This is a genomic window from Lactobacillus colini (genome assembly GCF_017874575.1).
GTDB lineage: Bacteria > Bacillota > Bacilli > Lactobacillales > Lactobacillaceae > Lactobacillus > Lactobacillus colini.
This window is the reverse complement of record NZ_JAGGLU010000003.1, coordinates 57672-115342: the sequence shown is the minus strand read 5'-3', so window position 1 is coordinate 115342 and position 57671 is coordinate 57672. Positions and strand designations below refer to the sequence as shown.

Here is a 57671-nt window from a genome sequence, read left to right as displayed (position 1 = left end):
TCTAGTAGAAATGATTTCTTCAGTACCATTTTCAGTCATTCTAAGAATCTGTAGAATTTCATCTTTTGTTAATGGATTTGCAAAAATATTTCTTTCCTTGAAAGGAATATCGTGCTTATTTAACCAAGCCTTTGCCTTACGGCATGAAGTACAACTAGGTGATGTATATAAGTTTATCAATGAAATCCAGCTCCTTTTATATGTAGTGATTACTACAAGTACTATATAATATATTATACCCTTACTTTATGTAAGTTCAATATATTTTTCTTTTTTTACTATCTATACTTTATCAAGCAACCATGAACAAATTGTGAATTTTTGAAATTAATTTATAAGAAATCATAAATACTATTAATAATTATACAAAAAAAGAGCACCACACATAACGCCAAATAAGTTAAACGTTTGACACTACATGTATGGGCTCTATTTAAGATTAAGCTTCAATACCGAGTTTACTTAAAGTTTCTTTGACAAGCTTTTCATTGTCTGCGAAAGTTTCAGAAACGTAGCATGCTTCATTAGCTAGTTCCTTAATATCTTCAGTATTGATCTTCTTCATCAAGCTTCTAATACGTAAGATTGATGTTGCACTCATTGAGTATTCATCAAGACCCATTGAAAGTAAAATTGGGAACATGACATTATCACCGGCAGCTTCACCACACATACCTACCCAAATGCCATTTTCATGAGCACCATCAATAGTATGCTTAATTAAGCGCAATACTGATGGGTTATATGGTTGGTAAAGATAAGAAATATTATCATTACCACGGTCAGCAGCCATAGTGTATTGAATCAAGTCATTGGTACCAATTGAGAAGAAGTCTACTTCCTTAGCAAATTGGTCAGCAAGTACTGCAGCAGCAGGAACTTCGATCATCATACCAACTTGTAAGTCGTCACCAATCTTAACACCAGCTTCTTGCAAGCTAGTCTTCTCTTCTTCTAAGACCTTCTTAGCCTTACGTAATTCGCCTAAAGTACCAATCATTGGGAACATAATTCCAAGTGGGCCATAAGCAGAAGCACGGAGAAGCGCTCTTAATTGAGTACGGAAGATTTCTTTGTTTTGAAGAGATAAACGGATAGCACGAACACCTAAAAATGGGTTCATTTCATCAGGTAATTCCCAGTAATCGAGGTGCTTATCACCACCGATATCCATGGTTCTGATGATAGTTTGCTTACCATTCATACCTTCAATAACTTCCTTGTAAGCATCAAATTGTTCATCTTCTGTTGGGAAGTCTGAAGAATTCATGTATAAGAATTCAGTTCTGTAAAGACCAATAGCTTCAGCACCATTTTCCTTTACACCAGGCATATCATTAGGAGTACCAATGTTTGCTGCAATAGTAAAGTGCTTGCCATCGGCAGTTACAGAAGGTTCATTCTTTAACTTCTTCCATTCTGCCTTTTGCTTGGCAAATGCTTCGCCCTTCTCATTGTATTCCTTAATTTGGTCTTCAGTAGGTTCAATGATTGCATCACCATCTAAACCATCAGCAATAACCATTTGACCAGCCTTAACATCTTCAGTAATGGTATTAGTACCAACAACTGCAGGAATCTCCAATGAACGAGCCATAATTGCTGAGTGAGCAGTTCTACCACCAATATCAGTAATAAAGCCCTTAACGTATTTCTTGTTAAGTTGAGCGGTATCACTAGGAGTTAAGTCGTGAGCAATCACAACTACTTCATGATCAATAGTAGCTGGGTCTGGAAGCATTACACCAAGTAAGTGCGCCATAATACGCTTAGAAACGTCGCGCACATCAGCAGCACGTTCTTGCATGTATGCGTTATCAGTCATACCTTCAAAAATAGTAATATACTTTTGTGCAGTCTCGTCTAAAGCAGCTTCGGCATTGATCTTTTGACCTTTGATTTCTTGTTCAATAGCACCAGTAAATTCTGGATCACTTAAGAATAAAAGGTGAGCATCGAAGACTTGTGCTTCATCCTCACCCAAATTTTCTTTAGCTTTATCACGAACTTGTTCAAGTTCCTTAGTTGATTCTTCAACTGCCTTCTTAAAGCGGGCAACTTCTGAATCAACATCGCTAACTGAATCTTTAGAAAACGAAAGGTCAGGTTCTACCAAAAGGTAGGCTGGTGCAACAGCAATGCCGTCACTAGCTGCAATACCCTTTAAAGTTTTCGTCATTATTCAGCTAAACCTTCCTTTGTCATAGTGTCAGCAATAGCTTCGATTGCTTCTTTTTCGTCATCACCTTCAGCAGTGATAGCAACATCAGCACCTTGACCAACACCTAAAGACATAACGCCCATGATTGATTTCAAGTTTACAGACTTGCCGTTGTATTCCAAGTTAACGTCTGAACCAAACTTTGAAGCAGCTTGAACTAATAAAGTTGCTGGACGTGCATGAATACCAGTTTCTGCAATAATATGAAATTCACGTTTTTCCATTTTTTGGATCTCCTTTAAAATCAAAATTAATTTGGAGTTCAACCCCATTCGTCTATATAGATTATCATTTTTTTGATATTAAAACAACAGTAATGTAATGGTTTTCATTGAATTTAAAATTTATTTTTCACCATTTACTCTTTTATAAATTATACTACCGCCTCGTTGTGCGATACCAGTTATGTCTTGTCTTTTACCGTATTGTCGCAATTTCTTTTGAAATTCAAAAGCATCTTTTGCTTCAACTTTATACTCTTTTATCTTTTTATTAACTAAATCGTCTAATACTTGTTCATAGTCCATTTTTTTACCCCCGCATAATTTATTTACTATTATTATCAAATTTAACTATCTTTTTTGCAAAAAATATTTTTCTTACGAAAAGTAAGTTTTTTTGATGCTTAGCACTTGACTTGCCAGAGTGCTAAAGATTACAATAATGTCAGTATTTAATTTCAAACAAAATGAAACGGAGGTCCCCAAATGTTATGTGATAACTGTCATGAACGGCCTGCTTCCATTCATTTATATACTAATATCAATGGACGTAACCGTGAAGTTTCTTTATGCCAGAAATGCTACCAAGAACTACAGAATTTACAAGGACAAAACAATATGAATAATAATGAATTTTTTGGCAACTTTGATGATTTATTCAATGCCTTTAATCAAAACAATCAAAATTTAAATAATGGGCAAAACCAAGACCAAAGAATGAACATGGGTGGTGGTCAACGTGGGGGCGGCCGCGGCAAGCGACCATCATTACTGGATCAATATGGTACTGACTTAACTGATTTAGCTAAGAAAGGCAAAATTGATCCAGTTATCGGTCGTGATAAAGAAATTGCCCGTGTAATTGAAATCTTAAACCGTAGAACTAAGAATAACCCGGTATTAATTGGTGAAGCTGGTGTAGGTAAAACCGCCGTAGCTGAAGGATTAGCCCAACAAATCGTTGATGGCTCAGTCCCAGCTAAATTACAAAATAAGCGTATTATCTCTTTAAATATGGTTTCAATGGTTCAAGGGACTGGTATTCGTGGTCAATTTGAGCAAAGAATGGAACAACTAATTAAAGAATTAGAAAAAGACGACAACATTATCCTCTTCATCGACGAAATTCACGAAATCGTTGGTGCTGGTAATGCCGAAGGCGGAATGGACGCCGGCAACATTATCAAGCCAGCTCTTGCTCGTGGTGAGTTCCAATTAATTGGTGCTACTACAATTAAAGAATACCGCAATATTGAAAAAGACTCTGCCTTAGCTAGGCGCTTCCAACCTGTACAAGTTAAAGAGCCTTCTATTGAAGAAACTATCAAGATCTTACAAGGTATTAAGCGGCGCTATGAAGACTATCATCATGTTCACTATACAGATGACGCAATTAATGCCGCTGTCAAACTTTCGTCTCGCTATATACAAGACCGCTTCCTACCTGATAAGGCCATCGACTTACTCGATGAAGCAGGATCTAGAATGAATTTAACTATTCCTTATGTAGATAGTGAGAAGATTAAGGAAAGACTAGATGCAGCTGAAAAGCTCAAACAGGATGCCTTGAAAAATGAAGACTATGAAAAGGCAGCTTATTATCGCGATCAAATAGATAAATACGATAAATTAAAGAATCAAAAAGTCGATCCTGATAAGATACCTGTGATTACCGATAAGGTAATGAATAAGATTGTCGAAGAAAAGACCAATATCCCTGTTGGTGACTTGCAAAAGCAAGAACAAACCCAGTTAAAGAACTTGGCTAGTGACTTAGAGAAGAATGTCATTGGTCAAGATGAGGCAGTTAAGACTGTTGCTCGCGCCATTCGTCGTAACCGTGTCGGCTTCAATAAATCCGGTCGTCCAATTGGTTCTTTCTTATTTGTTGGACCAACTGGTGTTGGTAAAACTGAACTTGCTAAACAACTCGCTAAACAAATCTTCGGTACTGAGGAAGCTATGATCCGCTTCGACATGAGTGAATACATGGAACAATATTCAGTATCAAAACTTATTGGTTCAGCACCTGGTTATGTTGGTTATGAAGAAGCAGGTCAACTAACTGAAAGAGTTCGTCATAATCCATACAGCTTGATTTTATTCGATGAAATTGAAAAGGCCCACCCAGACGTTCTCCACCTCTTCTTACAAATCTTAGATGACGGTCGCCTAACAGACTCACAAGGTCATACAGTATCATTTAAAGATACTATTATTATCATGACTTCTAATGCTGGACAAGGTATTAAGGAAGCTAGTGTCGGCTTTGCCGCTGAAAATAGCAAACAAGAACAATTTAAGCGTGTAATGAGTCAATACTTTAAACCAGAATTCTTAAACCGTTTAGATGGTATTGTAGAGTTTAAGCCATTAAGCAAAGACAACTTAATTAAGATAGTCGACTTAATGCTTAAAGAAACTAACAATATGGTTAAAGATGAAGGGCTACATATTACCGTAACTCCAGAAGTCAAAGAGATCTTAGTTGATAAAGGCTATGATCCTGCTATGGGCGCTAGACCACTTCGTCGTGTAATCCAAGAACAAATCGAAGATAAAGTCGCTGACTATAAGCTTGACCATCCAGAAGCTAAGGAGTTATTAGCCTCAGCTGAAGGGAATGAAGTCAAAATCAGCGAAAATGCATAATTCATAATTTAATTTTATTCTATCCTCATTAAAAAGCGTATACTAGAAGAGGATACTATGATGGCAAAGGGTGTGAAAATATGCATTTAATTGATGTAACTAATACATACAGGGATCTAGTAGAAAAGCAACTTTCTTCTACTAACAGTCAGTACGTGAAGGTTTATTCATTAGGTAATATTTCAGTAGTTTATAGTGAAACTACCGATAAGATTGAAATTGTAATGGAAAATCACAAGCGTGCAATTCGTCAAGATGAAGTTGAATTCGTGATTAAGCGTTTAGTCCACGAAGATAAGATTTATGATATTACAATTGATAAGAGTCGTAAGATCATCTCTATCACCTGTGCAAAGTAATATAAATACGCTAGAACTTATTAGGGGTTCTAGCGTATTTTTTGTATCTAATTATAATCTTGAAGTTAATTCCACATCAGGATACTTATCCTTAAACCATCTCTCCGCAAAAGCATTCTCAAATAAGAACAGTGGCTCACCTTCACGATCCTTAACTAATAAGTTACGTGAAGATGACATCTTCGAATCAAGTTGGTCTGGATTAATCCAACGGGCTACACGATTACCTAAGCTATGAAGCTCTACTTCAGAATTATATTCATTCTTCATTCTGTAAGCAAAGACTTCAAATTGCAGCTGACCGACTGCACCTAAAATATAATCATCAGTTGCATAGCCGCGATACAGTTGAATTGCACCCTCTTGTACTAGTTGGGTCATTCCCTTGTGGAATGACTTTTGCTTCATAACATTTTTGGCTGTTACACGCATGAAGATTTCTGGTGTAAATTGTGGCAATTCAGGATAGGTGATTTTTTTCTTGCCAGCATAGATACTATCTCCAATTTGGAAGTTACCAGTATCATATAAACCAACGATGTCACCTGCAACAGCTTCAGAAACTTGTACACGCGCACTTGACATAAATTCAGTTGCTCCATTCAAGCGCACTGGCTTACCAGTTCTGGCCAGAGTAACATCAATTCCCTTCTTAAATTCACCTGACCCAATTCTAACAAAGGCAATTCGATCACGATGGTTAGGGTTCATATTAGCTTGTATCTTAAAGACAAAACCTGAAAACTCAGGATCATCTGCCGCTAGCTTCTCACCAGCATTAACCTCATGATTTTGAGGAGCTGGTGCCAACTTAACAAAGCTATCTAAAAAAGTTTCTATTCCAAAGTTAGTCAAAGCAGATCCAAAAAAGACAGGAGTTTGATCACCTTTAAGAATCTTAGCTTTATCGAAATGATTACCTGCCTCTTTAAGCAAGTCAATGTCACCTAGTGTGCTTTCAAATAATCCATCTTGAGCCAAGGGGTGGTCAGGTGATAGCTGACCGGCTTCATCTAAAGGAATAAAGCGGTCGTCACCATCTTTACGGTATAATTCGACACGATTATTAGCAATGTCATATAAGCCCTTTAATTGCTTACCCATTCCGATTGGCCAATTCATCGCTACGCCTTCAATGCCCAGTAGATCTTCTAATTCAGCAATTAAGTCTAGAGGCTCACGGCCATCACGATCCAACTTATTCATGAAAGTAAAGATCGGGATACCACGTTTTTTAACAACTTTAAATAACTTTTTTGTCTGTGGCTCAATACCCTTAGCCGAATCAATTACCATTACTGCTGCATCAACTGCCATCAGAGTACGATAAGTATCTTCTGAAAAGTCTTGGTGGCCAGGTGTATCTAAGATATTAATTCGTTTACCCTGATATTCAAACTGCATTACCGAACTAGTAACAGAGATACCACGTTTTTTTTCAATGTCCATCCAGTCACTAGTAGCATAGTGTCCCGTCTTTCTTGCCTTAACTGTACCAGCACTACGGATTACGCCTCCGAATAAGAGCATCTGTTCAGTAATCGTAGTTTTACCAGCATCTGGGTGTGAAATAATGGCAAATGTACGGCGTTTATTTACTTCATCTGTTAATTTTGTCATTTATTATCCTACCTTGTTCTCATTAATATTTTTGTCTTGATCTGGAATAGAAAGAAGAAGTGTCAGTAATCTTGAGCCCTTCATTTTGCGAGTCGTTAATATCATACCATTAGCTAGTTTCACATTCAGCTTCTCACCTTTAGCCGGAATTAGCCCTAGCTTAGTAATAACATATCCAGCAATAGTATCGACATCTTCCATTTCTAAGTCAGTGCCAAACTTCTCATTAAAGTCCGTTAACAACATCTTGCCGTAGATTATATAGTGTTGCTGATCAACTTGTTTATATAAAACTTGAGCTTGATCTGCTTCATCGTCAATATCGCCAACAATCTCTTCAATTATATCTTCAATAGTTGCAATTCCGACAACTCCACCAAATTCATCAGTCAAAATAACCAATTGCCGCTGTGATTGTTGAATTTCAACTAGCAATTCACCAAGATTAATAGTTTCAGGTGCAAATAATGGTTCAAACATTACATCTTCATAATTAATCTTATCAAACCCATTCTCCCAAGCCTTACGTAAAACGGTTCTAATGTGAATAACCCCGACTATCTTATCTCTTTCTCCATCATAGACAGGGATTCGAGAATAAGGCTTTTTCAAAATTTCAACAAGATTTTTTTGAAAATCTCGATTAATATCAACCATAAAGGCGTCTGTTCTAGGAACCATTACTTCCCTTGCCATCTTGGTTTGAAAGCTTACGATTCCTTCCATCATGTCATGTTCATGGGCATTGATCAGATTATTTTTATAAAAATTATCTATTTCTTGAGCTAAGCGCTCAGGTGCAGCTAACTCCTTTTCATTATGAAAATGTGCCTTTAGTCTGCTGAATAAATCACCCGCGTTGGGGTCAGTGCTCATAGTTATTTCTCACTTTCTGTTTTGTAGTTAATCATGAATTCTGTCATTATGCTTTCTATGGTAAAATAAAAAGCAAGAAATGAGGTCAAATTATGAAAAGAGAGCGTATTTATCTAGTTTTTGTTTTCTTATTGTTAATCCCTTATCTTTGTAGTTTAACCATGGTCGGCATCTGCTACAATGCTTTAGTCAGGCATTCGTCTAATCTTTGGCGTACCTTAGTTGGTGCCTTAGTAGGTGCTTTAATTATGTTTGCCATCAAGGCAACTATTCAGCGCCCCTTGGATCTAATATCTAAGCAGATCCCACAGAGCTTTTTTAAGCAGCTTTTACGTTTTTTTAGTATTAGACGACGCAAGCTATTTTTAATTGGCAATTTCGTCTTAGACTTTATTCTCTGTATAATTGCCACAATTCTAGTAAGGAAGTTCTTAGCTTTGAAGGTCATCGTTGATACTTCAACAGGATGGACACTACTCGTGATGCTTATATCCACTTGTATTGGGGCGTACCTAGAATACGATAATCTTTCAATTGACCCACAGCAACATTAATTAATCTTGACTGGCTCTAATGTAATAAGTTTGAGTCAGTTTTTTTGTAGAGAGGTTTAGATCGGATAGGATATAAGGTGTCTCACTATCGCCCATATTTTCATAAATAGTTACATTTGCCTTAGTTAATTGATCTAAGAAGGTTGGAACCGTAATGTTTACTGGCTGACTGAAGTAAATAATTCCCATTCCATCTGTTTCAACTTGAGCAACTTCAGCTGCAGGTAATTGGTAGCGACTTAATCCAGTAGGTGCAGCAACGTTAGCATCTGTTAAAACACCATATACAAACATAAACGTTCCTTCGCCAAAGACAAGTAAACCTGCACGATCATTAGTATAACCATTCTTTTCAATAAACTTTCTGAACTTAGGATCATTTTCAGTTTCTTGAACAGAAGCCGTAAATGTTCTTCGCTCATCAATTTGACTAGGCATAAAAATCTTACCAATTACATTTTTTGCTGAAATATTTTCTTTTTTCATTTTCTCTCCCTTTAAAACAATTAAATTTTTCTTTTGGACGCAGTTGATTGTACCTTTCATACCATATTTTGGCAAAATTATCACTAAAAGGTCCAACCTTATTATCAATCCACTTTAATAATTCTAAACTAGAATAGTGCAAAATCGTATCTATTTTTTCACTATAATGCCAGCGTTGCTTATTCATTGCATATTCTTCAACATCTAGCAATCGTCTTTCGCCATCGGGGAATACTTTAATATCTAGGTCATAATCGATATACTTCAATGCTTCTCGATCTAAAACAAACGGGCTCGCTAAATTACTATAATAAGCAATTCCATCAGGACGTAACATCACAATAATATTAAACCAATATTTGTTATGAAAATAAACAATTGCTGGTTCACGACTAATCCACTTGCGTCCGTTACTTTCAGTGATTAAAGTATGATCATTAACTCCAATTAAAATATTTTGTTCAGTTTTAACAACCATTGTATCGCGCCATACTCGATGCAGCATACCATTATGCTTATAACTCTTTACAGCGATATAGTCGCCTTCCTTGGGAACTGTCAAGTAATCACCTTCTCATAACTTTTATTATAACGCTTATTAATAATCATTAAGTTCCTCAAGCTCAACAAGTTCTCCATTCAAAAAACTATCAATTTCACTACCAGAAAATCCATGTTGAAAAAGATAACGCCGAACTTTTTGCTTTCTTGTGAAATCATCTTGATTACGATAGCGGCGATAAGCCTTAATCCCCTGCTTCTTTAAGGCTTCAAGTTGATCATCTTCAGTTTCAGATATGCTTAACTCTTCAACTATCATCTCAATAAGCTCATTTGTAAAGCCATGACTCATTAGCTTAATTTTTGCTTTACGTTTGATTTCATTAACAGACATCCGACCTACTTGGTGTTTTAGAGATTTAATAACTCTTATTCCAGCATCTCGCCAGGCTGAAGTTTCAATATCGGCAAGTTTTTGTTCAATAATTTCAGATGATACGCCTTTTTGCTGCAGCTTGTGTGATAAGCTCTTGGGGCCATCTTTTCCAACTTGTAGGTCATTTTTTATAAATAATTCTGAAAACTTGGCATCATCTAAGTATCCTAAATCAATTAATTGACTAACAGCGCTTTGAGCAGCATCATCACCTATTTGATGATCTTTTAAGTAAACTAATACATCATAAATACTACGTGGTTGATAACTTAAATAATTCATTGCTAACTCAACTGCTTTAGAATCGGCTTCATATTCTTTTATTTCAATTATTTGTTCATCGCTTAAACTATTGCCTTTAAATAATCTAAAATTAGTCAATGTTCTCTCATTAACCCCAAAGGCAAAATGCCCGTCTAAAAAGATATTATAGTGACCCTTTCTTTTTTGAGCAGTCACTTTAGTAATTACTGACATTTAGTTTCTCTTTTCCTTATAATAATAATTACGCAATTAATTTGCTTGTGCTAAAAATAAATAGCGCTTATGATAATTGTGACACTTTTTTTAGGTTTAATCGAAATGAGGACTTAATTTTGACAAAATTTACAAAAAATAAAATTACCAAAGACATCATTGTTACTATTAAACGCTTAGGGATCAATGGTGAAGGAATCGGCTATTACAAAAAGAAAATTATTTTTATTCCTGGAGCCTTACCAGATGAAGTAGTCGTAGCCAAAATTACTAACCGCTTCCCCCACTATCTTGAAGGACAACTAGTAAGGATCAAAGAAAAGTCTCCTAACCGTGTAGCTTTTCCTAAGGGAGTAGATTCCCGGGTTGGTGGCTTAGAACTAGCTCATCTATCTTACCAAAAACAGCTTGAATTCAAAAAAAATCTGATGATCGAATCATTAAATAAATTCCACCCACGTAATTACCAAAAGATTAAAGTAAAAAATACCCTGCCAGCTCCAGATGAGTGGAATTATCGCAATAAGGCCCAATATCAAATCGAATTCTTTAAGGGTAAGAGTAAGCTAGGGATGTATGCCCCTAACTCGCGTGACTTAATTGATTTACCTGAAATGCCAACCCAATCTAAGGCTAGTCAAAAGACTGAACGCGAAATCAAAAAATTAATTACTAAATTTAGAGTACCAGTAGCTAACTATCGTCGAAAATCCGATGGTATCAAAACTATTGTCGTTAGAGAGTCTTTTTCTACTAAAGAAATTCAAGTTACTCTAATTACAATTGGTAAACAAATCAAGAATCTAATTCCATTAGCTAAAGAAATAATGAACTTGCCTAATGTAGTCAGCGTCTTTCAAAATGAAACCCAGTGGAATAATCCTCAAGTTTGGGGTAATAAGACAACTAAGCTATTTGGTAAAAATGAAATTACCGAAGAAATCCTAGGCAAAAAGTTTAAGCTTTCCCCTCGTGCCTTCTTCCAATTAAATCCTAAGCAAACAACTAACCTTTACAGCACAGCCTTGAAATACTTAGATCTAACACCCGATCAAGTATTAATTGATGCCTATAGTGGTGTGGGAACGCTAGGAATACTAGCAAGCGATCGTGCTCACCAAGTGATTGGGATTGAGAGCATCCCTGAAGCAGTAGCCGATGCACAACACAACACTGACTTAAACCACATCAAGAATGCCGAATATATCCAAGGCAATGTAGAAAAAATTCTTCCTGAATTAAAAAATCAAGGTGTGCCAATCGATGCCGTTATCGTTGACCCACCAAGAACCGGCTTAAACAAAAAACTCATTAAGACCCTTCTTGAGGTAAAGCCTGAAACTTTTGTTTATATTTCATGTAATCCATCAACTTTGGCCAAAGATTTAATCTTACTTAGCGAAGCCTATGATGTTCGCGTTATTAAACCGGTTGACATGATGCCACAGACTCCTCGCTGGGAAGGCGTGGCTAAGCTAATTTTAAGAAAAGATAGATAATTTTTAAAGACAGCTAATAAGGCTGTCTTTTTTTGATTTAAAAAAGCAGACCAACTATTTCTAGTTAGTCTGCTCGGTGGTTAAGGTAATTTTTACTATCTAGCGCTGCAAGTTAAGTGAAGCTCAAAAATCAGCTTGCAGTTTATCAACATCACTTATTTAATGTGCATTGAATAATGACTATTGATTTTACTAAGAGAATCTATCTTTAAAAACACTACAATCTGGAGATAAAAATTATTCAAACAATTACCTCATCCACTCTTATCATTATACCAGCTATTGAAAGCACTTTCAAAATTATTAAATCTTTTTATATTGTCTAATATCATCCTTAGTACCTGCAAAGTACCAGGTTCCAGGCTTTTCATCACTTAAAAGAGCCACTCCATCTTGAGGATCTGCTAAAGAATCAGTAAAAATCTGCTCATATTCGGCAATTGATAACTTACGGCGACTATTGATTAACTCCTCATCACCAGATTTATCTAATTGATCCTCGTATCCTAAAACCACATTACCTGAATAGAATTCCCCCATAGCACCAGAGCCATAAGAGAATAACCCAACCAGATCTCCTGCTTTGAGATTACCATGTTCTAATAAGCTCAATAAGCTTAAGTATAAAGAACCAGTATAGATATTGCCTACCAAGCTGCTCCATTTCTTAGCTGCTTCAAACTTATCGGTCAAGCGCTGACTAGTAGCTTCATCTTGACCTTCAATAGCTATCCTATTGGCCTTCAATGCCATCTTAGTAAAGGGCATATGATAGGTGATAGCGGTGAAGTCCTTATTAGCAAGATTTTTTTGCTTTTTATAGGCTTCAAAAGTCTTAGAAAAGAAATCCAAGTATACTTGCGTCGAATACTTACCATCTACCTTGGCTAATTTAGAATTATTAGGACGCCAGAAGTCATTAATATCTTCACTATAATCACTGTGACCATCATTTAACTCTAAAATACTTGGATTATCCTTAACTAATAAACTGATACTTCCTGCTCCTTGAGTCACTTCACCCGGAGTCTTGATTCCATAGCGTGCAATATCACTACCAATAACAATTGCTGTTTGGTCGGGATGCACACGGACGAAGTCCCTTGCCATCATTAAGCCCGCTGTCAAGCCAAAGCATGCTTCCTTAACTTCAAAAGCCCGCATACTAGCTGGTAAATTCAAGGCATTCTTAACAAAAAGTGAGGCTGACTTAGACTGATCAACACTACTTTCAGTTCCGAAAATTAATAGACCAACCTTATCCTTATCAATCTTGTCCATATATCGTAAAGTTGCATTTATTCCCATTGATACTGCATCTTGAGTTTTATCAGCAATACTCATAGCCGTTTGACCTATACCGATCAAAAACTTATTAGGATCTTCATTTCTAGCATGAGCTAAATCAACCATATCAACATACTTATTTGGCGTAAAAAATCCTATCTTATCAATTCCTACACTCATTAGCTTTCCTCTTTTTTTCTTAATTTTAATAATATTTCTTCGGCCTTACTTTGAGAGAATTCCTTAGTCTTAATCATTGCAGCTAAAACTACCTCTCGCTCAGCTTCTGTAGCTTTTAGGCTTGCAACTATATTGCGAGCTTGCAATTTCATATGTCCAGCTTGAATACCCTTAGTTGAAATTGCTAATAAGGCTGCTAAGTTATTAGCTAAACCAACTCCAGCAATTATATTAGCCAATTCTGCACTATTAACGCCCTTCAAGATTGAGAATGCTTGTTGAATATCTTCTCTAGCAGAGATAGATCCGCCAACAGTTCCAATCGCCAAAGGCAGGGTAAGCTTACCTAGAAGATATTGTCCCTCTAGTTGCCAAGAACTCAAGCTGCGATATTGACCCGACTCACTTGCTAAAACAGCAGTTGCAGCTTCCACACCGCGATAATCATTACCAGTAGCTATCAATACACTATCGACACCATTCATAATCCCCTTATTGTTAGTAACGGCCCGATATGGATCATTATTGCCAATCTTAGATAGCAAGGCAATTTTTTGAGCAGTTTTTAGTCCACCTAGACTAGATACCTTTAACTTAACATTAGCTGTTGTTAATTGGCTAGGATAATTAGACAAGATTGCAAATAACTTTTCTTTTACATTGGGTAGGGTAGCCATTTTTTGACTTAAAAATTCTAAAATACTGTTCGTCTTATTAGCCCCCATTGCTTGGGCAGGATCAACTAAGACCTTAAGGTAGACTAGGTTATCTTCCTGCCTAGCTGTAATGGCCCTTACGCCTCCACCATGTCTTACCAAACTTGAAAATTTAGTATTAGCTAATTCAAGATATTGGGGAAATCTTTCTTTTAGGTCAGCCAGATTAAAGTTATCTCCTACCTTCAACACAATTTGACCATAGATACCATCACGCTGACTGTGGGCCAAGATACCACCATTTTTGGCAAAAATATTAGCACCATGATTAGCAGCTGCAACAACAGATGGCTCTTCAACAGACATTGGCACCCAATAACTCTTGTTATTAACTATTAAGTTCTTAACAACACTTAAAGGAAATCTAACTTGACCGACCACATTCTCGCTAAGATTATTAAGCCGCTCAAGTATAGAGTTATCAACTTGAGATAACTTAATTCCTTCACTGACTAGAATTTTTCTCCGTTCTTGTGGACTCAACCGATAAAATTTCATTATTTGATTCGCCTAATTTCATAAGCAATTGCTTGCCCGCCACCAATACATAATGATGCGATCGCCCGCTTACCATCAAGCTTCTCTAGACCAGTAATGGCACTCATTACCAACCGACTGCCACTTGCACCAAGAGGGTGTCCCAAGCTAATTGCACCACCAGCAACATTTAATTTAGATTGAGGAATATTAAGATCACGTGCTACTGCATAAGCTTGAGAAGCAAAAGCCTCATTAAGTTCTACTAAGTCATAATCTTCAATTGTGGAATTAGTTTGGTCCAAAAGCTTCTTAATTGCTAAGTATGGTGCATAACCCATATAAGCAGGATCAAACCCCACTTCACTAAATGCCCCCAACCGAGCAAGTGGTTGTAAGTTTAATTCTGCAATCTTATCTTCAGTTGCTAGTAGCAACATGCTTGCCCCATCACTCAAGGGCGAAGAATTACCTGCAGTAACGCGCCCATCTTCTTTAAAGACAGGCTTTAGTGTATTTAGAACTTCAACGCTAGTATCAGGGCGAATTGTTTCATCTGAAGACAGAGTTTGCCCATCAATCGTAATTGGAATAATTTCATTTTTAAACCAATCATTCTTTAAGGCTGCATAAGCTTTTTCATGAGATTTATAAGCGAATTCATCCATCTGTTGACGAGTAACGTTATACCTATCAGCGACGTTTTCAGCAGTTAATCCCATTGGATTTTGAGAATAAGCATCACCAATTCCGTCAACTTGCAAGCTATCGACAAAGTCAGGCTTATCACTATGCTTTTCAGCCTTGTCTAGTAATAATGGAGCATTAGTCATACTCTCAGCACCACCAACTACGGCAATGCCAATATCGCCCATTTCCATTTGTCCTTGAGAAAAGCGCAATGCCTTTAAGCTAGAGCCGCAGACATCATCAACCACGCTAGCAACAACACTTTCAGGTAAATCTGCACCTAAGGCGATTTGACGAGCCATGTTTTGACCAAGACCTGCACCTAAGACATTGCCTATCAAGACACTATCTATTTGATCAGCCTGAACTTTACTTTCGTTCAGTAAAGCCTTTAATGCAATTACACCTAATTCGACCGCAGACTTATCCTTCAAAAATCCACGATACTTACCAAATGGAGTTCTCTTTGCTCCAACGATATAAATATTTTTCATTTTTTACTTCCTTAAATTTAGCCTTTTAAATATATATTAACTGAAAGCTATGTCAAAAACACAATTTCAAGCCTATATTAAAGAAAAAACAAAAAATGTCAGCCTTGCGCTGACATAATTTTAAACGTATTTATTCAAAAAGTTACTGATCTTAGCCTGATATTTTTTAGGATTAGTTTTGAATGACTTAGCGTGCTTAGCACCTTTAACTATCCATAATTCCTTAGGCCCCTTAGTTGCTTGATAATTTTTATAGACCATTGAAGTTGGTACAAAGGTATCCTTAGATCCATGAATAAACATGATTGGTCGCTTATTTTTAGCCAATTGCTTAACTGAGCTAGCATCGCCCAAGAAATACCCTGCCCTAAGGCGCGTAATTCCACTTAAAGTTTCAACTAATGGGAATCTTGGAAAAGCTGGCATATGATAAAGTGCTTGAGCTTCATGTTCAATTTCATCTTTAGCACTAGTGTAGCCACAATCTTCTACAAAGGCCTTAACTTGGTTAGGAAGATGTAAGCCGCTAGTCATCATTGTCGTGGCTCCACCCATACTTACACCAAAGATTACGATTTGGCTATCTTTACCATTGTGCTTAATTACTCTTTTAACCCATTTTCTAACGTCAACCTTCTCACGCCAGCCATAACCTATATAGTGCCCTTGACTTTGACCATGACCACGAGCATCAGGCAATAATGTATTATAACCTAATTGGTGGAACATTGCCGCATATGGGCCCATATTATCCTTATTATTCATATAGCCATGTAAGAGAATGGCAGTCTTTTTGGAATTGCCATCTGGAATATAGTTAGCATCAAGTTCTAAGTTATCATCTGCTGACTTCATTACCCACTTTTGCTTTTTGATATTTTGATACCACTTAGTCTGCTTATATAGTGGGTCGGTCTTTTTTAGCTTTTGCTTTTTGCTAAGGAAGCTCTTTTGGCCAGGAACAATCGCCACATTGTAAAAGTACATCCCTGCTCCTGCAAATATTACCCCTACAACTGCTATAATAGAGATGATTGTTATCCAAAGTCTTTTGCGCTTTTTAAACATTATTATCCTTCTTTTTATAAAGTATAATAACTATATTAATTCTATTTTTAATAGTATTCAACTTTAATTTTTAGACAGATGAAATTAGATTCATTTTTACAATTAACTCAGGATTTAAATCCTAAATATTTTTTATATTATCGCCCACAAAAGAAAGACAAGATCTATCCAATAGCTAAGGTTACACTTTCAACGCAGGAATGCTTATTCGAAACTAAAAATACTTATCCTAAGTCACTAGCTAATATTCAGAAAATTCTGCGCCAGGTTCATCAAACCGATACTAGCCTATTTATTAATCATCAAAATATAAGAAACGAAATATATGGTGTTCAAATTGACTTGCAACAAGGGAAAATTTATTTATTTTAAAAAAATGAGTGCATAAACATCTATTGTGATGCTTAGCACTCATTCTCTTTATATTACTTTTCTTTTTTATTTTTTGTGCTTGCTTGAGATAATTCTTTACCCAAGTTAATGATGTAATCACGTAGCTCATCTTTAATCTCTGGGTGAGTAAGACCATACTCAATTGAAGTTTCCAAGTAACCTTCCTTGTTACCAACATCATGACGGTCACCCTTAAATTCATGAGCAAAGACACGTTGAGTCTTGTTCATAGTATCAATGGCGTCGGTCAATTGGATTTCGCCACCACGACCAGGCTTTTGAGTTGCTAAAATATCAAAAATCTCTGGTGTCAATAAGTAACGACCAATGATTGCCAAGTCACTAGGTGCTTCTTCAATGGCTGGCTTTTCAACGAAAGATTCTACATTGATTAAGCCTGGCTCAATCTCTCCTGCTGGCTTAATTACACCATACTTAGATACTTCTTCATGTGGCACTTTCATTACAGCGATAGTTGAAGCATGAGTCTTTTCGTAGCGGTTAATTAATTGCTTAGTCAAAGGAACCTTATCTGACATTAAGTCATCACCAAGCATTACTACAAACGGCTCATTACCAACGAAGCTGCGAGCTCTAGAAATTGCATCCCCTAAGCCTGCTGGGTGTGGTTGACGAGTGTAGTACAAGTTAACACCTAAGTCTGTAATTGATTGAGTCAATTCCAATAACTTATCCTTGTGCTTTTCTTTTAAGTTTTGTTCCAATTCAGGATTAGAATCGAAGTGGTCTTCAATTGGACGCTTATTCTTACCAGTAACAATCAAAATATCTTCAATACCAGACTTTTTAGCCTCTTCAACAATAAATTGAATCGTAGGCTTATCTACGATTGGTAACATTTCTTTAGGCATGGCCTTAGTAGCTGGTAAAAATCTTGTTCCTAATCCTGCTGCAGGAATAACTGCTTTTCTTACTTTCATTTATCTTGATCTCTTTCCTCAAAAAATAAAAACTTCCCTTAGCTTTTATCTTATCAAAAATAACCGCTTACGTCATTCTTAAAAGATAATTTACTTTTTGGAGCTTTGACGCAAGGCTGATAAGACTGAGGACTTAGTATATTGTACCTCTCCATGCTTAATCACATTCAAACTAGCATTAATGCAAACACCAATCAAAAAGATAAGTGCACTAATATTCATCCAAAGCATAAACACAATAAAGGTTCCAACAATACCATAATTCTGCCATTTAGTACCGAAGTATTTTAAATATAGACCAAAGAAATAAGATAAGGCGCTCCAGCCAATAGTGGTAAAAATCGCCCCTGGAACAACAACTCTCTTAACCCCATTTATATTAGGCAAAAAATAATTCAAATAGATGTTAACAATTAACATCATCAAGATAATCAAGGGCCACTTATAACTTTCGAACTTATAAATCCACTCTAAATGAAGTTGAAAAATTGGCGCTAAGAAGCTAACAATTTGTTGACCAAAAGTTAACACTAAAGTTAATAAAGTCCACAAAAAAATCATCAATGCACTAGCAGCAAATGTCAAAATTCGACTAACAACCGCATTCCACCATGGCTCATGTTTCTCTTGCAAGTGAACGCCATAAACCTTGTTCATCGCAATTCTGATTGAATTTATTAATCCGGAAAACGACCAAATTGCTACAATAATACCAAATGATAAAATACCACCAGAATGCTTACTTAATAAGCTATTAATCATCGGCATCAAAAATTCTGATACCTGAACAGGAAAAATAACACTCAAATAATCCGCAATTGGTTTAGTAGCAATTTTAAACAATGGCAAGACATTCCCAATGATAATAATAATTGGAAATATACTAAATAATACATAATAAGCAATAACAATTGAGTGTTGAGTTATCTCACCATCTGAAATTGCTTGCGAAAATCCCTTAATAAAGCCTTTAGTCTGAGTCTTAAGCTCAGAGAATTTATGCTTCATAATAATTATTCTTCATCAAAGTGAGGGATGTATTTTTCTAAACCATCATAAGGTTTTTGAAGGGTAAGGATCTTAGGACCATCCTTAGTAATTGCAAAGGTATGTTCAAATTGGGCAGCCTTTGAGCCATCTGGAGTAGCATAATAAACCCAGTCATCGTTTGGATCAGAAACAGTATGTTGGGTAATTCTCCAATCTCCTCCTGCTTCTACCATTGGTTCAACAGTGATTGTCATCCCTTCACGTAAGCGTAAGCCATGACCAGCCTTGCCGTAGTGTGGAACTTCTGGATCTTCATGTATAGTTGGTTGAATGCCATGACCGACTAATTCACGTACATCGCCGAAGCCATTTTCATCTTCAACGTATTTTTGAATAACACTACCAATATCACCAATTCGATTACCAACTAAGGCTTGGTCAATTCCCATGTACATAGCCTTCTTAGTAACATCCATTAAACGTTGGTCTTCTTGAGAAATCTTACCTACGGCATAGGTAGTACATGAATCAGTTTCATAGCCATCTAAGTTGCAAGTTACATCAACACTAACCAAATCACCTTCTTGCAAGATCTTATTCTTTCTTGGAATAGCATGGGCAATCTCATCATTAACAGAGATGCAAGTACCATACTTATATCCTTCAAAACCTTGTTCTGATAAGCGTCCACCACGACTCTTAACGAACTTTTGCGCAAACTTTTCGATTTCCCAAGTAGAGATTCCTGGCTTAATAATGTCACGCAAACCTTCAAACATAGAAGCAAGTAAACGTCCTGACTTTTGCATACCTTGCAATTCACGTTTGGATTTAATTGTAATCAATTTAAAAAATCTCCTTTGTTTCTAAAATTAAAAGTGTCTTCTTCATTATAAAGCTTTTTTAAAAGATTTTCTTGTTCTGTTTACACAATCTCGAAATGCTTTAGTATAATAAAATAAAAAACAATGAAAGAAGCAATTTAAATGAAAGCACAGATTGTTTTTGCTAGTATGACTGGCAACAACGAAGATATGGCTGAAATCTTGGAAGAAAGCTTACAAGATGCTGGTTTTGATGTAGAGTCAACTGATGTGAGTTTTGCGGATGCTAGCAACTACTTAAATAGTGATCTCTGTATTATGGTAACTTACACATATGGTGAAGGTGTAATGACCGATGAGTTGAGAGATTTTTATGACCAGTTAATTGAATTAGACTTAAGTGGTAAGAAGTTCGCAGTCATGGGATCAGGTGACAAGACTTATAAGGAACATTACTGCGAAAATGTCGATGACTTCGAAAAAGCATTCAAAAAGTGTGGTGCCGTTGAAGTAGCTACTCCAGTAAAGATTGAAAATGCAGTAGATGATGAAGATATTAACCTTATTGATCAAGCTGCTGCGCAAATGACCGAGGCGTTCAATGACTAAAAGGTATCAAAGAGACAACCAAAAGGTCACAAAAGCACAATTACGTCTGCTTGGGGCACGCTTAGTTACTCGGCACAAGAGTTTTTATGTTTATATGATTTTTGGCTTTTTGGCTGCTTTGATAAATATTGTGGCTTTTATGGTTTTTCATAATTGGTGGAAGATACCCCTAATTTATGCCAATACCATTGCATTTGTTATTTCTAATTTAGCCTCATTCTTTTTCAATAAGCATGGCGTCTTCATTGATAATGTAGACGAAACGCATAGCACACTGTATCAGTTGGGGCTATTTTTTGTTTATCGGATATTAAGCATTATTCCCGATAACTTAATCATGCTAGTTGGTCTGTCCTGGCTCCATTGGAATACTCTATTTGTAAAGATAATTGACCAAATTGTTGTCGGGATATTTAACTATCTTACTACTAAGTCTATTTTTTTGAATACTAGTAATAAGTTTGCAGAAAAATTTAAAAAGCACTTTGGCAAAAAAAATTCCTAAGCTTTTCAGCTTGGGAATTTTTATTTTATCCAAATTTCTTTAGAGCCAGACTTAGCAATATAAAAAGCTATTCAGAAAATGCGCCTACTGAACTTGTATGATTACTAATTTTATTACCAAAGAAATCTTGGTTATAACTTACACCATTTATTTCAGGATAATTGATAGCTATTGCCTCAACACTTGCTTTATTTGTCATCTCATTGTAGTAATCCAAAGGTGATTTATTATTAGGCATATAATCTAATCTTCCCCACTTTTTAAGTGCTGAATTAAAATCTAATTCTTTTGGTAAAGCAGAATTTGATTTATAGCCAACTAGTTCATTAATCAGATACTTTCCAGTTCTTGGTCTATCAGCATTAATATCTTCTGGACCAGATCCTGCATTATTCAATACAATACCTTTTATCTCATTCGTTTCTTCATCAGGTTGGCTTATTCCGCCTAGATAGCAATTGCTATCTAAATGGAATTTAGCCTTATTATTTGGAGCCTCACTCTTTAATACGTAGAAGCTTTGTGAGTTAGGATAGTAAAAAATATTGTTAAACAAATATGCTTCTCTATTACCTGTCCCTGCTTTAGAATTTGCAACATCAATTATTCCTGATCTACCACTTAATACTTTTTTAGAGTAAATGGTATTACTGTATATTGCTGTTCCAGATGGAATACCTCTAGAAAATTCAAATGTTTTATCATTATCATTTTGACTAATATTATACCTTACAGTTGGACCAGTATGAGGGAATCCATTCATAATCAACATAAATCCACCCTCATTGTTATGACTATAGTTATATTGCATTACAGTATTCTTGCATAGGTGGTCACAATCAAATCCCTGTCCATCTTGTACACCATGTGTATAGGCTACTTCATTATACTGAATAACTGTATTACTTGCTTCAAAAGGCCAGATTCCTGCATTGTATCCTGTATTTTGATATCTAGCATGAGTTACTAAATTATACTCTATTAAAGCTTTATCTGTATCCCTAACTGTTATACCATCTCCTCCAACTTTATTAATTCTATTATCTTTCACAACAACATTAGTTGAAGGATACCAATTTATCGGTAACGTAGAATTGTTCTTTGTAGATTGATTACACCAACTTGAAGAGATTAGTTTTATAGCTGAGCGATCAACTTTCTCTAATTTACAATTTTCAATTAAAATAGAATCATACTTTGTAGGTACTCCTTCTAACGTGCCTTTATTTACTGTTGCTTTCACATCGAAGAAAATACCGCCATTCCATTTAGAGCTGATGTTACCGTTTATATCATGAATATACATATCTTGAATCGTAATTCCATGAACAATACCATAATCTTTAGCAGAAACATTAATTCCTCTTAAATTAAGTGAACGGTTATTACTTGAATTTAGCAAAAATGACGTATTGTATCTACTAGACAAATTAGTTATCTCTAGTCCCTTAATCGTTATATATTCTTGATTAAATAGAGAAATGACATTTTCTATTTCACCTTGTCCATTCAATTGTGGTCTGTCACCATTTCCATACGAAGTAATAATTATCTTATCTTCCGATGTTCCACTTCCTTTAAAAGATAAAGCAGACTGCTTACCATAAAATTTACTTCCTGATTTTAATAAAATCTTATCCCCAGGATTCAATACTACATGTTTTAAATTATTTAATGACCTCCATGGCTCTGATTCACTTTTTCCAGAATTACTATCATTACCTGAATTTGAATCTATATAATAACTTACTTTTTCGCTTACACTAGTACTTTTCTTAAACTTAACAATTAAAGTTATAGAATCTACTTGTACATTATTAGGAACAATGAATTCATTATTTATGAATGAGCCAAGTTGAGAAATTTCATAAGATTGAAACTGGTAACCAGGTTTATTCATGCATGAAATTTTTACTTTTTCACCAGGAATTACTTTGTAGTTGCTTAAAGTAACCGTTCCCGCTATGTGTTGCTTATCTTCAACACTATCAATCATTGAAAGTACTTTTATATTAATAGTTCTATTAATCTTTTTTATTTCTATGTTGTCTAATACAACAGAACGATACAAAGATTTTTCTTCTACATCGAATACTGGTCTTGTGTTATTAAAAGAATCGTCCTTTACAAGGCTATAGTTCAATATTGCGTGATTATCTACTTCTATATTAACATTACCAGCTATTACATTAATTTTATATGTATGGATTGCCCTATCTAATTTAAAATTTACTTCATCTAAGATATTCTCGCCTTGATTAGTTGACTTTTTTAGTAGAGCTTTCTTTCCTGTTAATTCTAAAAAATATTTTATTGCTCCACTACTTCTAAAAATTATTCTTACTGTATTATATTCTTTGACTTCACCTACTTGCCCCAATGAAAACGCAAGACCATATCCAACATTAGAATTTTCAGTTACAGAAATATTTTTTAAATTATATTTTAAATAACTAGACTGGGTTTTTGGTGATAATAAAACAGCCCCATCACTAAGTTTTACATCATTAGAATAATCAAATCTCAATAAAGAATTATTCTGATTAAAATCTTCTTTAAAATATACATCTGGATCTTTTACTTCTTTTATAAAATCAGCATAAATAGTGACGTTACCAATCTTATCACTTAGCTCAAACTTATTGTTGACAATATCCAATAATCCATCTGTGCTAGCGCCATCATCTGTCCTATATGATTTATATCCATTAAAAATATATCCTGGCTTAGGTTTAGGAATCAACTTAATTACATCCCCGGCTTTACCTTCCAATATATTCTTTTCAGTTAGTAACTCTCCACCTATATTACTCTTCTGACCATTAGTTGTTACTTGTAAACTTACTTTATAAGTAGTCTGGGGCAATCCTTCAGCGTATACTCTATCTAATCCAACACAGCAAATCACAGCAAGCAGCATCAACATACCGAAAAGTATTTTCTTCATCGTAACCATTTCCTTTCATTAATTTGAACATGGTCTATTTTCAGTAGCACTTTTTACCTTATAAATTAACTTGAACATTTTAAATAATATTAAAGACTACAAAGTTAAAAAATTAACTTATCTGATTCTTCAGAAATTCTATTGCTTGCTTTGGATTGTGAGTTAAATTGATATACTGCGCCCCTTTAGTTGAAATCAATTTAATATTAAGTTTATTGGTATCTTCTTTTATATCGTCATAATACAAACGAACTTGAGGAGCTAGAATCACAACATTGTAATTCTTCAGAATATCACGATGTGCTCCATATGCACCTGAGTTAGCTATAACATCTAACTTATATTTTTTAGCTCCTTCGTTAATAGAGTTCGCTAGTTGAGCACTTGTGCCTGCACCAGCACAAAGTACTAAAACTTTTAATCCAGATAATTTATCTTCGTATTTTACTAAATTATCTCTTTTAATACTCTTTTTTGAATCTTCTTTTCCTATAATCTTACTTTCTTTAAGTTCTTCTTGAGTTAATAATTGTCTATCATAAGCTTTTAGAAATGGTAGATAAATTACAGCATCAATAAATAATAAAATTACAATAAAAATCCAAGAAATCACTTGAAAATGTGTATTTAATAAAATTCCAATCGGTCCAGGAACCGTCCAAGGAAGTGCATAAATCATTCCATTCATTCCCAAAATATCAATAAAGAATTTTCCTAGGATAACATTTACCATAGGAGTAACTATAAAAGGAACAAACATATATGGATTGAGAATCATTGGTGCACCAAATAACAATGGTTCATTAACAGCAAAAAGTACCGGAATAAGAGATGCTTTACCAACTGTCTTTAATTGTTGGGACTTCATAAAGATAATCAATAATATTGGAACAATAAAAGTTGCACCCGTACCGCCAATTGCAGCAATATAATTTCCAAAATTATTAGTCATTGCATGTGAGGCATGTGTACCCAATTGAAACATTTTTAAATTTGCTTCCGTATTGCTTAATTGAAAAGCTGTAACAGCAGGCATAACAATTGAAGGCCCATGAATACCAACAAACCATAGGAGAGCAGACAGTCCCCAAATTAAACACATACCAGGATAAGTTTCTACCCCTTTAAATAAAGGAGTTAAAAACTTCTGAAAAACTTCAGCAAAAGGAACCCCTGCAAATGTTCTAGAAAGAAGATCGATCAAAGAGCACGCAAGAACAGCTAAAGCAAATGGAAAAATATCTTTAAATGCTTGTGAAATTGTTCCAGGGACTTGTTTAGGAAGCTTAATCGTAACATTTTTTAAAATACATATACGATAGACATTAACTACAATAAATGATGCTACAAATGAGGAAAGCAATCCTTGTGAGCTTAGATAAGTAACACTAAATGCACCAGTCCTAACTTCAGCTGTAACAGCTAAAAATAGAAAACCACACATTGATGCAAGCATTGTAGATGTCGCATTGATAACTCGGCCATTTGGCATTGAACGATTGAAATTATCTGCTAAGTTTTTGGCAGTTGTGCCAGCAACCATTAAAGCTAAAATTCCCATGGTAAAGTTATAAACTTTTGTTAACCATGCGCTAAGTCCTTGTGGTAGCTGGATACCAAATAATGGTGGTAATGAAGATATTAGCAACATTAAACTAGCAAACATTACAATTGGCATTACTGCAGTAAAGCCATCTTTTATCGCCATTAAGTAATTATTTTTTGATAATTTCTCAAAAAAATTTTTGTGCTTTTCAATTGCATTTATAACGACATTCATAATTTTACACCTCTGTCATGGTGGCACTAAGCTTTTGGCACCACAGTGCACTCTTTTTGATAAAGCGCTTCTGGCTCTCAAAATCTACGAAGAAAAGTCCATATCTTTTTCCATAGCCATTTACCCAAGAGAATTGGTCTTCAAGTGACCAAATAAAATATCCAATAACATTTACTCCTTCACTTCTAGCTTTTAACAATTGGTATAGATGTTGATCTAAAAAAGTTATTCTTTCATCATCGTCAATAATTCCATCATTTTTTGACTGTTTTTCATCTAAACCTATACCATTCTCAGTTATTAAAATAGGAGGTAATCTAGGATAATTCTTGCTTATCCTTTTTAGCATTACATATAAACCTTTAGGATAAATATTCCATCCCCATGCTGTTTTAGAAATATCATTACGATTGGCAAAACTACCAATACCTTTTATTTGTCCTTCTTGGCTTTTAATAAACTCGGAACGATAATAATTCATGCCAAACATTCCATTTAATGGCGCAGCCTTTTGCATAATTTCTAAATCATCAGTTTCAATTTTTATTTTTGCATGGTTTATCGACAATATATTCTGCATTCTTTTTAATGTATTTGTACGATACTTTCCTAAAAGGATACCGTCTAAGAGAAACACATTATTATAAACTTCATAATTTTTAGTTGCTTCTTTATCTGCTTCGCTGTTTTTATCATTTGGAAAACCAGGTTTAAGTGCTAAAATGCATCCAATTCTCCCTTTTTTACATATTCTATGAAACGCTAAAACTACTTTAGAGTGTGCCAAAATCATATTATGTTCTGCCTGAATAGCTTCGCTAAGATTATTCTTGTGATTTGGCGGAAATGCTCCAGTAATATATTGTCCACTTGCCAAAGACATTAGTTCATTAATTGTGAACCAATGTGATACTTCAGAAAATTCTCGAAAGCAAAATTTGGCATATTCAACGAACTTATCTATATTTTCTCTATTAAGCCAATCACCTGTTTCAATCATTTTTTGCGGCGAATCAAAATGATGTAGAGTTACATAAGGCGTTACATTATTTTCTAAACAACATTTGAACAAATTATGATAGTATTGCACACCTTGTCGATTTACCTTATTATCAAAATTTGGAAAAATTCTGACCCACGAAATTGATAATCTAATAGCATTTAATCCGTACTTACTTGCAAGAGATATATCTTCGGAGTATCTATGATAGAAGTCACTTGCTGGATTAGGATTATATAGCGGATTTTTAGATAAATATTCATCCCACATATTAATTCCTTTTCCATCTTCTTGTGTTGCGCCTTCTACTTGATACGCAGCTGTAGCAGCTCCCCAAATAAAATTTTTAGGCAATGATTTTACAGATTTTAAAGTTAGATCACTCATTTACCTAATCTCCCTACCCTCTAAAATATTGATTCTCTCATATAAATCAATAATAGTAGTCATTTCATCTTTTAAAAGCATAGTAGTCATTAGTGTATCTTGACCATGAGCCATAATAAAAGTCATATCTAAGTTTGATCCACCTGCTTCTTCTGACATTAAATTAGTTTGTACTTTATGAGCTTCATTTATACTTTCTTCAGCTTCACTTATCAATTTTTTTGCTTCTGTAATATTTCCAATTCTCGCTTTATTTAAAGCATCTAAGAGATAGCTTCTTGCATCTCCCGCATAAGCCACAATATCAAAACCAACCATTGAAATTTTTTCTTTAAGATTTTTATCGTTCATTTTTTACCTCCAAAAAAAGCTGTAACTTAGTTTAGCTAAATTACAACTTTTGAGTTCTATATTTTTCTGAAACCAAGTTTTAAGAGTGAGGGAATATTACTTAAATGATTTCTTATTTATCTCTATATTTAAATCCTGCATAATTAGTAGCAACTTCGGTTATTCGATATACATCAAGGGGGAATTGAAAATCATCTTCATGTAGTTTAATAAAATCAATAAAGTTCTTCCAAGCATCTTCTGCTTTTTCAGAATTACCATTAGAAATTAATTCGAGCGCCTTAGATAATTGCATTAATACTTCGCGATGATAAGCAAGAATCTTCCAATTTTCGTGCTGTACACCTTTCGACTTAGACAAATGAACTATTACTGTGTCCAAAAATTCATTTGCTAAATTATAAATTTGATGATAGTTTTTAGAAATTTCTTTATTTATACGATTTCCGATTCCATTAAAATAGTCTGGACTTGAAAGATTTGAAATAGTATCAAGATAGTGAATAACGTCTTGATATTCATTACCAAAGGCAGCGGAGAAATATTCTTTAACTAAATCTTCATAGCTAATCTCTTTATCCCAAAGAGTCCTGCCCATAACGTAGTTTGGAAAAGTAGTCGGCAAACCTGCTCGTAATTCTTGACAAGAAATATAACCATTTAGATGTAATTGCTCTAAATACTTAATATCTCTTGAAATTACGTGACTAATTTCCATATAACCTAAATCGCCATAATGTGCTCTACCTAAAGGATAATCATACACAAAACTATCTCCTGCAAACATTTTCTGCCAATCAAATAAGAAAGCTAGATTACTTTCGAGAGAGTTTGGTAAAGTAATATTATTTCTCTTATACTTAGGTGGTTCAGGTATGTCATTTTTATAATCAACATCAGCATAACTCTTTTCAAAAGTTCTACTGATTGGCGCAAACATCATAATAAATCTATCTGGATGCTTAATTTTTGCTTTTTCAGGTGCATAAAGCAATTCATGATACAGTAAAAAGCAAATCTTAGTATCTAATTCTGCCTTAGTTAATTGTTCATCTAAATAATTCAGAAATTCTACATATTGATCTGATGGAGTTGTCTTTTGACATTCACTACATTCACAAATATTATTATTTGCATCAGATAACCAAACGTGTAAGTAGTCAACTTCAGAATGTTTTTTAGCATAATCAACAATAATTTTTGCCATTCGTTTATTAACTTCAGGATTTGCAAAATCTAGGCTAGTAAATATAGGGGTATCATTAATTAATTCCCGTTTTCCATTAACTAAAGCAACAAGGCCTTTCTTATCCTCAGAAATTTTCTTACCTGTTTCCCAGCCAAATTCTGATGAAAATCCTAATACTCTGCCAGTCCAGCCATGACCGACACGATGATGATGTAAACTTCTTACTTTGATAGCTTCATCAACTTTATTACTCATTTCTTTAGCTAATTCAGTTGAAAAGTCTTTATTTTCCCAATAATTGTTAAATTCATGGCTATACCAGCGTTTTAAAAAAGTATATGGATTGTCAAATTGAATAAAGAAACTATTAAATCCATTTTTTGGTAACCAATCTATAAATTCAAGAACATTTTCAAGAGAATCTGCACCTTCAATGCACACACCTCTGTGCTTATAACTTGCAGTATGAGAATATGATATTTGTCTATCGATATCGGCTTGAACTAATTTAGGCAAGAAGTCATTATCTTTACCTGGTCTTAAAAATCTTGCACCTAAAATATGGAGATATTGATATACTCCAATTAATAAAGCAACATTGTTATTAGCTGTAATCTTTACTACTGCTTCAGAGTCAGAGATAATATCTACACGATCATTACCAGATTGTTCTACAACTTCTAAAGTATATCTAGGAAATGTTAGCTTAGTTAATGCCTTATTATTAATTTTTACTAAATATGATTCTAATTCCTGTTTTGCAAACTTTACTGTTGCATTTTTAGAATTTATTTTAATGTCAATCATAGAAAAGTCTTCTTTCCACATTATTTACTATTTAATTAGCACTCTTTTCTTCCTTTAGTCGAGCGTTATCTGCCGATTTGAAGAATGGATAGTAAATCAAAACTGAAATTACAACCAAGACCGCTTGTAAAACAGCAGAATTAATACTACCACCAGTTGCTAAGAAGCCACCGATAATTGGAGGTGTAGTCCAAGGAAGGGTTACACCTGTTGTATATGGAATTAAATGTAATGCCATAGCTCCATAAGTTACAGCAGCATTGATAATTGGATTTAAAATAAACGGAATCAGCATAATTGGATTCAATACAGTTGGAAAACCAAACAAAATTGCAGTATTAATATTAAACAAAGCTGGAATACCGGATACTCTACCCAAAGTCTTGTATTCTTTGCTCTTGCTAAAGAACATCAAGCAGATTGCTAATCCAATTGTGGCACCGCCACCGCCCATATATACGAATAAATCAATAAAGGGTTGAGTAATAATATGTGGTAAAACTGATACACCATGTTGCAAAGCTACTCTATTAGCATCTGTAAATTGAAGCCAAATCGGCTGCATAACCGTATTTACTACCTGCCCACCATTGACTCCACAGAACCAAAATAATGAGTTTAAGAAAATAGCAACAAATGTACCTATTAAGGAATCCCCAATTAAACTTAAAGGTTTGCCAATAATCGTCGCAAGTAATACGTTAAATGACGCAAGTCCCATAGCCTTTAAGCCAAGATTAATGAGTTCAAAGAAAATTAAAATTACGGCACCTGGAACTAAAGCCATAAATGATTGCCCAACTACTTCTGGAACGCTATCAGGCATCTTGATAACAAAGTTCTTTTGAATAAACCAGCGATATATCTCTGCAGTGATAAAGCCTACCACAATAGCAGTAAATAATCCCTGTCCACCTAATGCAGAATATGGAATACCATTTCCTGTTTTTGTAATTAAAGGTGGAGTTAAAAGGAATACACTCGCTACGGACAATGCCCCTGCTGGTAATCCTTCAACTTTATAAGAAGTTGCAAGCCTATAAGCGACACCGAAAGCAGTAAATACTGAAATTAATCCAAAACTATTGTTAGCCAAACTATTTAAGACTGGACCAACACCTGTTTTAGTTAGCCAATTTGTATATGCAACAATTGGAAAGCTACTTAACAAAGTAAAAATAGAACCAACAAGAATAAGCGGCATAGCAAGCATAAAACCTTCACGTAATGCTTTAAGATGTCTTTGCTTACTAATTTTTTCTCCTAAGGGAGCAAGCTTATTTTGTAAAAAATCCATAAAAGTTTTCATGATACACTTCCCCAAAATAAATAAAACTAACAGCGCAATAATTAATTAACTTATTTAATTATTGCATTACCAGTATTTCCCTTAACTCAACTAAAGTATAGCATGGTACCGCTTACTTTGTAAATATAATTTGTTAATTAAATTAACTTATTTTGAGAAGTAAAAATCTAAAATTGGCTTTATCTTGCTTTTAATTATTTTATTAAATAAAATAATTATTGGAGATGATATTATGAAAAGAACACAGACAATTAACCGAACTATAAAATACTTACTTATAAATCATCATACAACGCGCGTTGATTTACATACTTATCTAGGTATTTCATCTGCAGCTGTTTCAAATATAGTTAAGCAATTAATTGATAACAACATCATAATTGAAACTGGATCCGCAATTTCCAAGCAAGAGGGTGCTGGTCGTAATAAACAAATTATTTCACTTAATAAAAAAATAGGTTATTATATTGGCGTATCATTTACACTTGAAGGGCTAGCCGTCTGCATTTGCAATGCACTTGGAGAAAAAATTGATCAACAATTTTTAGACTATTCTTCTTTTTTAAATAAAGATATTAACCTATTAATTATTAATTTAGTTCAAAAATTATTATCAAAGCATTCTGATTTGAAAGTTTTAGGTATAGGAATTGCAATTCCTGGTCATTACAATTCTAAAGATCATAAATTAATATCCAATAATAAAATGTGGGATATGTTTAATTTACCAATGATTAAATCATATCTAAATTTACCAATTATTGCCGAAAATAATGTTGAATCAATGGCACTAGCCCGTCACTTATTTAATGGCGACAATAATATTGAAAAATTTATCTTCTTTAATATTGGTTATGGAATATTCGCTTCATTTATTGATCCCAATAATATTCATCCTAAAACTAATTATTCTGTGGGAGAAATTGGTCATTCCATCGTAAAACTTAATGGTTTTCAATGTGAATGTGGCAAAAAGGGATGTCTACAAACCTATATATCAGAAACTTGGCTATTAAAAAAAGCAAGATTATTGTATAATCTTGCCGATAATACTGTAATACGCGAATTAGTAAAAAATATAAATGATGTTACCCTAGATACTATATTCAAAGCATATAAGCTAAATGATGAGTATATTGTAAATATGTTAAATGAAGGTATGCAATACCTAAGCATTTCAATTTCTAACTTATTAATGACTTATGACGCAGATACTATTTATCTAAATAGTCCACTTTTACAAGAAGAACCTTTTTATTCAAAATTGCTACCTCTAATAAATGAGCAGTTAAGATTTGTAAATACTCAAAAGAAAACAAAAATCAATATTTTAAAATATGATAAATACTCTGGGGCTATAGGAGGATGTGCCTTAGTGGCAATGTCAGAACTAATTAAAGACGAAAAGTATTATGGTATTGCTCTACATTAAAATATAAAAATCGTTGATGCTCAACTAGTGTTCATATCATACCATCACTTGTTTGACATCAACGATTTTATTTTGACCTTTTTAGCAGCTAGTTTAGCAATTTAAAACATAAATAACCACTTCATATATAGAGTTGTTATTTTATCCAAATTTCTTTAGAGCCAGACTTAGCAACTAAAACATTTTTGCTTTTAGCGTTCTTTAAATAAGAAGATGATGTAGCATGATCTTTAACCTGAATTTGACCATCACTGGTAGTCAACTTATAACCAGTAAATTTAGTCCCTTTAACCTTAATATTCCCAGTAGTTGATCTAAGATTCATACCATCTGTTAATTTACTATCAGAAATAATAATATCACCATCATCTGAGGAAATTATTCCCCTTTTCAAGTTTAAATTATTAATTCTTACATCGGCGTCACTTGTTTTTACTCGTAATTTAATTAATTTTGACTTTTTAGGAATTGTTATTGTTATCTTAGGCAAACGCATCAAACCTAAGGCATGTTGAGCCTTGACTTGATTAACAGTTACTTGGTCTTTTTTCTGCTTAATTAGTGGCATGGTAGTATTTTTGCCATAATAGGTTATCTTATAATTTTTACCTGGCTGTATAATTATATCCGCATTTTGACTAATAATTTTTAAATCAGTAAAGACCTTGCTAGTCAAAGTTTTAGTAACCTCTTTAGTCGGCTTGCTGCTAGTAGATTTACTACATCCCCCAATTAAAACCAAAACCACTAACATCCCCAAAAAAGTTAATATTCTTGGAATAAACTTTTTCATTTTTACTCTACCATTCTAGAAATCTTCTGGCTTCTCCAAGTTCTCCTTATCAAAGTAATAAGCTATTGCATCCATGATTCTGTCACTAGCCTTCCCATCACCATAAGGATTCTTGGCATTGGCCATCTCTTCATAAGCATCCTTATCTTCAAGTAAGCGAGTCATCTCTTCTCTAACCTTATCCACTTCAGTTCCTACTAACTTCAATGTTCCAGCTGCAACGCCTTCTGGTCTTTCTGTAGTATCACGCAAAACTAGAACTGGCTTACCAAGACTTGGCGCTTCTTCTTGTACACCGCCAGAATCTGTCATAATGAAGTAACTACGCTTAGCTAAGTTGTGGAAGTCTACCACATCAAGTGGATCAATCAGGTGGATGCGTGGATCATTGCCTAACACACGCTTGGCCACTTCTTGTACCCTTGGTGATAAGTGTACGGGGTAGATAATTTCAACATCGTCATGACTATCAACTACTTGCTTCATCACCTTAAAGACACGTTCCATTGGTTCGCCTTGGTTCTCACGACGGTGCATAGTTACCAAGATTACTCGATTACCTGGAGTGATTTCATCAAGTACATCATGATGATAATCTTTTTGAACTGTTTGTTGCAAGGCATCAATTGCAGTATTACCAGTCACAAAGATATTATCTGCTGAGTGGTTCTCCTTAAGTAAGTTAGACTTGCTTAACTCAGTTGGAGCAAAGTATAAGTCTGCCAAGTCATCAGTCATTTGACGGTTCATTTCTTCTGGGAATGGTGAATACTTATTCCAAGTTCTAAGTCCAGCTTCCACATGGCCTAAGGTCGTCTGTTGATAGAAAGTAGCAAGTCCTGCCGCAAAGCTAGTAGTTGTATCGCCATGAACTAACACAATATCTGGCTGTTCATCCTTAATAACTTTAGATAAGTCAACCATTACCTTAGAAGTAATTTCTTCCAAGGTTTGGTTTTTATGCATAATATTAAAGTCATAGTCTGGTTTAATTTTAAAAATATCTAATACTTGATCTAGCATCTCACGGTGCTGAGCAGTAACGACAGTTACTTCTTCAAAGCGGGCGTCTTTTTTTAATTTTAAGACAAGAGGTGCCATCTTAATTGCTTCTGGTCGCGTGCCAAAAACAGTCATTACCTTAATCTTGTTCATAAAAAACCTCCATTATTAAGTTAACTATAACCTAAAATATCTAATTTATAAATAAGAAGTTTATACTAAGTTTAGTTAAACAAATATCGGAGGAAAAAATGTATTTTACTTTGTTATCCATAACTGGATTCTTGCTCATACTAGTAGCATTCTTGTTAGTGTTTAGCTTTGATAGTAAGTTATCTGTTAAAGTTCATAGAATAATGCAGTTTATCGCAATAACCTTGTTGATTTTAGTTTTTGTTATTACTTTTATTCTATTTACAAAACCGGCAATTTTGATAAGTGAGAATTTTATCAACCTAAATTTTATTACCTAAAGAGTTAATAAAACAAAAACTGCTATATTTTTTAATAGCAGCTTCTTAAAATCTCACAATTATGACCCCGGTGAGATTCGAACTCACCTCTACGGTTTAGGAGACCATTGTTCTATCCAGATGAACTACGGGGTCGCATCAGTTCTACTTTACCATAAAACTGAATTTTTACCTAGAACTTTTTTTCTAATATTGTGGTACATAAAAGTTGCGTTGGTCATTATCTTGAGCGATCTTATCTGCCGCAAAGACAAACGGCATCCAGATCAAGACCGCGATTACTACATTTATCAAGGTTAATACAATTGCTCGCCAATCATAATTACATGCCAAAAAAGAATTTATAAACGGTGGCATTACCCCTGGAACAAATATTTGTACCGGGTTGACTAACCCCATCTTAGTTACCCAATAAGCCAGAGAAACATTCACCATCGGTGCAATTACAAATGGAATCAAGTATACAGGGTTAAAGACCACCGGTAAGCCAAATATAACAGGTTCGTTAATATTAAACACAGCAGGTGCTAGAGCCATCTTAGCCACAGTCCTTAAGTCTGTTCTCTTTGAAAAGACCAAAATTGCAATAATTAAAGCTAGTGTCCCACCTGCTCCGCCAAACCAAGCAAAGACATTAAATGAATCACGTACCCAAAGATATGGTATTTTATTGCCAGTTCTAACTGCAGTCACATTGATATTTTCCGGTGTAAGCCATAATGAGTCAATAACAGGAGTTAATACACTAATTCCGTTAATACCAAAGAACCAAAATGCTTGCACTAAAAAAGTAATCAATAAGACCATGCCAAAGCCTTGACCCATCTTTATTAGAGGTGACTGAATGGTGGTTAATAACCAATTACCAAAATAAGTTCTAGTAAGCCCTTGAAAAAGATAGTTAATCCCAGCCACACTAAAGACAGCAATCAGTGATGGTATCAAGGTACTAAACGCTACCCACTCAGAATGCGGCATATTATTAGTAGAAAACTTAAGTGTTAACCTAGCACGATAGGTCAAAATAAAGATAGCTGTCCCTAGCAAGCCAAATACAATTGCTGTAAATAATCCCATAGTGGAGAACTGACTTGTGTCGACAATGTTTTTGACATCAATTAATGTGCCACCTAGCTTTAGCTTAGATATATCACTAATACTCATTGTAAACGACACTAATGCTATAGTTGCACCAGTAAAGCGATTTACTTCATAAGTTTTAGCTAAGTGATAACCCCACGATAGAGCAAAATAGATCGCAAATAATGCAAAAGTACCATTCCAGACAAGATTATCTATCAACAATAATGGCTTCATTATTCGATAAAAATTATCCCACCCTAGCTGTAACTTAGCTGCCTTAATCAGACTACTAAAAAGCATTGCCAAAGACCCTGCCATCGTAATCGGTAAAAGTGAAATAAATGTATCTCTTAAGGCTACAAGCCAGCGAATCTGACCTAACTTAGTTGCTAATGGCAGGATATAAGTTTCTAGCCATTTAACAAGTCGTGACATTACTTACCTTCTTTTCTTCTTTTATGGGGATGATAGCCCTTATTCTTCTTATTACGCCATCTCTTTTTCTTGTGTTTAGCTTCAGGCTTAGTGACTATTTGCTTTTGACTTGAACTATCATCATTTTTAGCTTTCTTTGGTCTTTCATTAGTTAGGTGGTAACCTGCAAAGTATACCCGCTCAATTTGATAAGAATCTGCTAACAACTTACGCAAATCCCTAAAGTCATGGTCATCACCTAGCGTTATAACTTGCCCTTCCTTATTCATTCGACCTGTACGACCGCTACGATGCATGTAAGTATTCACTTCACTAGGAATTTCAAAATTAATTACATAAGTTACATCTGGAATATCTAATCCTCTTGCAGCCAAATCAGTCGCAAACAATAACTTGCTCTTGCCAGCTTTAAATTGGCTCATTATTCGTTCCCGTTCTTGCTTATTGGCCTGGCTACTTAATACAGAAAATTTAGTCTTACTATGGGCAAAGATTCGTGCAAATTTCATCTCTGTTTCAGTTGAATCAAAGAATAAAATTCCTTTGAAATTATCAAGTTTAGTTAATCTTTGCAAAAACTGCATCTTGTATTGGTTCGATACTTGCAAAAAGCCATGCTTCACATTTGATTTCTGATCGGGGCGAACATCAATTAATAAAAAAATATGGGCAAATAATTCTTCACAATTGCGGGTAATTGTAGATTCTGATGCTCCAAATAATAGAATCTGAGCTTGAGGTTCAAGATTTTGACCTAATGAAGATAACATGTCAACCTTCGCAAATTCTAAAATATCATCAGCTTCATCAATTACAAGTGAAGTAATTTGATCCACTTTAATTCTATTATCTGATAGGAAGTCAAAGAATCGACCTGGCGTACATACTAGAATCTGTGGCTTCTCCTTGCGTAAACGTTCTAATTGCCGTTTACGATTACCTGCCCCCACTAAAGCCAAAACCTTCAATCCCATTGCCTTAACATAAGCTAACAATGCATCTCTGGTTTGGACTGCTAATTCGGTGGTTGGTTCTAAAATTATTGCCAACCCCCCAATCTCAGAAATCCTTTCAATAACCGGCAAGCCATAAGCTAAGGTCTTACCTGTCCCTGTCTTAGCTAATCCTACAACACTTGCACCAGAAGTAATGGCTTCATAGGTACTCTTTTGAATGAGTGTAGGTTTAGTTTTATTTTCTTTGGTTAATACTTCTTGAATTGGTTCTAGGTACATTATTTTTCACTTTCTTATTGAGTTAAGTTAGAATCATATAATTGTTGATAATTCGACATACTGCCAATATAGGCGAACATGGTAGTTCCACCTTCTAAATATTCAGTGTTCTTTACTCGCCCATTTTGGGTATAACACCAGAATGAATAATCTTTGCGATTTTTTAAGCTAGCTCCAGTATATAGGAACTGCGTCTCTGGTAAGAATAGATTCTTCCAATGATGATTGTCAGCCACCAAGATTTTCTTACCATTTGATTGTAAATATTGCGCAAACGTAGCTAGTGATCGCCAATACTTCTTGCTTTGGCTATCGACAGCAGGCACAATCATTACTGGCAAATTTCCGCTATTTTGACCAACTTTTTTCATAAAAAACTGGTATTGTTCCAAAGGTGTACTTTCATTACTATAAGTAACAATAGACCCCCAAGATAAGCGCGTACCTTGAAGCTGATCACGATAAAGCAAAAAATTATCATCAAAATAGGTTTTGCCTTGCGTCGACCGTAAATAAACAAAGGAGACGCCATTGTCTTGAACCTTGTGCAAGTCAACATCGTCCTTAGTTTGATCTAATTCAATTCCCAAGACACTCATATTTGAGCCTCGTGGTACGGTTGTATTGGTGCTACGGTGTAAATTATAAACACCAAACAACAAAATACTAATTGCAACGATAAGTAAAATAATAATAGACGGAAAAGTATACTTATGATGATATCTATGACGGTAGCGGCGCAAAACAAAATCCCCCTAGTGGATATTTTAACTTAAAATTATCACATCTTACCAGCTTAGTTAATGCAATAATGTATAATATTTTTTAACTATAGTTTTATTGTCACTAGTTAAGAAAGAAAAAGGTGTACTCATGACAAGACAGATTAGTTTTGCCCAAGCGCTAGCGACGGTTGTTGGAACAGTTATTGGTGGCGGGGTATTCTTTAAAATTGGCACCATCACTGAACATACTCAGAGTGCCTCACTTACTATTTTAGTATGGATAGTTGCTGGTGCTGTCTCGATTGCTTCCGGATTAACTGTTTCAGAAATTGCTGCCGCTCTTCCAGTAACTGGCGGCAGTGTTAAGTATATCGAATATACTTATGGCAAGGCATGGGGATTCTTATTTGGTTGGGCGCAAATGCTAGTCTATTTCCCCGCTAATATTGGCGCTTTAAGTGTTATCTTCGGGCAGCAGTTTGTTGTATTATTTAACCTGCCTAGCAGTTATGCGACAGCAATAGCGCTATTTTTAGCACTATTGCTAATGGGACTTAATTTTATTTCAACTAAATTTTCTAGTAAGATGCAATCTTTAACTACAATTTTAAAGATTATTCCATTAGCCCTCATTGTTATCTTCGGCTTGTTTAATCAAGATAAGATTAACCTTCAGGTTTTCCCCTTTCAGGCTGGCAGCGGACATTCATTTTGGGCTGCATTTAGTAGTGGCTTACTTGCAGCCTTGTTTGCCTATGACGGCTGGATCAATGTTACTAATCTAGCTGGCGAAGTAAGGCACCCTGAAAAAGACCTATCACGAGCTATTATCTTAGGCTTATCGTTGATTACTTTAATTTATGTTCTGGTTAATTATACCTTTATGTCAACTCTGCCATTCAAAAATATCATCGCTAATCCCAATACTGCCTATCTTACATCTCTAAAGTTATTTGGTAATTTGGGTGGGAAGTTAGTTACAATTGGTATTTTAATCTCAGTGTATGGGGCGATTAATGGCTTCATGCTTACCGGAATGCGAATCCCATACACACTGGCTAAAGACGGTATGCTACCACTTTCTAATAAGATTGGTAAGATTAATGTTAATACTGGTGTCCCTACTATTAGTGCTTTAATTATTTTAGCTATCTCATTAGTAATGATTTTATTGGGAACATTTGATCTATTAACTAATATGCTCGTCTTAGTTATGTGGACATTCACTACTTTAGTTTCAATTGCAGTTGTTATATTGCGCTTACGTGAGCCTAAGCTTGATCGACCTTATATTGTTCCTTGGTATCCAATTATTCCTGTTATTTCAATTGCCGGCGGTTTATTCATTGTTATTTCAACTATTATTAATGAATTCTGGATATCGGCAACTGGAATTGGCTTAACACTTCTTGGATTACCAGTTTATTACTATATGAAAAGAAAAATAATAAGCTAGCTTAAATTTAATAAAACAAAAACAATGCCAATCCTAATTGAGTACATGGCATTGTTTTTATTTAGCTATTTCAATTATTTATTAGAATTTGAATCAATGACTTCCTGCTTCAAGACACCGATGAAAGGAATGTTACGATATTTATTTAAATAATCTAAACCATAACCTACTACAAATTCATTTTTAACCATTGCACCGTAATAGTCCACAGTTACATTATCAACTCTACGTGCAGTCTTATTAAGTAAGGCACAACACTTAACACTCTTAGCACCACGCTTAGTAAGTAAGTCCTCCATAAACTTCAAAGTATGACCAGTATCTACAATATCTTCCACCAACAAGACATCGCGTCCCTTGACATCAGCCTGAATATCAATATCTAGTCTAACTTTACCACTAGATTCAAAGCCATCACCATAGCTAGAAACATCCATAAAGTCATTCTGCATGACAACGTCCATCTCTCTAACTAAGTCGGTCATAAAGAATACTGCACCCTTCAAAACCCCAACAACTAATGGATTCTTACCAGCATAATCTGCTGTTAATTGCTTACCCAAGCGCTTGCACATTGCTTGGATATCTTCTTGGCTGTATAAAACATGGTCAATAATGTCTGTAATATTGTCACTCTTAGTCATTTTTGTTCCCCTGCATTCCTATAAAGCTTTAGTAGAATTATAACATTATGTTACACAAAAAAGCACTTTTGTAAGTGCTTTTTTCTTACTTTTTGTTATCTTTAGCTACTTTTTGATCATTTTCATTCGCAATTTCAGAAACGATGAACCATCGCATAAAGCCCTGTTCAATATTCACTAGCTTGAAGTTAAAGCCTTCAAATTCAACTGATTGATCCTTTTCTAAGTTGGGATAATGTTCCATCATATAGCCACCGATAGTGATAATATCACTATCTTCGAAATTCTTAAGCTTCTTATGAAAGTAGCGTTCAAAGTCATAAAGAGTAGTCTTACCGGATACATGGATTTGATTATTTTTATCTTTGACAATGTATTCATCAGAAACATCGTCAATCTCATCCTTAATTGAGCCAAAAAGCTCTTCATAAATATCCTTATCAGTTACAATACCGCTAGTGCCACCATATTCATCGACTACTAAAACAATTGGGGTATGCTTTTTAATCATTAACTTCAAAATATCTTGAATCAACATTGATTCAGGAACTGTGATTATCGCTCTTATAATTCTAGTGATTGGTACAGTTGGATTATCACGGCCCTGCGATACAATATCATAGGCATAGACATAGCCAACTACATCATCTTTATTATTGTCTCTTACCACCGGAAAACGGCTAAAACCATCTTTAATATATTTTTCAAGGGCAGTTTTGACATTATCTTTATAGTTCAGAACTTCTAGCTGCGTTCTGTCAGTCATAATATCCTTAGCTACCTTATCATTCAACTCAAACGCCCGCTCCATATAGAGCAGATCATCCTTGTCTAAAGATCCACCAGTAACTGCATTTCTTGATAAGCGCAGGATTTCCGATTGAGAATATACTTCATTCTCCTCATCAGCAGATTGCATCCCCATTAAATGTAATAAGCCGTTAGCACTATGGTTAAGCAACCAAACGAACGGATACACGATCGTATGAAAGACCGTTAAAGGATTAACCACTGCCATCAAGCACTTGACAGGCATGTCAATCGCAACGTTTTTAGGAACAATTTCAGTTACGACAACTTCTAAGTAAGTTAGTAAGATGACACCCAAAGTAGCACCAATAACACCACTAGTCTTCTCTCCAAACAGATTCGTCATCCCAAACAAGTTAGTTAACAACTGTTCTATCGTACCTTGTCCAACCCAGCCAAGGATAACACCAACTAAGGTAGTTCCTACCTGAGTAGTTGAAAGAGACTCATTTAAATTATGAATCATATTCAAGGCTCGCTTTAACTTTTTAGGGTTACCTTGACCATTAGCTTCCATATCTTCAAGTTGGCTAGCCCTAGTCTGAACCAAAGCAAATTCCGCAACCACGAAAAAGATCGCAATTGCAAAAGTAATAACAATAATTATTAAATTAGTAGTTATATCTTTCGAAGACAATTATTTTCACCTTTATATATACAAATTAGCCTACATATATTCTAGCATCTATTATTATAAAAGTAGCTTTTAAAGCCAGATAAATAATAAGCGCTTATATTCTTGATTTACTAAATCAATTATACTTGTATTTTCTATTCATGACTAAAAAAGAGATTGACTAGTTTAATCAATCTCTAAATATGATCTACTTTCTTGCTTCAGTAAGCCAATTGCCTGCTAACCCTGGGGTAGTATAACTCCTTACTACTGTATCATCAGCTTGTTTATTCCACTTAGCTTTAGGAATTAAGATTAACTTTTCAAAATAATAAGGTTGTTCAATAAATCCTATTTGCCTGAAACTTTTATCTCGCATTAGGAATTTATAACCTGTAATGTAAGATTTATTAGTAGCAGTAGTCTGACAATCCGATTCATAGAAGCGAATGATTTGCTTATTTATTTTAATGTAGACATAGCTGTTCTTACGCCCTAAATAAGTGACTTGCTGCTTTACTGGAATTCTGCGATAAATTGATTCTAGCTTAGATAAGCTCTGCCAGTCATCTTCATACTCCCAGGCTTGGACTTCACTAGTCTCATAATATCTTTTAGAAAACATTTGCAATTGATATGTTCTGCTTTGAGGGGTAATATATTTATTTTCTGCATAGTAATCTTTCATACCCTTATTCTTAATATATGCAAAACTAGCAAAACATATTATCAAAATAATAGAAATTAAGAATAAACTCTTAGTAATCTTATTCTTTTTATAAGCAAAAGGAATAATACCAACAAAGAGGACTATCAGTCCGCCAACAATAAAAACACCTGGCAAGGTAAAATTAGACCATTGATCAAACCCAGCCCATTGGTCAGCAGTAATTAATAACTTAATCATTCCCATTATCTGCTCTCCTGCTAATCATCCAAAATGAGAATCAATTGTTATTCGACAATTTTGAGTATTTTATCAACTGGTAAACGTTTAGCACGATAATTATTAATCATGGCCTTCTTATCACGATAGCCTAAGCCAATACCCATGCCAATTGATTCATCATCAGGAATATCGACATATTTTCTAATAATATCTGGAAACTTAACAATTGCATGAGCTGGCATCGTACTAATTCCGCGTGATTGCGCTGAAAGCATCAATGTTTGAGAGAAAGCTCCCAAATCAAAAATTGACCAAGCTGAAGTCTTTTTAGGAATGGTCATAAATACTAAAGTAGGAGCATTAAATAGATTAAGTTGTGCCTTGTCAAATTGATCTAATTCCCCACGCAAAAAATAATTCAAATCATCACTCATTGTGCTCATATTCTTACTAGGAAAGGTGTCCCACTGAACTGCCATTACTTTGGAAAAATCCTCTCTTGGTAACTGACCATTTTCAATTAACTTCTTAAAATCACTTCTAATCTTCTTAACAATATTTCCTTGTACTACATAGGCTCGCCATGGTTGTGAGTTTAACAAAGAAGGCGCGCGTTGCGCATCCTCAATAATATCTCGAATATCTGCATCGCTAATCTTTTTATCTGTAAACTTTCTAACGGCTCTTTGTTGATCCAATGTTGTTTTAAAATCCATATTGTTCCTTCCATAGCATGCCATTACAAGCTGCACGTACATATTAAAAATTTTAGTGTGATTATTTTACCAGTTTAGTAATATCTAAAGCAATAAAAAAGATAAAGAATATTCAAAAAATCCCTTATCTTTTTGTAATTTATTTTTAAAATTTTATTTTAAACCTTGCCATTTCCATTCGGTAACTTCAGGAATATCCCTACCGTTATCACGAATATATTGGTGGTGCTTAGCAAGTAAGTCGTCCATTTCACTGATGAAGTTTACGTTCTTCTCTGCTAATGAAGCAACTGATTCAACTGCATCTTTAGCCAAGTCGAAACGATCCATATGGTTAAGGACACGCATATCGAATGGAGTTGTAATGTCACCATTTTCTTCGTAGCCATGAATGTGAACGTCATCCTTATTGCGACCCCTGTCAAACCAGATAGATTCCATCATTGACTTAAAGCCATGCCAAGCAAAGATTACTGGAGTTTCCTTAGGGAAAAGTCGATCAAACTCTTCATTGCTGATAGCATTTGGATTCTTCTCAGGAGCCATCATCTTCATTACATCAATTACATTAATGTAGCGAATTTTCAAGTCTGGGAACTTCTTATGAAGTAAGTCAATTGCGGCCAAAGCTTCAATGGTTGGTTCAGTACCAGTTGAGGCAAAGATTACATCAGGCTTGCTGCCTTGATCTGTCGAAGCCCAATCAACATAACCTAATCCCTTGTCTACTAACTTCTTAGCTTCTTCGATTGAGAACCATTGTGGGCGCGGTTGTTTAGAAGTTACTAAAACATTAATGCATTCACGATCCCTAAATGCTTTATCAGATACTGCCAACAATGAGTTAGTATCAGCTGGCAAGTACTCATGAATTAGATCTGGACGATTCTTTTCATATAAGTGAGTAAGCATACCTGGATCTTGGTGGGTATAACCATTATGATCTTGCTGGAATACTGTTGAAGTATCAACCAGGTTCAATGCCGGATAATCATGGCGCCAAGATTGTTCCTTAGCCTTACGTAGCCACTTCATATGTTGGGTAAGCATTGAATCTACTACCCGGCCAAATGCCTCATAAGTAGCAAAGAAGCCGTGACGCCCAGTCAAGACATAGCCTTCAAGCCAGCCTTCGTCTTGGTGTTCTGATAATTGAGAATCAATCAAGCGTCCTTCATGGTTCAAGTTCTCATCATTTGGAGTATGGATGCTTTCCATCCATTGACGCTTTTGACTATCAAGCAATTGGAATAAGCGGTTAGACTTAGATTCATCAGGACCAAAGCCACGGAAGTTAGTTGGGTTCAATTCTGCCATCTTGTCTAAATACTTAGCCCATTCAGCCATATCCTGCTTTTCAACTGAGCCTGGCTTATCAAATTTAATTGCATAATCTCTGTATTCTGGCATGTTTAGATCTTTTGGATTAATGCCGCCGTTAGTAACAGGATTCATTGCCATTCTTTGGTCACCTTCAAGAGTATTTTCCAATACTATATCTTTTGGTGAACCATCTTCATTAAATAACTCTTCTGGCTTATAGCTCTCCATCCAATCAGTAAGCATTTCTTTACGAGTCATGTCACCTTGTGCAACTGGGATTGGAATTTGGTGGGCACGGAAGCTGTTTTCAATTGGGTTACCATCTAAGTCAAATTTAGGTCCAGTCCATCCCTTAGGAACCCTAAAGACAATCATTGGCCACTTAACTTGTGAATCGTCGTTATTTTCACGGGCGTTCTTTTGAATTGACTTAATCTCTTCTACAACTTCATCCATGACCTTAGCCATTTCTTCGTGAACTTGCATGTGGTCTTTATAACCATCGAACTCGCCGCCAGTATATGCAGAAACAAAGTAAGGCTTCCAGCCCAATCCTTCGAAGTACTTGGTTAAGTCCTCATCACTCATCCTAGAAACAATTGTTGGATTAGAAATCTTATAACCATTAATTTGTAAGATTGGCATTACTGCCCCATCTTTAATCGGGTTGATGAACTTACTTGAGAACCATGAAGCAGCTAATGGACCAGTTTCCGATTCACCATCACCAATTTCAACAGCGGCAATCACATCTGGATTATCTAAGATAGCACCAACACCATGAGATAATGAGTACCCCAATTCTCCACCTTCATGAATTGAACCAGGGGTTTCTGGAGCAGCATGGCTAGCTACACCACCTGGGAAACTAAATTGCTTAAATAACTTAGCCATTCCCTTTTCATCTTGGGTGATCTCTGGGTATCTTTCAGTATAAGAGCCATCAAGATATGAATTGGAAACCATTACCTGACCACCATGACCTGAACCTTCGATATAGAACATGTTCAAGTCATACTTCTTAATGGCACGGTTCAAGTGAGCATAAATAAAGTTTTGCGGTACAATTGTGCCCCAGTGTCCAATAGGCTTAGGCTTGACATCTTCAGCCTTTAACTCTCGCTTTAAGAGCGGATTATCCATTAAGAACAATTGACCAACAGAAAGATAATTTGCAGCGCGCCAATAAGCGTCAACACTCTTTAAGTAATCTTTAGTATCGTAATTTACTGCCATGATTTTTTCTCCTTATAAAAACATATAAGTTAATCTTGTTAATTCATATTTTAGAGCATTTATATTAAAAATTCAACCATTTAAATTATTGGGACGGTCCAATTAATTTAAGTACTTTTAATCAGTAATTATTGTTAAATCAAGTATTTTATGCATGCTTATCAGTATTTAAGTGCTAATATACTTAATAACACTTATCTAATCCTTATGAATGCGTAAAAAAGCACTTTTCCATGATATTTTATTAGTGAAAGGAGAAAATGATGGAACAAAAAGAAAGATTATCCGAAATCAAAAAAATACTAGCTGACAAAAAGCACTTAAAAACTAGAGAAATCGCCAAACGCTTCGATGTATCGTTTGACACTGCTCGCCGTGACGTATTGCGCCTAACTACTACGGGGCAAGCAATGCGGACTCACGGCGGAATTATGTCCCTTAATACCAATCAAGTTCCTAGTTACTTAACACGTAAGCATATTTTGTCACCCATTAAGTTAAAGATGGCCCAAGCTGGTAAGAACTTGCTTAATCCCGGAAGACTGTACTACTTTGCTCCATCAACAACGATTGCTCAGCTTTGTAATCAAATCCATGGTTTAAATGCGGCTATTGTGACCAACTCTTTAGATAATGCAATGAATTTAAGCGTTGAAGAGCTTCCAGCCGTTAACATTTTAGGCGGCAGGGTTCAAGCAACTAATCGCTATATTTCATCGCCCTATTCTTTAGAAGAACTTGACCACTATCACTTTGACACTGCATTTGTCGGTGCAGCTAAAGTTGATGAAAATGGCTTTTATATAGCTAATCAAGCCGATGCCGCTATTACTAGGCGAGCAATCGAATTAAGCGATCGCGTAGTATTATTTGCTGAAAAATATAAATTCACTAATACTAATTCTTCTCCTTTCAAAGTCGAAAGTTTAAATCAAGTCGACACCATAATCAGTGATGTCCCTCTTATCCCGCGATGGAAAAGTTGGTTTAAGCCTAACATTCGTATAATTCATGTTATGGAGGAATCAAAATGATTAATTTATCAAAGAAACGGTCCCAAATTCAAGAATTATCGCATGCATTAGATGAGCTATTTACTAGCTTCGACAAGAGTTTTGGACCAAGTTACTTTCCACTTACCGATGCAATTATTCGTGTACAAAGAAAGGTGGAAAGAGGTGATCATCCTTATGCTTGGGCAAATAAGTTAATACTTTTTTTGCAAGCACGAACTACATTAAGAGGATTATATGTTAGTCCTGAACAAAGCGAAAAGATGAAAAAAGTTTTTGATTTATGTCGTAGAACTCATCTAAATTTCGTTTATTTAAGTCCCCTTGATTCTACAAATCAATTTAAGTAGATAAAAATAACGTCCCTTTTCTCCCAAGGGACGTTATTTCTATTCTTTTGGCCAAAACAACTCATCTAAAGTTTTCCCCAATGCTTGGCAAATTCTAATACATAAATTTATAGTTGGATTGTAGTTACCCTTCTCAATGGCTGAAATTGTTTGCCTTGATACATTAACAAGATTAGCTAGATCTTCTTGGGATAAATCTTTACCAGCACGTGCTGCCTTCATTCTTAGGTTCTTCATAATTATTCATCATCACGTCTATCTTTAATCTTAACGAATAAGATTGTAATACCTACCAAAATAAAATAAATAGACACAGCTATTGCTATAACATTGCTATCCCAATAAGCAGATGTCCAATCTTGTAAGGTAATATAAGCATAGCATACCCCCATGAGTAAGAATACAGCTCCCATCGAAGTCCCTCGCTTGTCACTCACACGAAAGTAAGCATGATTAAATATATCATAAATGCTTGTTACTACAGCTCCAATAATTATCGATAAAGATATTGCTATTACAGTTGATATTTTGTAACTAGTAATATTTATATATAGTATTGCTAATGCTAAAAGATCAGTTGTTATGAAGCCATACTTATATCCTCTCCCACGTATTATTTCTTGGCGCTCATCGAAATTGCCTTTTTTCTTGATAAGGATCATTACAACCATAAAACCTATAATTATCATAAATATGCCAACGATAGCTACACCCATATCCATTTTTGTACCTCCAAATTTTTATTACTTAACTTTTTAAATATATTATATCTCATGTATGAAAAATGTAAACTATATTTTACTTTCATTCTTTTATATTTTACTAAAAGTACATAAAAATAGACGCAACTATAAATATAAGTTACGTCTATTTTAGAACTTTAGCTCTTACTTAAATTAATTCGATGATCAAATAAGTCGATCATTTCTTGACTAAGATTATGAGCAATAAAGAAGATTGTCGCTTCTGACTTAAGTAAGTTTCTTAAAATCTTCATTGTTGCGTTTTGGTCAATGGCACTAGTTCCTTCATCAATCAAGATAATCTCACTATCATGAATCTTAGCTCTAGCAAGAACAATTTTTTGCCTTTGGCCACCAGAAATGTTTAATTTATCTAGATCTATCTTTTCTTGGATACCATTCGGAAATTTTTTAATATCAGCAGAAAATTCCACTTCATCAAGTATTCCATTAACTGCGCCACTTAACTCAGAACTAAACATGGTAATATTATTTTCAATCGTATCCGGAAAAAGCCTTGGCGTTTGAGCAATATAACCAATCTTAGCTAAATCGGGTTCTATTTGTTCACCATCTTCATCAAAGTATTCTACTCGACCGCTTGCAGGTTTAATCTCACCAAGCAAGACTTTGAATAAGGTGGACTTTCCAGCACCTGAATCACCTGTCAATAAAACTTTTTCGCCTGGTCTAACGGCAAAATCTGGAAAAGTTAGTGTTTCTCCATTAGGAAAGGCAACACTCAAATCCTTGCCAGCAAATCCTGCAGCAATCTGACCATGCAGTTTTGTCTTTTTCTTAATAATTTTACTAGTATCAAACAGCTGATCCCGTATTTCCTTGGTTGCCTTCATCATTCCCCAGCTACCACCAATACTTTGAATTCCTTGAGAAATATAGAACTGCAAGTTACCAATTGTGACAATTGCTCCAAAAACTGCCAGATTATTTTTAATTAAAATTGCAGTATAAACTGAAAGCGCCAAGTTCAAAACCACCCCAACTACCTTATTTAGAAAAATAACTGTCTGGTTGGTCTTTATCTGATTAACTTTAGCATCTTCAACCTGCTTAGATGCATTTGCCATAACAGAGAGGAACTTTTCTCCGGCTAAGTAACGACGTAGTTCATTAATTCCATCAGCCCATTGACCGATTGTCTTTAGATAGATCTTGGTTGTATCAGAAATATTAGAAAACGACTTGGTTAGCATCTTATCAAGTAACTTAGGTAGATAAATTGATAATCCAACTGCTATCAAAGTTACCACTAATAGTGTCAAATTAATTGAGGCTGTAACAACAATTGAAAAAAAGATTAGTGAAGCGCCGTACAAAATATTGCTAAAAGGCTGAAAATATTGAACATCAACATTTTTTATATCAGTGATTAGGCGATTTTGCATTTGAGCTACAGAATGTTTGGCGCCATCATCATAATAATGCTTAATTATACTGTCCCTAACTCGATGATTATATTGCTGGGTAACCTTATTCCAAAAGTATGCCCCTACCTGACTAAAGTAATAAGATCCACCCAAAATAACAGCTTCCCAAATTATCAAAATTACCCAAGTATGCCACTGACGCTGCTGCATCGCAGTTATATCGTACATTAACAGCCAACTACCACCAATTGCAGTAGCTCCAGCTAAAAAAAATCCTAGTGAAGCTAAAACAAATAAAACCGGATTAGTCTTGAATAGTCCTCTAAATGACATTTACTCTTCCTCCCTTCCTTTTAAATGAATTTCACGATCAAACATTGACCTCATCTTATTATTAAAGTTATGCGCAATCATAATTACTGTCGCATCAGAATTTAGAATATTTTGTAAAATCTTTTCTGTAGCTACACTATCAATTGCACTCGTTGCTTCATCCATCAAGATAAAGTTACTATTATGAATTGTGCTACGTGCCAAGATAACCTTTTGTTTTTGACCACCAGATAAGTTATCAGCATCCAAATCAACTTGTGTTTCTATTCCATTTGTAAAGGAAGCAATATCTTGGTTAAATTGCACTTTTTCAATAACTTTTTCCAGTTTATTAGATAGCTTTTGATTAAACATAGTAATATTATCAGCAATTGAAGCAGGAAATAGTTTAGCATCTTGAGCTAGATAACCTATCTTCTCTAAATCGGGTTGTATTTTTTGTCCCGCTTGATTGATAAATTTAATTTCACCACCAATAGGCTTCAATTGTCCTAAAATAAGCTTGAACAAAGTTGACTTTCCTGTGCCAGAATCGCCACTAAGTAATACTTTTTCACCTTGCTTAATCTTCATATCAGGATATAAGATCTCTTCACCATCAGGATACTTCATCTTCAAGTTAGAAATTTGTAATTCTTGCCAATCGTTATCAGACTTGTTCTTATCGACAGCAACTTCTTGTTCCAGATTAAGCATTTGTTCGTTAACTTTCTTAATACCTTTAAATTGAGTAATTGCTTGAGCATAAACCCAAACTGTATTAAAAATTGTAAAAGCAAAACTACTTATCATCATTGCGGACCCTAGAGAAATTTTATTTTGAAAGAATAAAATCCCACTCCAGACGCTAATAATGATCTGAGCAGCGCCATTACCAATACCACTAATGAAGTAAGATATTGACTCAATCTTTGTTTCATAAACATTACTATCCTCTAGCTCTTGATCGGCTTGACTCATCTTATTAGCTAAATAGCCAAAGACGCCATAGCGCTGAAGTTCTGCTAGTCCACCTAGCCAGTGATCAATTGTCTTTAATAATTTATTATTTTGAAATGAGATTTTTTCGTTAGCTTCACTCAATTTCTTTTCAAAAATCTTAGGTAATAATAAATTAATAATCGTTAATACAGCTATAATAACCAAAAAAGTCCAATTAACAGTCAAGATTATACCAATCGAAAATAATAAGGCGAATGTATTATAGATAATCTCATAAATAGGTTGGGCATAATTTTTATCTAGCATGTCAAAGTTATTACTTAAAATATTTTCCATCTCAGATACTGACTGATTATTCTTATTAAAAAAATTCTGAGTAATTTTATTTCTTAAAAAATGAAAACATTCCTGTATTTGACGATTATAAGAAACTATCGAAAAAGTAGACAATAACATCCCTACTAAAGCAAGAACTGCACTTAATACAAAAAATAAAATTGTCTTATCCAGTTCACCTTTATTTAGATAGTTAAATGTTGGCTTCTCCATATATTGACTTGCAGCAGTCGCAGCTTTGGCCAAGAGCGTGATTAACATTATTAACCAAAATCTAAAAGCATTAATCCTAAATAAATATTTTACTTTCATTCTTCTCCTCCCACTTTATCAAATTCTATATTTAATATTTTTTATTTTTAATTTTACCATGTTTTTTTTATTTAGCACACATTTTTTAAGTAAAAAAATAAGCATGCTGTTAAACAACATGCCTATCCTGAGCCTACTCTTGACTCAAATTAACAAAAGTATTGTACTTCATGTATTTATAATGAATTCTCATATTTGAAACTTCAAATGGAGTACCATCATCTAAAAAGAAAATACCCGACATAATTCCAACCGGCTCATTTGGTGCTAGCATTAGCTTAGCTTGATCATCTAGGTTAGATGGTTCAACAGTAATAGTTAAAAATGACCTAGTAACTGTCTTACCCTGAGTATCTTCTAAATAATTAAAGAGCGAACTCTTTAAAATATCTGGCGTTAATTCTGGAGCTATCTTAATGGGGATATAGCCTGTTTCTATTAAGAAAGGCTGATCGTCTAATAGGCGCAGACGCTTAATTTTATAAACAAAATCTGAATCCTTTAAAAATAAGTCTTGCTTCAATTCTTCATCAGTCTTAACTACTTGATAATCAAGTAATTCAATGCTCTGCTTCTTGCCAGGCATTTTAAATGAATCAGTAATACCTAAGTTGGAACCTTCATACTTAAATAAAGACTGATTTTTTAAATATAGTGGATTAATAAAAGTTCCACTACCACGCTTTTTAAAGATAATTCCTTGCTGGGCTAGTAATCCTAAAGCACGCTTCATTGAAGAACGGCTTACTTGATATTGTTCACTTAAGCTACGTTCATCAGGCAAACGCATCTCGGGATACTCATTATTTATAATCTTCTTCTTAATATCATGCATTACCACACGATAAACTAAATCTGCCATTACTTTCTTCCTTCATTAGCAATCTTGATTGCCTCAATAAACCAATCTGCAAATTCAGCAGTCTTAACCTTAGTTGCAATTTCCGCATTTGGCTGCTCACTCAAAAAGTCCATTGCACTTGCACCTGCAGTAAACTTACCAGCTAATTCAATTTCTACATGGGCAGGCTTAAATGTGTAAAGATCAGGACGCACAAGAATTCCTACAGCCGTTGGGTCATATATTTTTATTTGGTTACTACCATCTGTTTCGTGAATATTGGCAAACATACTGTATAGCATCTGACCTACTTCGCCGCAAGCCTTAACTCGATCTAACTGCTCACTAGTTACATGTGCTTGGTTACCAATCTCAAGTGGTGCTACTTGAATAGGAATTCCAGATTGAAAGACTACTTGGGCTGCTTCAGGGTCACCAGCAATATTATATTCCGCAAAAGGACTATGGTTACCATGACCAATATTACCACCCATAATAACAATCTTTTCGATTTTAGCTAAGTCTTCTGGATACTGCTTAAACAGTAAAGCATAGTCAGTTAGCGGTCCAATCCCCATCAAGGTGATTTTTTCTGGACTAGTTTGAATTTCTTCATGCATTAAAGTTGCAGCTAGTCCTGGCTTTAATAAGCTCTGATCAAAATTTTTAAACTCATAACCCGCAATTCCAGTCTTCCCATGAACACTGGCTGCACTAATTGCAGGACGCACTAATGGTTGATTAGCTCCTCTAACTACAGGTACCCTAGTATGCAAGAAGGTTTCTAATCCTAAAGCATTTTGTAAGGTATATTTTAATTCTACATTACCCCAAGTTGCTACAATCATTCTTAAATCAATCTCTTTATCAAACAAGCTAATTGTCATTGCAGCAACATCATCAATACCAGGGTCAGTACTAAGAATAACTGGCTTTTTTGTCATAAAATTATAGTTCCTTTCTATTAGAAAAGTATCTAGATTCATTATGAACTATCTTTAAAAACAAAAAAAGACTTGAAAGATTTTTCCAAGTCTTTTTGCTAGCTATTACTTTCTCTTGTCTTCGATAGTGCCGTCGCTATGAGCAATAATTACTTCATCACACATATTCAAGAATAATCCATGTTCAACTACTCCTACCGTATGGTCAAGATAATCAGCTAAACCTGCTGGTACTGGGATAGGATCAGCATAAAGATCTATAATGTAATTACCGTAATGAGTTACATAACGCTTGCCATCTTCAGCTAACCTAAATTTAGGTTTAAGACCTTGAGAAGCAAACTTTTTAAAATTTTGTTCACATGAAATCGGCAATACTTCTACTGGAAGTGGAAAGCCACTAAGTTGTTGGACCAGCTTACTTTCATCGACAATCCAAATAATCTTTTTAGAATTAATTGCGACATTCTTTTCTAAAGTTAAGGCACCGCCGCCACCCTTAATTCCATCTAGATTGTCATCTACTCTATCAGCACCGTCAACGGTTAGGTCGGCCTGATCAATATTTGCCAATTCATCAACTTTAAATCCTAGTCCTTCCAATTGTTTTTTACTACGATTAGAAGTAGTTACAATATGCTTTAAACGGAAGCCTTCTTCATCCTTACGCTTACCTAAAGCATCAATAAAGAAAGCCACGGTAGAACCCGTTCCAACTCCTAATACAGAACCAGACTCTACCATCATTGCTGCCTTAGTTGCAGCTTCTTTTTTTAGTTGATCTTGTTGTTTCTTATCCATTATTTTTCATCCCTTGATGCTTGCTCTACAACACTACGACTTGGAATTGACGGAAAGGCGCCTAACTTTTGAACAGTAAATGATGATGACTTAGATGCGTAAATTATACTCTCTTTTAAGTTACTTAAGTCACTATTAAGTTCACTTGCCAAAGCGCCAATAAAGGTATCTCCAGCTGCAGTGGTGTCAACTGCTTTTACTTTAAATGCTGGTACAATTTCATTTAAGTCACCCATTGATACGTAAGATCCATTAGCACCAATAGTAATAATCACACCCTTAATGCCTAAATTGTGGAAGTATGCTGCACTTTGAGCCATTGATTCTTGGTTAGTAATTTCGATACCAGTAATTGCTTGACTCTCGGTTTCGTTAGGAGTAATTAAATCAGTCAATTCTAATAATTCTTGCGGAATTTGTTTCATCGCCGGTGCCGGATTCAGAATTGTAGTCTTACCAGCTTCATGAGCAATTTTAAAAGCTTCGATAGTTGCTTCAACAGGTGTTTCGAATTGAGCTATTACAAAATCGCTAGTAGAAATTTCGTCCTTAGCTTCTCTAACATCTTCAGCAGTAACATCAAAGTTAGACCCATGTTGAATAATGATTGAATTTTGACCACTTTCTTGTAATAAGATATAGGCTTGCCCAGTTTGTTGATTATGTGTAACTATCACATGGTTAGTATCAATATTATTATCTTTGAACTCTTTAAGCATCAATTTTCCATGATCATCAGCACCAACTCGCCCTACAAAGACCACACGACTACCTGCTCGAGCTGCAGCTACTGCTTGATTAGCTCCCTTACCACCAGCGGCTTGAGAAAAGGTAGTCATCGCAATGGTTTCACCAGGCTGAGGTAAATTTTTGATATGTAAAATACTATCAACATTAATCGAGCCAACAATAGTAATCTTATTCATAATTAACACCATTATTACCTTTCTAGTGCATTTACTTTATTATAACAAAAAGACACCCATTATTGGGTGCCTTGCTCAATTATTCACTATAATCTTATTCACCGTCACCTGGACGTTGGCCAAGTTCAGCAGCTAAGATCCAGATACGCTTTTCAATGTCAGTATGGAAGCCGATTAACATATCATTAGTAGAGTCATCACCTTCATCAGCACTGATCTTAATTGCCTTTTCATAATCAGCCTTTAATTGCTTGTAAGCATCTAAGATGATTTGAAGATGTTCATCCATGCTTAATTCCCAATCACCCTTACGGTCAGGAATATTAGTCTTTTCTAATACTTCTTCAAAGGTTGAGATTGGGCTACCATTAATTTCAATCAAACGTTCTGCAACATCATCTTGTTGCTCAGCTAACTCATCCATAACATGATCCAAGTAGAAGTGAATTTTAATAAAGCGGTGTCCCAACATGTACCAGTGGTGTTGGTGGACAACCATGTGTGCTTGAGTTAAATCTGCAAGAACCTCATTTAATGCTTCGCCTGTTTTTGGAAATCTCATAAAAGTACCTCCTATAAATTAACTAGAATATTACTTTAGCTTTATTATAGTTCTTTTTTGAATAAAGTATAAATTATACGACTCAGTAAACTACTAAGCCTAAAGCTAAAAATCCAAGACAGATGCCAAACTCAATTACTAATAACTTCCAGCAAAATTTGAACCACTTGTCAAAGCCGATATTGACCATCATCAAGCTCATTAAGATCAAACCAGTTGGCGCAAGTAGAGAAATAAATCCTTGTCCCCAATTATAAGCATCAATGATACTTGCTCGGTCAATACCTACAACATTAGCAAGCGGAGCCATAATCGGCATTGATAATACAGCTAGGCCAGAAGACGACTGAATGAAGAATCCTAAGACAATATAAACTAAGAACATTACCCAAATAAAGAGTAACGGTGGCATCCCACTAATTTGCTTGCTAAAGAAATACATTATCGTATCACTAGTGTGACTATCTTCCATTACAATTGACACAGAGCGAGCAAGACCAATAGTTAATGCAACTCCTAATAGGTCCGCAGCTCCATTAACAAAACTAGTAATGAATTTTTGCTCATTTAAACCTGAAACTAGCGCAAAGATATAAGCTGTTGCTAAAAAGACTACTGATATTTCTGTAAAATACCAGCCCTTTTGTTGGACACCCCAAATCATAATTATGAATGCTAAGGCAAAAATAATCAGGGTAAGTTTTTGACGCCAAGTAAATTTTTGCTTCTCGCTACTATCAGCATTTAAATATTTTTGATCTTCTTGATTAAATTCATCATAAACATAGGATGCTTTAGGATCTTTTTGAACTTTTTTAGCATAGCGGATAACATATATCATTCCCACGATAAGGCATGTCAACCACATGGCAATTCTTAATGGCAAAGCATCAGTAAAATTAATGCCTGCAGTATTAGAAGCAATAACTGTTGAGAAAGGATTGGTAGTTGATGCCATTGAACCAATACTTGTGCCTAAGAATATAGTCGCAACTACTGTCATCCTATCAAAACCTGCCAGTAAGAATACTGGTATTAAAATAGGATAGAATGCCATAGTTTCTTCAGCTAGCCCAAATGTCGTGCCACCAATTGCAATTAATCCCATTACTATAATAATTAACAGAACTTGCTTTCCCTTGATTCTTTCAGACAGAGCCGCCATACCAGCATCAATTGCGCCATTAGCATGAACTATCCCAATACAGCCACCTAAAATTAGTACGAAAGCAATAATATCAATGCTTTGAGCAATACCATTTACTTGCGATGACAAAAATTGATAAATCGCTTGCCAAAAAGATGGCTTTTTGACATCAATTTTTTCATAAGAATTAGGGATTGCGACTGGTTTATAAATTGTGCCATTTTTGAACTTGTTAACACTTAATTTAACCTTATATCTATTTAGAGTTCCTTGCGTAGCTGGAGCCTTTACTTTTTTGCCGTTAGGTTTAGTCACAATAAAGTTATTATCTGCTGAATTATATGCAATTGTTGCATAATCTCCTGCTGGTATAAAAAATGTTAGCACCTGTACCAATAACAGAACAACAATAATTACAGTATAAGCAGTTGGAAATTGATGCTTCTTTTTTGTTGACTTAGTTTTCATACTGATACTCTTTCTATAAATATATTTGTATATATTTATTATAAGATTATTTATCGAAATTGTGTAGCCATTCACAAAAAAAGAGCTGAATCAAATATTCAGCTCTCCTCAAAAAATTATTCATAACATTAAGTTAAAACAATTATAATTGACCCGTTACCTTACCAACTAGGTATAAGAACAAACAAGTAATTACTAGGTAAAGGCCACACCATTTCAAAACTTGCTTAAGAATTTCGCCTTCGGTTCCCTCCTGCTGAGTTGCTGCAGCAGCTACCGCTATACTCTGTGGTGAGATCATCTTACCAGCGGTTGCTCCAACCATGTTAGAACCAACTACCCAGTTGGCGCTGACTCCTAATGATTTAGCTGCCGATAATTGTAAGTTACCGAATAATACATTAGCAGAAGTGTCTGAACCAGTAATGAAAGTCCCCAATGCACCAATCAATGGAGCAATCAATGGGTATACTGGACCCATCATTGTTGCTAGGGCTACCGCTAAGGCCTGTGTCATTCCAGCATAACCCATTACTTTAGCTAAGGCAACGATTGAACATACGGTGATAATTGTCTTCCATAAATTCTTAATAGTTGTAGCTAGAATTGTTATCATCCGCTTAAAACTCAAACCTTGAATTGCACCACCAATAAATGACGCTAACAAAATTAAAGTACCTGGTGAAGACAACCAATTAATTGAGAACGGAGCCGCATTCTTACCAGTATAAATTTGAAAATGGGTCGTAAATGAAGATAAAAATTCATTAATCGGCTTAACCAGTGAAGAAGCAAGTAGAACAAATACAAACACTAAGATAAATGGTGAAGTAGCACGTAAAATTTCAGAT

Annotated in this window: 54 protein-coding genes and 1 tRNA gene (2 of these 55 cut by a window edge); 11 read left to right on the top strand and 44 right to left on the bottom strand. The window is 34.9% G+C overall.

Translation table 11 applies throughout. From position 1 onward, the window contains the following. The 4 genes from spx to J2Z60_RS03825 all read right to left on the bottom strand — a co-directional run. Window positions 1-180, bottom strand: partial view of a transcriptional regulator Spx gene (gene spx, locus J2Z60_RS03840; protein ID WP_209686355.1) — the 5' end (the start) only. Its footprint begins 219 nt before the window's first position; only the first 180 of its 399 coding nucleotides appear in the window; the start codon lies at window positions 178-180; its stop codon lies beyond the left edge, outside the window. A gap of 259 nt (window positions 181-439) precedes the next feature. Beyond that, window positions 440-2179 (bottom strand): phosphoenolpyruvate--protein phosphotransferase, encoded by a 1740-nt coding sequence (gene ptsP / locus J2Z60_RS03835; RefSeq protein WP_209686354.1) that lies wholly within the window; start codon window positions 2177-2179, stop codon window positions 440-442. Further along, window positions 2179-2445 (bottom strand): phosphocarrier protein HPr, encoded by a 267-nt coding sequence (locus J2Z60_RS03830; protein ID WP_209686353.1) that lies wholly within the window; start codon window positions 2443-2445, stop codon window positions 2179-2181. Before J2Z60_RS03830 ends, ptsP begins: the two co-directional genes overlap by 1 nt. Before the next feature lie 120 nt (window positions 2446-2565). Then, entirely contained in the window at window positions 2566-2748 is a 183-nt protein-coding gene (locus J2Z60_RS03825) for a hypothetical protein (protein ID WP_209686352.1), read from the bottom strand. A 180-nt stretch (window positions 2749-2928) separates the two neighbouring features. Here J2Z60_RS03825 and J2Z60_RS03820 point away from each other — a divergent pair, with 180 nt between their 5' ends. Both J2Z60_RS03820 and J2Z60_RS03815 read left to right on the top strand, forming a co-directional pair. After that, complete coding sequence (locus J2Z60_RS03820) at window positions 2929-5094, top strand: ATP-dependent Clp protease ATP-binding subunit (RefSeq protein WP_209686351.1); 2166 nt, start codon at window positions 2929-2931, stop codon at window positions 5092-5094. A gap of 80 nt (window positions 5095-5174) precedes the next feature. Continuing rightward, window positions 5175-5453 (top strand): DUF1827 family protein, encoded by a 279-nt coding sequence (locus J2Z60_RS03815; protein ID WP_209686350.1) that lies wholly within the window; start codon window positions 5175-5177, stop codon window positions 5451-5453. A 51-nt stretch (window positions 5454-5504) separates the two neighbouring features. Here J2Z60_RS03815 and J2Z60_RS03810 read toward each other — a convergent pair whose 3' ends face one another. Both J2Z60_RS03810 and J2Z60_RS03805 read right to left on the bottom strand, forming a co-directional pair. Continuing rightward, entirely contained in the window at window positions 5505-7073 is a 1569-nt protein-coding gene (locus tag J2Z60_RS03810) for a peptide chain release factor 3 (RefSeq protein ID WP_209686349.1), read from the bottom strand. Between the two features lie 3 nt (window positions 7074-7076). After that, entirely contained in the window at window positions 7077-7949 is an 873-nt protein-coding gene (locus J2Z60_RS03805; RefSeq protein ID WP_209686348.1) for a hemolysin family protein, read from the bottom strand. A 92-nt stretch (window positions 7950-8041) separates the two neighbouring features. Between J2Z60_RS03805 and J2Z60_RS03800 the strand changes: the two genes are divergently transcribed. Beyond that, window positions 8042-8503 carry a hypothetical protein gene (locus J2Z60_RS03800; protein ID WP_209686347.1) on the top strand — a complete coding sequence of 154 codons (462 nt, stop codon included), beginning with the start codon at window positions 8042-8044 and terminating at the stop codon, window positions 8501-8503. Here J2Z60_RS03800 and J2Z60_RS03795 read toward each other — a convergent pair whose 3' ends face one another. Genes J2Z60_RS03795 through recX form a run of 3 tightly spaced genes read right to left on the bottom strand, consistent with a single transcriptional unit; the run spans window position 8504 to window position 10403 of the window. Next, complete coding sequence (locus J2Z60_RS03795) at window positions 8504-8989, bottom strand: hypothetical protein (protein WP_209686346.1); 486 nt, start codon at window positions 8987-8989, stop codon at window positions 8504-8506. Beyond that, window positions 8949-9551: a DUF402 domain-containing protein gene (locus J2Z60_RS03790; RefSeq protein WP_209686345.1), complete on the bottom strand. Its 603-nt coding sequence runs from the start codon at window positions 9549-9551 to the stop codon at window positions 8949-8951. The genes J2Z60_RS03795 and J2Z60_RS03790 overlap by 41 nt, the downstream gene beginning before the upstream one ends. 36 nt (window positions 9552-9587) lie before the next feature. Next, on the bottom strand, window positions 9588-10403 hold the full coding sequence (gene recX / locus J2Z60_RS03785) for a recombination regulator RecX (protein WP_209686344.1): 816 nt from the start codon (window positions 10401-10403) through the stop codon (window positions 9588-9590). A gap of 119 nt (window positions 10404-10522) precedes the next feature. On the opposite strand from recX, the gene rlmD reads away from it, so the two are divergent. Further along, window positions 10523-11902: a 23S rRNA (uracil(1939)-C(5))-methyltransferase RlmD gene (gene rlmD, locus J2Z60_RS03780; RefSeq protein ID WP_209686343.1), complete on the top strand. Its 1380-nt coding sequence runs from the start codon at window positions 10523-10525 to the stop codon at window positions 11900-11902. A 303-nt stretch (window positions 11903-12205) separates the two neighbouring features. On the opposite strand, the gene J2Z60_RS03775 is transcribed toward rlmD, so the two are convergent. From J2Z60_RS03775 to J2Z60_RS03760, 4 genes are all read right to left on the bottom strand, one after another. Beyond that, complete coding sequence (locus tag J2Z60_RS03775; RefSeq protein ID WP_209686342.1) at window positions 12206-13369, bottom strand: hydroxymethylglutaryl-CoA synthase; 1164 nt, start codon at window positions 13367-13369, stop codon at window positions 12206-12208. Next, entirely contained in the window at window positions 13369-14583 is a 1215-nt protein-coding gene (locus J2Z60_RS03770; RefSeq protein WP_209686341.1) for a hydroxymethylglutaryl-CoA reductase, read from the bottom strand. The genes J2Z60_RS03775 and J2Z60_RS03770 overlap by 1 nt, the downstream gene beginning before the upstream one ends. Beyond that, the gene (locus J2Z60_RS03765) at window positions 14583-15746 is read right to left on the bottom strand and encodes a thiolase family protein (RefSeq protein ID WP_209686340.1); all 1164 of its coding nucleotides are present in this window, start codon (window positions 15744-15746) and stop codon (window positions 14583-14585) included. The genes J2Z60_RS03770 and J2Z60_RS03765 overlap by 1 nt, the downstream gene beginning before the upstream one ends. A 120-nt stretch (window positions 15747-15866) precedes the next feature. Continuing rightward, window positions 15867-16814 carry an alpha/beta hydrolase gene (locus J2Z60_RS03760; protein ID WP_209686339.1) on the bottom strand — a complete coding sequence of 316 codons (948 nt, stop codon included), beginning with the start codon at window positions 16812-16814 and terminating at the stop codon, window positions 15867-15869. Window positions 16815-16892: 78 nt separating this feature from the next. Here J2Z60_RS03760 and J2Z60_RS03755 point away from each other — a divergent pair, with 78 nt between their 5' ends. Next, entirely contained in the window at window positions 16893-17186 is a 294-nt protein-coding gene (locus J2Z60_RS03755; RefSeq protein ID WP_209686338.1) for a hypothetical protein, read from the top strand. A 53-nt stretch (window positions 17187-17239) separates the two neighbouring features. On the opposite strand, the gene galU is transcribed toward J2Z60_RS03755, so the two are convergent. From galU to map, 3 genes are all read right to left on the bottom strand, one after another. Continuing rightward, window positions 17240-18148, bottom strand: coding sequence for a UTP--glucose-1-phosphate uridylyltransferase GalU (gene galU / locus J2Z60_RS03750; protein ID WP_209686337.1), 909 nt, complete (start codon window positions 18146-18148; stop codon window positions 17240-17242). A gap of 90 nt (window positions 18149-18238) precedes the next feature. After that, window positions 18239-19156, bottom strand: coding sequence for a YihY/virulence factor BrkB family protein (locus J2Z60_RS03745; RefSeq protein ID WP_209686336.1), 918 nt, complete (start codon window positions 19154-19156; stop codon window positions 18239-18241). A 5-nt stretch (window positions 19157-19161) separates the two neighbouring features. Then, the gene (gene map / locus J2Z60_RS03740; protein ID WP_209686335.1) at window positions 19162-19983 is read right to left on the bottom strand and encodes a type I methionyl aminopeptidase; all 822 of its coding nucleotides are present in this window, start codon (window positions 19981-19983) and stop codon (window positions 19162-19164) included. Between the two features lie 141 nt (window positions 19984-20124). Between map and J2Z60_RS03735 the strand changes: the two genes are divergently transcribed. Continuing rightward, window positions 20125-20571, top strand: a complete 447-nt coding sequence (locus tag J2Z60_RS03735) for a flavodoxin (protein WP_209686334.1) — start codon at window positions 20125-20127, stop codon at window positions 20569-20571. Beyond that, window positions 20564-21076 carry a GtrA family protein gene (locus J2Z60_RS03730; protein WP_209686333.1) on the top strand — a complete coding sequence of 171 codons (513 nt, stop codon included), beginning with the start codon at window positions 20564-20566 and terminating at the stop codon, window positions 21074-21076. Before J2Z60_RS03735 ends, J2Z60_RS03730 begins: the two co-directional genes overlap by 8 nt. Before the next feature lie 67 nt (window positions 21077-21143). Here the strand turns inward: J2Z60_RS03730 and J2Z60_RS03725 are convergent, their stop codons facing one another. The 6 genes from J2Z60_RS03725 to celB all read right to left on the bottom strand — a co-directional run bounded on the left by J2Z60_RS03725 (window position 21144) and on the right by celB (window position 30846). Next, entirely contained in the window at window positions 21144-24023 is a 2880-nt protein-coding gene (locus J2Z60_RS03725) for a right-handed parallel beta-helix repeat-containing protein (protein WP_209686332.1), read from the bottom strand. Window positions 24024-24135: 112 nt separating this feature from the next. Then, window positions 24136-25803 carry a PTS lactose transporter subunit IIBC gene (locus tag J2Z60_RS03720; protein ID WP_209686331.1) on the bottom strand — a complete coding sequence of 556 codons (1668 nt, stop codon included), beginning with the start codon at window positions 25801-25803 and terminating at the stop codon, window positions 24136-24138. A 4-nt stretch (window positions 25804-25807) separates the two neighbouring features. Beyond that, window positions 25808-27190: a 6-phospho-beta-galactosidase gene (locus tag J2Z60_RS03715; protein WP_209686330.1), complete on the bottom strand. Its 1383-nt coding sequence runs from the start codon at window positions 27188-27190 to the stop codon at window positions 25808-25810. Then, window positions 27191-27541 carry a PTS lactose/cellobiose transporter subunit IIA gene (locus J2Z60_RS03710; protein WP_209686329.1) on the bottom strand — a complete coding sequence of 117 codons (351 nt, stop codon included), beginning with the start codon at window positions 27539-27541 and terminating at the stop codon, window positions 27191-27193. 112 nt (window positions 27542-27653) lie between these two features. Continuing rightward, entirely contained in the window at window positions 27654-29537 is a 1884-nt protein-coding gene (locus J2Z60_RS03705) for a DUF4838 domain-containing protein (protein ID WP_209686328.1), read from the bottom strand. 31 nt (window positions 29538-29568) lie between these two features. After that, entirely contained in the window at window positions 29569-30846 is a 1278-nt protein-coding gene (gene celB / locus J2Z60_RS03700; RefSeq protein ID WP_209686327.1) for a PTS cellobiose transporter subunit IIC, read from the bottom strand. Window positions 30847-31078: 232 nt separating this feature from the next. Between celB and J2Z60_RS03695 the strand changes: the two genes are divergently transcribed. Then, window positions 31079-32278, top strand: a complete 1200-nt coding sequence (locus J2Z60_RS03695; protein ID WP_209686326.1) for an ROK family protein — start codon at window positions 31079-31081, stop codon at window positions 32276-32278. A gap of 136 nt (window positions 32279-32414) precedes the next feature. Here J2Z60_RS03695 and J2Z60_RS03690 read toward each other — a convergent pair whose 3' ends face one another. The 6 genes from J2Z60_RS03690 to J2Z60_RS03665 form a co-directional block, all read right to left on the bottom strand. Further along, entirely contained in the window at window positions 32415-33071 is a 657-nt protein-coding gene (locus J2Z60_RS03690) for a DUF4097 family beta strand repeat-containing protein (RefSeq protein WP_209686325.1), read from the bottom strand. Between the two features lie 15 nt (window positions 33072-33086). Beyond that, on the bottom strand, window positions 33087-34226 hold the full coding sequence (wecB, locus tag J2Z60_RS03685) for a non-hydrolyzing UDP-N-acetylglucosamine 2-epimerase (RefSeq protein ID WP_209686324.1): 1140 nt from the start codon (window positions 34224-34226) through the stop codon (window positions 33087-33089). 382 nt (window positions 34227-34608) lie between these two features. Further along, window positions 34609-34681 (bottom strand) — tRNA-Arg (locus J2Z60_RS03680). Window positions 34682-34732: 51 nt separating this feature from the next. Next, on the bottom strand, window positions 34733-36064 hold the full coding sequence (locus J2Z60_RS03675) for a PTS sugar transporter subunit IIC (RefSeq protein WP_209686323.1): 1332 nt from the start codon (window positions 36062-36064) through the stop codon (window positions 34733-34735). Next, window positions 36064-37299, bottom strand: coding sequence for a DEAD/DEAH box helicase (locus J2Z60_RS03670; RefSeq protein WP_209686322.1), 1236 nt, complete (start codon window positions 37297-37299; stop codon window positions 36064-36066). The genes J2Z60_RS03675 and J2Z60_RS03670 overlap by 1 nt, the downstream gene beginning before the upstream one ends. A gap of 14 nt (window positions 37300-37313) precedes the next feature. Further along, complete coding sequence (locus J2Z60_RS03665) at window positions 37314-38042, bottom strand: GH25 family lysozyme (protein ID WP_209686321.1); 729 nt, start codon at window positions 38040-38042, stop codon at window positions 37314-37316. Between the two features lie 130 nt (window positions 38043-38172). On the opposite strand from J2Z60_RS03665, the gene J2Z60_RS03660 reads away from it, so the two are divergent. Continuing rightward, window positions 38173-39480, top strand: a complete 1308-nt coding sequence (locus J2Z60_RS03660) for an APC family permease (protein WP_209686320.1) — start codon at window positions 38173-38175, stop codon at window positions 39478-39480. Between the two features lie 74 nt (window positions 39481-39554). Here J2Z60_RS03660 and hpt read toward each other — a convergent pair whose 3' ends face one another. From hpt to J2Z60_RS03635, 5 genes are all read right to left on the bottom strand, one after another. Further along, window positions 39555-40124, bottom strand: coding sequence for a hypoxanthine phosphoribosyltransferase (gene hpt, locus J2Z60_RS03655; RefSeq protein WP_209686319.1), 570 nt, complete (start codon window positions 40122-40124; stop codon window positions 39555-39557). Between the two features lie 85 nt (window positions 40125-40209). Further along, window positions 40210-41571, bottom strand: a complete 1362-nt coding sequence (locus J2Z60_RS03650; RefSeq protein WP_209686318.1) for a hemolysin family protein — start codon at window positions 41569-41571, stop codon at window positions 40210-40212. A 187-nt stretch (window positions 41572-41758) separates the two neighbouring features. Continuing rightward, window positions 41759-42463, bottom strand: a complete 705-nt coding sequence (locus tag J2Z60_RS03645) for a hypothetical protein (protein WP_209686317.1) — start codon at window positions 42461-42463, stop codon at window positions 41759-41761. 41 nt (window positions 42464-42504) lie between these two features. Further along, complete coding sequence (locus J2Z60_RS03640; RefSeq protein WP_209686316.1) at window positions 42505-43155, bottom strand: nitroreductase; 651 nt, start codon at window positions 43153-43155, stop codon at window positions 42505-42507. Window positions 43156-43308: 153 nt separating this feature from the next. Beyond that, a complete protein-coding gene (locus J2Z60_RS03635; protein ID WP_209686315.1) occupies window positions 43309-45714 on the bottom strand; it encodes a phosphoketolase family protein in 2406 nt (801 codons plus the stop codon). Window positions 45715-45977: 263 nt separating this feature from the next. Between J2Z60_RS03635 and J2Z60_RS03630 the strand changes: the two genes are divergently transcribed. Both J2Z60_RS03630 and J2Z60_RS03625 read left to right on the top strand, forming a co-directional pair. After that, the gene (locus J2Z60_RS03630) at window positions 45978-46748 is read left to right on the top strand and encodes a DeoR/GlpR family DNA-binding transcription regulator (protein WP_209686314.1); all 771 of its coding nucleotides are present in this window, start codon (window positions 45978-45980) and stop codon (window positions 46746-46748) included. After that, window positions 46745-47077, top strand: coding sequence for a hypothetical protein (locus tag J2Z60_RS03625; RefSeq protein WP_209686313.1), 333 nt, complete (start codon window positions 46745-46747; stop codon window positions 47075-47077). The genes J2Z60_RS03630 and J2Z60_RS03625 overlap by 4 nt, the downstream gene beginning before the upstream one ends. Before the next feature lie 39 nt (window positions 47078-47116). Here J2Z60_RS03625 and J2Z60_RS03620 read toward each other — a convergent pair whose 3' ends face one another. The 11 genes from J2Z60_RS03620 to J2Z60_RS03570 form a co-directional block, all read right to left on the bottom strand. Next, window positions 47117-47314, bottom strand: coding sequence for a helix-turn-helix transcriptional regulator (locus J2Z60_RS03620; RefSeq protein ID WP_209686312.1), 198 nt, complete (start codon window positions 47312-47314; stop codon window positions 47117-47119). Window positions 47315-47316: 2 nt separating this feature from the next. Next, the gene (locus J2Z60_RS03615) at window positions 47317-47799 is read right to left on the bottom strand and encodes a hypothetical protein (RefSeq protein ID WP_209686311.1); all 483 of its coding nucleotides are present in this window, start codon (window positions 47797-47799) and stop codon (window positions 47317-47319) included. Window positions 47800-47957: 158 nt separating this feature from the next. Beyond that, a complete protein-coding gene (locus J2Z60_RS03610; protein WP_209686310.1) occupies window positions 47958-49541 on the bottom strand; it encodes an ATP-binding cassette domain-containing protein in 1584 nt (527 codons plus the stop codon). Beyond that, a complete protein-coding gene (locus tag J2Z60_RS03605) occupies window positions 49542-51131 on the bottom strand; it encodes an ATP-binding cassette domain-containing protein (RefSeq protein WP_209686309.1) in 1590 nt (529 codons plus the stop codon). It abuts the gene before it with no gap. A 133-nt stretch (window positions 51132-51264) separates the two neighbouring features. Beyond that, window positions 51265-51993 (bottom strand): GntR family transcriptional regulator, encoded by a 729-nt coding sequence (locus J2Z60_RS03600; RefSeq protein WP_209686308.1) that lies wholly within the window; start codon window positions 51991-51993, stop codon window positions 51265-51267. Then, the gene (locus J2Z60_RS03595; protein ID WP_209686307.1) at window positions 51993-52916 is read right to left on the bottom strand and encodes a nucleoside hydrolase; all 924 of its coding nucleotides are present in this window, start codon (window positions 52914-52916) and stop codon (window positions 51993-51995) included. Before J2Z60_RS03595 ends, J2Z60_RS03600 begins: the two co-directional genes overlap by 1 nt. Window positions 52917-53021: 105 nt before the next feature. After that, window positions 53022-53717 carry a ribose-5-phosphate isomerase RpiA gene (gene rpiA / locus J2Z60_RS03590; protein WP_209686306.1) on the bottom strand — a complete coding sequence of 232 codons (696 nt, stop codon included), beginning with the start codon at window positions 53715-53717 and terminating at the stop codon, window positions 53022-53024. After that, on the bottom strand, window positions 53717-54643 hold the full coding sequence (rbsK, locus tag J2Z60_RS03585) for a ribokinase (protein WP_209686305.1): 927 nt from the start codon (window positions 54641-54643) through the stop codon (window positions 53717-53719). The genes rpiA and rbsK overlap by 1 nt, the downstream gene beginning before the upstream one ends. Window positions 54644-54737: 94 nt before the next feature. Then, window positions 54738-55205, bottom strand: a complete 468-nt coding sequence (locus J2Z60_RS03580; protein WP_209686304.1) for a Dps family protein — start codon at window positions 55203-55205, stop codon at window positions 54738-54740. 82 nt (window positions 55206-55287) lie between these two features. Continuing rightward, a complete protein-coding gene (locus J2Z60_RS03575; protein WP_209686303.1) occupies window positions 55288-56820 on the bottom strand; it encodes a YfcC family protein in 1533 nt (510 codons plus the stop codon). Between the two features lie 142 nt (window positions 56821-56962). Next, window positions 56963-57671: the 3' portion of an L-lactate permease gene (locus tag J2Z60_RS03570; RefSeq protein WP_209686302.1), read on the bottom strand. Its footprint extends 809 nt past the window's final position; the window shows 709 of its 1518 coding nt (coding positions 810-1518); its start codon lies off the right edge, out of view; its stop codon occupies window positions 56963-56965.

Excerpts from the sequence above, each read along its gene's own strand:
- ptsP (WP_209686354.1), bottom strand. The coding sequence starts at position 2,179 with ATGACGAAAACTTTAAAGGGTATTGCAGCTAGTGACGGCATTGCTGTT.
- J2Z60_RS03830 (WP_209686353.1), bottom strand. The coding sequence starts at position 2,445 with ATGGAAAAACGTGAATTTCATATTATTGCAGAAACTGGTATTCATGCA.
- J2Z60_RS03825 (WP_209686352.1), bottom strand. The coding sequence starts at position 2,748 with ATGGACTATGAACAAGTATTAGACGATTTAGTTAATAAAAAGATAAAA.
- J2Z60_RS03820 (WP_209686351.1), top strand. The coding sequence starts at position 2,929 with ATGTTATGTGATAACTGTCATGAACGGCCTGCTTCCATTCATTTATAT.
- J2Z60_RS03815 (WP_209686350.1), top strand. The coding sequence starts at position 5,175 with ATGCATTTAATTGATGTAACTAATACATACAGGGATCTAGTAGAAAAG.
- J2Z60_RS03810 (WP_209686349.1), bottom strand. The coding sequence starts at position 7,073 with ATGACAAAATTAACAGATGAAGTAAATAAACGCCGTACATTTGCCATT.
- J2Z60_RS03805 (WP_209686348.1), bottom strand. The coding sequence starts at position 7,949 with ATGAGCACTGACCCCAACGCGGGTGATTTATTCAGCAGACTAAAGGCA.
- J2Z60_RS03800 (WP_209686347.1), top strand. The coding sequence starts at position 8,042 with ATGAAAAGAGAGCGTATTTATCTAGTTTTTGTTTTCTTATTGTTAATC.
- J2Z60_RS03795 (WP_209686346.1), bottom strand. The coding sequence starts at position 8,989 with ATGAAAAAAGAAAATATTTCAGCAAAAAATGTAATTGGTAAGATTTTT.
- recX (WP_209686344.1), bottom strand. The coding sequence starts at position 10,403 with ATGTCAGTAATTACTAAAGTGACTGCTCAAAAAAGAAAGGGTCACTAT.
- J2Z60_RS03775 (WP_209686342.1), bottom strand. The coding sequence starts at position 13,369 with ATGAGTGTAGGAATTGATAAGATAGGATTTTTTACGCCAAATAAGTAT.
- J2Z60_RS03770 (WP_209686341.1), bottom strand. The coding sequence starts at position 14,583 with ATGAAATTTTATCGGTTGAGTCCACAAGAACGGAGAAAAATTCTAGTC.
- J2Z60_RS03765 (WP_209686340.1), bottom strand. The coding sequence starts at position 15,746 with ATGAAAAATATTTATATCGTTGGAGCAAAGAGAACTCCATTTGGTAAG.
- J2Z60_RS03760 (WP_209686339.1), bottom strand. The coding sequence starts at position 16,814 with ATGTTTAAAAAGCGCAAAAGACTTTGGATAACAATCATCTCTATTATA.
- J2Z60_RS03755 (WP_209686338.1), top strand. The coding sequence starts at position 16,893 with ATGAAATTAGATTCATTTTTACAATTAACTCAGGATTTAAATCCTAAA.
- galU (WP_209686337.1), bottom strand. The coding sequence starts at position 18,148 with ATGAAAGTAAGAAAAGCAGTTATTCCTGCAGCAGGATTAGGAACAAGA.
- J2Z60_RS03745 (WP_209686336.1), bottom strand. The coding sequence starts at position 19,156 with ATGAAGCATAAATTCTCTGAGCTTAAGACTCAGACTAAAGGCTTTATT.
- J2Z60_RS03735 (WP_209686334.1), top strand. The coding sequence starts at position 20,125 with ATGAAAGCACAGATTGTTTTTGCTAGTATGACTGGCAACAACGAAGAT.
- J2Z60_RS03730 (WP_209686333.1), top strand. The coding sequence starts at position 20,564 with ATGACTAAAAGGTATCAAAGAGACAACCAAAAGGTCACAAAAGCACAA.
- J2Z60_RS03725 (WP_209686332.1), bottom strand. The coding sequence starts at position 24,023 with ATGAAGAAAATACTTTTCGGTATGTTGATGCTGCTTGCTGTGATTTGC.
- J2Z60_RS03720 (WP_209686331.1), bottom strand. The coding sequence starts at position 25,803 with ATGAATGTCGTTATAAATGCAATTGAAAAGCACAAAAATTTTTTTGAG.
- J2Z60_RS03715 (WP_209686330.1), bottom strand. The coding sequence starts at position 27,190 with ATGAGTGATCTAACTTTAAAATCTGTAAAATCATTGCCTAAAAATTTT.
- J2Z60_RS03710 (WP_209686329.1), bottom strand. The coding sequence starts at position 27,541 with ATGAACGATAAAAATCTTAAAGAAAAAATTTCAATGGTTGGTTTTGAT.
- J2Z60_RS03705 (WP_209686328.1), bottom strand. The coding sequence starts at position 29,537 with ATGATTGACATTAAAATAAATTCTAAAAATGCAACAGTAAAGTTTGCA.
- celB (WP_209686327.1), bottom strand. The coding sequence starts at position 30,846 with ATGAAAACTTTTATGGATTTTTTACAAAATAAGCTTGCTCCCTTAGGA.
- J2Z60_RS03695 (WP_209686326.1), top strand. The coding sequence starts at position 31,079 with ATGAAAAGAACACAGACAATTAACCGAACTATAAAATACTTACTTATA.
- J2Z60_RS03690 (WP_209686325.1), bottom strand. The coding sequence starts at position 33,071 with ATGAAAAAGTTTATTCCAAGAATATTAACTTTTTTGGGGATGTTAGTG.
- wecB (WP_209686324.1), bottom strand. The coding sequence starts at position 34,226 with ATGAACAAGATTAAGGTAATGACTGTTTTTGGCACGCGACCAGAAGCA.
- J2Z60_RS03675 (WP_209686323.1), bottom strand. The coding sequence starts at position 36,064 with ATGTCACGACTTGTTAAATGGCTAGAAACTTATATCCTGCCATTAGCA.
- J2Z60_RS03670 (WP_209686322.1), bottom strand. The coding sequence starts at position 37,299 with ATGTACCTAGAACCAATTCAAGAAGTATTAACCAAAGAAAATAAAACT.
- J2Z60_RS03660 (WP_209686320.1), top strand. The coding sequence starts at position 38,173 with ATGACAAGACAGATTAGTTTTGCCCAAGCGCTAGCGACGGTTGTTGGA.
- hpt (WP_209686319.1), bottom strand. The coding sequence starts at position 40,124 with ATGACTAAGAGTGACAATATTACAGACATTATTGACCATGTTTTATAC.
- J2Z60_RS03645 (WP_209686317.1), bottom strand. The coding sequence starts at position 42,463 with ATGGGAATGATTAAGTTATTAATTACTGCTGACCAATGGGCTGGGTTT.
- J2Z60_RS03640 (WP_209686316.1), bottom strand. The coding sequence starts at position 43,155 with ATGGATTTTAAAACAACATTGGATCAACAAAGAGCCGTTAGAAAGTTT.
- J2Z60_RS03635 (WP_209686315.1), bottom strand. The coding sequence starts at position 45,714 with ATGGCAGTAAATTACGATACTAAAGATTACTTAAAGAGTGTTGACGCT.
- J2Z60_RS03630 (WP_209686314.1), top strand. The coding sequence starts at position 45,978 with ATGGAACAAAAAGAAAGATTATCCGAAATCAAAAAAATACTAGCTGAC.
- J2Z60_RS03625 (WP_209686313.1), top strand. The coding sequence starts at position 46,745 with ATGATTAATTTATCAAAGAAACGGTCCCAAATTCAAGAATTATCGCAT.
- J2Z60_RS03620 (WP_209686312.1), bottom strand. The coding sequence starts at position 47,314 with ATGAAGAACCTAAGAATGAAGGCAGCACGTGCTGGTAAAGATTTATCC.
- J2Z60_RS03615 (WP_209686311.1), bottom strand. The coding sequence starts at position 47,799 with ATGGATATGGGTGTAGCTATCGTTGGCATATTTATGATAATTATAGGT.
- J2Z60_RS03610 (WP_209686310.1), bottom strand. The coding sequence starts at position 49,541 with ATGTCATTTAGAGGACTATTCAAGACTAATCCGGTTTTATTTGTTTTA.
- J2Z60_RS03605 (WP_209686309.1), bottom strand. The coding sequence starts at position 51,131 with ATGAAAGTAAAATATTTATTTAGGATTAATGCTTTTAGATTTTGGTTA.
- J2Z60_RS03600 (WP_209686308.1), bottom strand. The coding sequence starts at position 51,993 with ATGGCAGATTTAGTTTATCGTGTGGTAATGCATGATATTAAGAAGAAG.
- J2Z60_RS03595 (WP_209686307.1), bottom strand. The coding sequence starts at position 52,916 with ATGACAAAAAAGCCAGTTATTCTTAGTACTGACCCTGGTATTGATGAT.
- rpiA (WP_209686306.1), bottom strand. The coding sequence starts at position 53,717 with ATGGATAAGAAACAACAAGATCAACTAAAAAAAGAAGCTGCAACTAAG.
- rbsK (WP_209686305.1), bottom strand. The coding sequence starts at position 54,643 with ATGAATAAGATTACTATTGTTGGCTCGATTAATGTTGATAGTATTTTA.
- J2Z60_RS03580 (WP_209686304.1), bottom strand. The coding sequence starts at position 55,205 with ATGAGATTTCCAAAAACAGGCGAAGCATTAAATGAGGTTCTTGCAGAT.
- J2Z60_RS03575 (WP_209686303.1), bottom strand. The coding sequence starts at position 56,820 with ATGAAAACTAAGTCAACAAAAAAGAAGCATCAATTTCCAACTGCTTAT.